General features: G+C 66.1%; 64 protein-coding genes, 2 other RNA genes and 1 pseudogene (2 of these 67 only partly in view). 37 read left to right on the top strand and 30 right to left on the bottom strand.

Going from position 1 to position 53,827, the window contains the following annotated elements; translation table 11 throughout:
- The 3 genes from dnaG to NZL82_RS16805 all read left to right on the top strand — a co-directional run.
- Positions 1 to 802: the end of a DNA primase gene (gene dnaG / locus NZL82_RS16815; RefSeq protein ID WP_261270901.1), read on the top strand. 1,046 nt of this gene lie to the left of the window's left edge; the window shows 802 of its 1,848 coding nt (coding positions 1,047–1,848); its start codon lies off the left edge, out of view; the stop codon is at positions 800 to 802.
- A 142-nt stretch (positions 803 to 944) separates the two neighbouring features.
- Complete coding sequence (gene rpoD / locus NZL82_RS16810; RefSeq protein ID WP_261270900.1) at positions 945 to 2,972, top strand: RNA polymerase sigma factor RpoD; 2,028 nt, start codon at positions 945 to 947, stop codon at positions 2,970 to 2,972.
- A 149-nt stretch (positions 2,973 to 3,121) separates the two neighbouring features.
- Positions 3,122 to 3,763 (top strand): peptidylprolyl isomerase, encoded by a 642-nt coding sequence (locus tag NZL82_RS16805; protein WP_261270899.1) that lies wholly within the window; start codon positions 3,122 to 3,124, stop codon positions 3,761 to 3,763.
- Between the two features lie 219 nt (positions 3,764 to 3,982).
- Here the strand turns inward: NZL82_RS16805 and rplS are convergent, their stop codons facing one another.
- From rplS to NZL82_RS16785, 4 genes and pseudogenes are all read right to left on the bottom strand, one after another.
- Entirely contained in the window at positions 3,983 to 4,375 is a 393-nt protein-coding gene (gene rplS / locus NZL82_RS16800; protein WP_230481476.1) for a 50S ribosomal protein L19, read from the bottom strand.
- A gap of 15 nt (positions 4,376 to 4,390) precedes the next feature.
- A pseudogene (gene trmD, locus NZL82_RS16795) lies at positions 4,391 to 5,106 on the bottom strand (tRNA (guanosine(37)-N1)-methyltransferase TrmD); the annotation flags it as partial.
- Positions 5,103 to 5,477 (bottom strand): type II toxin-antitoxin system VapC family toxin, encoded by a 375-nt coding sequence (locus NZL82_RS16790; protein WP_261270898.1) that lies wholly within the window; start codon positions 5,475 to 5,477, stop codon positions 5,103 to 5,105. The pseudogene trmD and the gene NZL82_RS16790, both read right to left, overlap by 4 nt.
- Before the next feature lie 4 nt (positions 5,478 to 5,481).
- Positions 5,482 to 5,754 (bottom strand): AbrB/MazE/SpoVT family DNA-binding domain-containing protein, encoded by a 273-nt coding sequence (locus NZL82_RS16785; protein ID WP_261270897.1) that lies wholly within the window; start codon positions 5,752 to 5,754, stop codon positions 5,482 to 5,484.
- A gap of 86 nt (positions 5,755 to 5,840) precedes the next feature.
- Between NZL82_RS16785 and NZL82_RS16780 the strand changes: the two genes are divergently transcribed.
- Positions 5,841 to 6,749 carry an NAD(P)/FAD-dependent oxidoreductase gene (locus tag NZL82_RS16780; RefSeq protein ID WP_261270896.1) on the top strand — a complete coding sequence of 303 codons (909 nt, stop codon included), beginning with the start codon at positions 5,841 to 5,843 and terminating at the stop codon, positions 6,747 to 6,749.
- Here NZL82_RS16780 and rimM read toward each other — a convergent pair.
- The 4 genes from rimM to ffh form a co-directional block, all read right to left on the bottom strand.
- Positions 6,739 to 7,233 (bottom strand): ribosome maturation factor RimM, encoded by a 495-nt coding sequence (rimM, locus tag NZL82_RS16775; protein WP_261270895.1) that lies wholly within the window; start codon positions 7,231 to 7,233, stop codon positions 6,739 to 6,741. The genes NZL82_RS16780 and rimM overlap by 11 nt on opposite strands.
- Entirely contained in the window at positions 7,205 to 7,345 is a 141-nt protein-coding gene (locus NZL82_RS16770) for a hypothetical protein (protein ID WP_261270894.1), read from the bottom strand. The genes rimM and NZL82_RS16770 overlap by 29 nt, the downstream gene beginning before the upstream one ends.
- Positions 7,346 to 7,454: 109 nt before the next feature.
- The gene (gene rpsP, locus NZL82_RS16765; RefSeq protein WP_261270893.1) at positions 7,455 to 7,838 is read right to left on the bottom strand and encodes a 30S ribosomal protein S16; all 384 of its coding nucleotides are present in this window, start codon (positions 7,836 to 7,838) and stop codon (positions 7,455 to 7,457) included.
- A 56-nt stretch (positions 7,839 to 7,894) separates the two neighbouring features.
- Positions 7,895 to 9,415, bottom strand: coding sequence for a signal recognition particle protein (ffh, locus tag NZL82_RS16760; RefSeq protein WP_261270892.1), 1,521 nt, complete (start codon positions 9,413 to 9,415; stop codon positions 7,895 to 7,897).
- Positions 9,416 to 9,744: 329 nt separating this feature from the next.
- Between ffh and NZL82_RS16755 the strand changes: the two genes are divergently transcribed.
- Positions 9,745 to 11,232 carry a bifunctional diguanylate cyclase/phosphodiesterase gene (locus tag NZL82_RS16755; RefSeq protein ID WP_261270891.1) on the top strand — a complete coding sequence of 496 codons (1,488 nt, stop codon included), beginning with the start codon at positions 9,745 to 9,747 and terminating at the stop codon, positions 11,230 to 11,232.
- On the opposite strand, the gene NZL82_RS16750 is transcribed toward NZL82_RS16755, so the two are convergent.
- Positions 11,207 to 11,782 carry a DUF924 family protein gene (locus NZL82_RS16750; protein WP_261270890.1) on the bottom strand — a complete coding sequence of 192 codons (576 nt, stop codon included), beginning with the start codon at positions 11,780 to 11,782 and terminating at the stop codon, positions 11,207 to 11,209. The genes NZL82_RS16755 and NZL82_RS16750 overlap by 26 nt on opposite strands.
- Here NZL82_RS16750 and mtaB point away from each other — a divergent pair.
- Genes mtaB through NZL82_RS16735 form a run of 3 tightly spaced genes read left to right on the top strand, consistent with a single transcriptional unit; the run spans position 11,781 to position 14,568 of the window.
- Positions 11,781 to 13,025 carry a tRNA (N(6)-L-threonylcarbamoyladenosine(37)-C(2))-methylthiotransferase MtaB gene (gene mtaB / locus NZL82_RS16745; RefSeq protein ID WP_261270889.1) on the top strand — a complete coding sequence of 415 codons (1,245 nt, stop codon included), beginning with the start codon at positions 11,781 to 11,783 and terminating at the stop codon, positions 13,023 to 13,025. The two genes, NZL82_RS16750 and mtaB, sit on opposite strands and share 2 nt — an antisense overlap.
- Positions 13,022 to 13,957 (top strand): signal recognition particle-docking protein FtsY, encoded by a 936-nt coding sequence (ftsY, locus tag NZL82_RS16740; protein WP_261270888.1) that lies wholly within the window; start codon positions 13,022 to 13,024, stop codon positions 13,955 to 13,957. The genes mtaB and ftsY overlap by 4 nt, the downstream gene beginning before the upstream one ends.
- Positions 13,954 to 14,568 carry a septation protein A gene (locus NZL82_RS16735; RefSeq protein ID WP_261270887.1) on the top strand — a complete coding sequence of 205 codons (615 nt, stop codon included), beginning with the start codon at positions 13,954 to 13,956 and terminating at the stop codon, positions 14,566 to 14,568. The genes ftsY and NZL82_RS16735 overlap by 4 nt, the downstream gene beginning before the upstream one ends.
- Before the next feature lie 264 nt (positions 14,569 to 14,832).
- Here NZL82_RS16735 and NZL82_RS16730 read toward each other — a convergent pair whose 3' ends face one another.
- Together NZL82_RS16730 and pspF are read right to left on the bottom strand one after the other, a co-directional pair.
- The gene (locus NZL82_RS16730) at positions 14,833 to 15,444 is read right to left on the bottom strand and encodes a superoxide dismutase (RefSeq protein ID WP_261270886.1); all 612 of its coding nucleotides are present in this window, start codon (positions 15,442 to 15,444) and stop codon (positions 14,833 to 14,835) included.
- A 66-nt stretch (positions 15,445 to 15,510) separates the two neighbouring features.
- Positions 15,511 to 16,560 carry a phage shock protein operon transcriptional activator gene (pspF, locus tag NZL82_RS16725; RefSeq protein WP_261270885.1) on the bottom strand — a complete coding sequence of 350 codons (1,050 nt, stop codon included), beginning with the start codon at positions 16,558 to 16,560 and terminating at the stop codon, positions 15,511 to 15,513.
- 175 nt (positions 16,561 to 16,735) lie between these two features.
- Here pspF and NZL82_RS16720 point away from each other — a divergent pair, with 175 nt between their 5' ends.
- Genes NZL82_RS16720 through NZL82_RS16675 form a run of 10 tightly spaced genes read left to right on the top strand, consistent with a single transcriptional unit; the run spans position 16,736 to position 20,568 of the window.
- Positions 16,736 to 16,882: a hypothetical protein gene (locus NZL82_RS16720; protein WP_261270884.1), complete on the top strand. Its 147-nt coding sequence runs from the start codon at positions 16,736 to 16,738 to the stop codon at positions 16,880 to 16,882.
- A gap of 29 nt (positions 16,883 to 16,911) precedes the next feature.
- Positions 16,912 to 17,580, top strand: a complete 669-nt coding sequence (pspA, locus tag NZL82_RS16715; RefSeq protein ID WP_042483728.1) for a phage shock protein PspA — start codon at positions 16,912 to 16,914, stop codon at positions 17,578 to 17,580.
- Between the two features lies 1 nt (position 17,581).
- On the top strand, positions 17,582 to 17,875 hold the full coding sequence (pspB, locus tag NZL82_RS16710; protein WP_261270883.1) for an envelope stress response membrane protein PspB: 294 nt from the start codon (positions 17,582 to 17,584) through the stop codon (positions 17,873 to 17,875).
- A gap of 1 nt (position 17,876) precedes the next feature.
- Positions 17,877 to 18,260 carry an envelope stress response membrane protein PspC gene (gene pspC / locus NZL82_RS16705; protein ID WP_261270882.1) on the top strand — a complete coding sequence of 128 codons (384 nt, stop codon included), beginning with the start codon at positions 17,877 to 17,879 and terminating at the stop codon, positions 18,258 to 18,260.
- Positions 18,261 to 18,302: 42 nt separating this feature from the next.
- Entirely contained in the window at positions 18,303 to 18,599 is a 297-nt protein-coding gene (locus NZL82_RS16700) for a hypothetical protein (RefSeq protein WP_261270881.1), read from the top strand.
- A 12-nt stretch (positions 18,600 to 18,611) separates the two neighbouring features.
- Positions 18,612 to 18,899, top strand: coding sequence for a hypothetical protein (locus NZL82_RS16695; RefSeq protein WP_261270880.1), 288 nt, complete (start codon positions 18,612 to 18,614; stop codon positions 18,897 to 18,899).
- Positions 18,900 to 18,926: 27 nt separating this feature from the next.
- Positions 18,927 to 19,184, top strand: a complete 258-nt coding sequence (locus NZL82_RS16690) for a hypothetical protein (RefSeq protein WP_261270879.1) — start codon at positions 18,927 to 18,929, stop codon at positions 19,182 to 19,184.
- A 32-nt stretch (positions 19,185 to 19,216) separates the two neighbouring features.
- A complete protein-coding gene (locus NZL82_RS16685; RefSeq protein WP_261270878.1) occupies positions 19,217 to 19,456 on the top strand; it encodes a hypothetical protein in 240 nt (79 codons plus the stop codon).
- A gap of 2 nt (positions 19,457 to 19,458) precedes the next feature.
- On the top strand, positions 19,459 to 20,127 hold the full coding sequence (locus NZL82_RS16680; protein ID WP_261270877.1) for a hypothetical protein: 669 nt from the start codon (positions 19,459 to 19,461) through the stop codon (positions 20,125 to 20,127).
- 39 nt (positions 20,128 to 20,166) lie between these two features.
- Complete coding sequence (locus NZL82_RS16675; RefSeq protein WP_261270876.1) at positions 20,167 to 20,568, top strand: SufE family protein; 402 nt, start codon at positions 20,167 to 20,169, stop codon at positions 20,566 to 20,568.
- A gap of 117 nt (positions 20,569 to 20,685) precedes the next feature.
- Here NZL82_RS16675 and NZL82_RS16670 read toward each other — a convergent pair whose 3' ends face one another.
- The gene (locus tag NZL82_RS16670; protein ID WP_261270875.1) at positions 20,686 to 20,982 is read right to left on the bottom strand and encodes a (2Fe-2S) ferredoxin domain-containing protein; all 297 of its coding nucleotides are present in this window, start codon (positions 20,980 to 20,982) and stop codon (positions 20,686 to 20,688) included.
- Positions 20,979 to 21,518, bottom strand: coding sequence for a J domain-containing protein (locus NZL82_RS16665; RefSeq protein WP_261270874.1), 540 nt, complete (start codon positions 21,516 to 21,518; stop codon positions 20,979 to 20,981). The genes NZL82_RS16670 and NZL82_RS16665 overlap by 4 nt, the downstream gene beginning before the upstream one ends.
- A 185-nt stretch (positions 21,519 to 21,703) precedes the next feature.
- Here NZL82_RS16665 and NZL82_RS16660 point away from each other — a divergent pair, with 185 nt between their 5' ends.
- The 3 genes from NZL82_RS16660 (at position 21,704) to NZL82_RS16650 (ending at position 25,046) form a co-directional block, all read left to right on the top strand.
- A complete protein-coding gene (locus NZL82_RS16660; protein WP_405051386.1) occupies positions 21,704 to 23,284 on the top strand; it encodes a SulP family inorganic anion transporter in 1,581 nt (526 codons plus the stop codon).
- Positions 23,281 to 23,919 (top strand): carbonic anhydrase, encoded by a 639-nt coding sequence (locus NZL82_RS16655; protein WP_261270872.1) that lies wholly within the window; start codon positions 23,281 to 23,283, stop codon positions 23,917 to 23,919. The genes NZL82_RS16660 and NZL82_RS16655 overlap by 4 nt, the downstream gene beginning before the upstream one ends.
- Positions 23,920 to 23,981: 62 nt before the next feature.
- The gene (locus tag NZL82_RS16650) at positions 23,982 to 25,046 is read left to right on the top strand and encodes a hypothetical protein (protein WP_261270871.1); all 1,065 of its coding nucleotides are present in this window, start codon (positions 23,982 to 23,984) and stop codon (positions 25,044 to 25,046) included.
- Positions 25,047 to 25,071: 25 nt separating this feature from the next.
- Here the strand turns inward: NZL82_RS16650 and rnpB are convergent.
- The 9 genes from rnpB to NZL82_RS16605 form a co-directional block, all read right to left on the bottom strand.
- Positions 25,072 to 25,454, bottom strand: an RNA gene (rnpB, locus tag NZL82_RS16645) — RNase P RNA component class A.
- Positions 25,455 to 25,616: 162 nt separating this feature from the next.
- On the bottom strand, positions 25,617 to 26,306 hold the full coding sequence (locus NZL82_RS16640; RefSeq protein ID WP_261270870.1) for an N-acetylmuramoyl-L-alanine amidase: 690 nt from the start codon (positions 26,304 to 26,306) through the stop codon (positions 25,617 to 25,619).
- 66 nt (positions 26,307 to 26,372) lie between these two features.
- Positions 26,373 to 27,278 carry a protein-glutamate O-methyltransferase CheR gene (locus NZL82_RS16635; protein WP_261270869.1) on the bottom strand — a complete coding sequence of 302 codons (906 nt, stop codon included), beginning with the start codon at positions 27,276 to 27,278 and terminating at the stop codon, positions 26,373 to 26,375.
- The gene (cheB, locus tag NZL82_RS16630) at positions 27,275 to 28,282 is read right to left on the bottom strand and encodes a chemotaxis-specific protein-glutamate methyltransferase CheB (protein WP_261270923.1); all 1,008 of its coding nucleotides are present in this window, start codon (positions 28,280 to 28,282) and stop codon (positions 27,275 to 27,277) included. Before cheB ends, NZL82_RS16635 begins: the two co-directional genes overlap by 4 nt.
- A 97-nt stretch (positions 28,283 to 28,379) precedes the next feature.
- Complete coding sequence (locus NZL82_RS16625) at positions 28,380 to 28,745, bottom strand: response regulator (protein WP_261270868.1); 366 nt, start codon at positions 28,743 to 28,745, stop codon at positions 28,380 to 28,382.
- 84 nt (positions 28,746 to 28,829) lie between these two features.
- Positions 28,830 to 29,258 carry a chemotaxis protein CheW gene (locus tag NZL82_RS16620; RefSeq protein ID WP_261270867.1) on the bottom strand — a complete coding sequence of 143 codons (429 nt, stop codon included), beginning with the start codon at positions 29,256 to 29,258 and terminating at the stop codon, positions 28,830 to 28,832.
- Entirely contained in the window at positions 29,255 to 31,582 is a 2,328-nt protein-coding gene (locus tag NZL82_RS16615; RefSeq protein WP_261270866.1) for a chemotaxis protein CheA, read from the bottom strand. Before NZL82_RS16615 ends, NZL82_RS16620 begins: the two co-directional genes overlap by 4 nt.
- Positions 31,583 to 31,642: 60 nt before the next feature.
- Complete coding sequence (locus tag NZL82_RS16610; protein WP_261270865.1) at positions 31,643 to 32,287, bottom strand: histidine phosphotransferase family protein; 645 nt, start codon at positions 32,285 to 32,287, stop codon at positions 31,643 to 31,645.
- Positions 32,284 to 32,736: a M67 family metallopeptidase gene (locus NZL82_RS16605; RefSeq protein ID WP_261270864.1), complete on the bottom strand. Its 453-nt coding sequence runs from the start codon at positions 32,734 to 32,736 to the stop codon at positions 32,284 to 32,286. Before NZL82_RS16605 ends, NZL82_RS16610 begins: the two co-directional genes overlap by 4 nt.
- A gap of 17 nt (positions 32,737 to 32,753) precedes the next feature.
- On the opposite strand from NZL82_RS16605, the gene NZL82_RS16600 reads away from it, so the two are divergent.
- The 4 genes from NZL82_RS16600 (at position 32,754) to NZL82_RS16585 (ending at position 36,371) form a co-directional block, all read left to right on the top strand.
- Positions 32,754 to 33,701, top strand: a complete 948-nt coding sequence (locus tag NZL82_RS16600) for an RluA family pseudouridine synthase (RefSeq protein ID WP_261270863.1) — start codon at positions 32,754 to 32,756, stop codon at positions 33,699 to 33,701.
- Positions 33,702 to 33,768: 67 nt separating this feature from the next.
- Positions 33,769 to 34,674 carry an RNA polymerase sigma factor RpoH gene (gene rpoH, locus NZL82_RS16595; protein ID WP_007404166.1) on the top strand — a complete coding sequence of 302 codons (906 nt, stop codon included), beginning with the start codon at positions 33,769 to 33,771 and terminating at the stop codon, positions 34,672 to 34,674.
- A 2-nt stretch (positions 34,675 to 34,676) separates the two neighbouring features.
- Complete coding sequence (locus NZL82_RS16590; RefSeq protein ID WP_261270862.1) at positions 34,677 to 35,897, top strand: NAD(P)/FAD-dependent oxidoreductase; 1,221 nt, start codon at positions 34,677 to 34,679, stop codon at positions 35,895 to 35,897.
- Between the two features lie 39 nt (positions 35,898 to 35,936).
- Positions 35,937 to 36,371, top strand: a complete 435-nt coding sequence (locus NZL82_RS16585) for a GNAT family N-acetyltransferase (RefSeq protein ID WP_261270861.1) — start codon at positions 35,937 to 35,939, stop codon at positions 36,369 to 36,371.
- 81 nt (positions 36,372 to 36,452) lie between these two features.
- On the opposite strand, the gene NZL82_RS16580 is transcribed toward NZL82_RS16585, so the two are convergent.
- Positions 36,453 to 37,109 carry an alpha/beta hydrolase gene (locus tag NZL82_RS16580; RefSeq protein ID WP_007404127.1) on the bottom strand — a complete coding sequence of 219 codons (657 nt, stop codon included), beginning with the start codon at positions 37,107 to 37,109 and terminating at the stop codon, positions 36,453 to 36,455.
- 134 nt (positions 37,110 to 37,243) lie between these two features.
- Between NZL82_RS16580 and NZL82_RS16575 the strand changes: the two genes are divergently transcribed.
- The 8 genes from NZL82_RS16575 (at position 37,244) to NZL82_RS16540 (ending at position 42,757) form a co-directional block, all read left to right on the top strand.
- Positions 37,244 to 38,290 carry a cysteine desulfurase family protein gene (locus NZL82_RS16575; RefSeq protein ID WP_405051385.1) on the top strand — a complete coding sequence of 349 codons (1,047 nt, stop codon included), beginning with the start codon at positions 37,244 to 37,246 and terminating at the stop codon, positions 38,288 to 38,290.
- Positions 38,287 to 39,348, top strand: coding sequence for a cysteine desulfurase family protein (locus tag NZL82_RS16570; protein WP_261270859.1), 1,062 nt, complete (start codon positions 38,287 to 38,289; stop codon positions 39,346 to 39,348). Before NZL82_RS16575 ends, NZL82_RS16570 begins: the two co-directional genes overlap by 4 nt.
- Entirely contained in the window at positions 39,345 to 39,650 is a 306-nt protein-coding gene (locus tag NZL82_RS16565) for a 2Fe-2S iron-sulfur cluster-binding protein (protein WP_261270858.1), read from the top strand. Before NZL82_RS16570 ends, NZL82_RS16565 begins: the two co-directional genes overlap by 4 nt.
- A gap of 97 nt (positions 39,651 to 39,747) precedes the next feature.
- A complete protein-coding gene (locus NZL82_RS16560) occupies positions 39,748 to 40,047 on the top strand; it encodes a hypothetical protein (RefSeq protein ID WP_261270857.1) in 300 nt (99 codons plus the stop codon).
- Positions 40,048 to 40,117: 70 nt separating this feature from the next.
- Positions 40,118 to 40,215: signal recognition particle sRNA small type (gene ffs / locus NZL82_RS16555), an RNA gene on the top strand.
- Between the two features lie 209 nt (positions 40,216 to 40,424).
- Positions 40,425 to 42,104, top strand: coding sequence for a DNA polymerase III subunit gamma/tau (locus tag NZL82_RS16550; RefSeq protein ID WP_261270856.1), 1,680 nt, complete (start codon positions 40,425 to 40,427; stop codon positions 42,102 to 42,104).
- Between the two features lies 1 nt (position 42,105).
- Entirely contained in the window at positions 42,106 to 42,429 is a 324-nt protein-coding gene (locus NZL82_RS16545; RefSeq protein ID WP_261270855.1) for a YbaB/EbfC family nucleoid-associated protein, read from the top strand.
- A 73-nt stretch (positions 42,430 to 42,502) separates the two neighbouring features.
- Positions 42,503 to 42,757: a hypothetical protein gene (locus NZL82_RS16540; RefSeq protein WP_261270854.1), complete on the top strand. Its 255-nt coding sequence runs from the start codon at positions 42,503 to 42,505 to the stop codon at positions 42,755 to 42,757.
- A 49-nt stretch (positions 42,758 to 42,806) separates the two neighbouring features.
- Here the strand turns inward: NZL82_RS16540 and mtgA are convergent, their stop codons facing one another.
- The 3 genes from mtgA to NZL82_RS16525 all read right to left on the bottom strand — a co-directional run bounded on the left by mtgA (position 42,807) and on the right by NZL82_RS16525 (position 44,783).
- Positions 42,807 to 43,481, bottom strand: coding sequence for a monofunctional biosynthetic peptidoglycan transglycosylase (gene mtgA, locus NZL82_RS16535; RefSeq protein WP_261270853.1), 675 nt, complete (start codon positions 43,479 to 43,481; stop codon positions 42,807 to 42,809).
- 229 nt (positions 43,482 to 43,710) lie between these two features.
- Entirely contained in the window at positions 43,711 to 43,875 is a 165-nt protein-coding gene (locus NZL82_RS16530; RefSeq protein WP_261270852.1) for a hypothetical protein, read from the bottom strand.
- Positions 43,875 to 44,783: a threonine/serine dehydratase gene (locus NZL82_RS16525; RefSeq protein WP_261270922.1), complete on the bottom strand. Its 909-nt coding sequence runs from the start codon at positions 44,781 to 44,783 to the stop codon at positions 43,875 to 43,877. Before NZL82_RS16525 ends, NZL82_RS16530 begins: the two co-directional genes overlap by 1 nt.
- Positions 44,784 to 44,978: 195 nt before the next feature.
- Here NZL82_RS16525 and NZL82_RS16520 point away from each other — a divergent pair, with 195 nt between their 5' ends.
- The 4 genes from NZL82_RS16520 to NZL82_RS16505 all read left to right on the top strand — a co-directional run bounded on the left by NZL82_RS16520 (position 44,979) and on the right by NZL82_RS16505 (position 48,691).
- Complete coding sequence (locus NZL82_RS16520) at positions 44,979 to 46,214, top strand: type III PLP-dependent enzyme (RefSeq protein WP_261270851.1); 1,236 nt, start codon at positions 44,979 to 44,981, stop codon at positions 46,212 to 46,214.
- A 184-nt stretch (positions 46,215 to 46,398) separates the two neighbouring features.
- Positions 46,399 to 47,448, top strand: a complete 1,050-nt coding sequence (locus NZL82_RS16515; protein WP_007404219.1) for a 1,9-bis(guanidino)-5-aza-nonane synthase — start codon at positions 46,399 to 46,401, stop codon at positions 47,446 to 47,448.
- A complete protein-coding gene (locus NZL82_RS16510; protein ID WP_261270850.1) occupies positions 47,448 to 47,594 on the top strand; it encodes a hypothetical protein in 147 nt (48 codons plus the stop codon). The genes NZL82_RS16515 and NZL82_RS16510 overlap by 1 nt, the downstream gene beginning before the upstream one ends.
- A gap of 110 nt (positions 47,595 to 47,704) precedes the next feature.
- Entirely contained in the window at positions 47,705 to 48,691 is a 987-nt protein-coding gene (locus NZL82_RS16505) for an alpha/beta hydrolase (RefSeq protein WP_261270849.1), read from the top strand.
- 57 nt (positions 48,692 to 48,748) lie between these two features.
- Here NZL82_RS16505 and NZL82_RS16500 read toward each other — a convergent pair whose 3' ends face one another.
- The 4 genes in view from NZL82_RS16500 to NZL82_RS16485 are tightly spaced (at most 6 nt apart) and all read right to left on the bottom strand, a layout consistent with a single transcriptional unit that may run on beyond the window.
- On the bottom strand, positions 48,749 to 50,635 hold the full coding sequence (locus NZL82_RS16500) for an XrtA/PEP-CTERM system amidotransferase (RefSeq protein WP_261270848.1): 1,887 nt from the start codon (positions 50,633 to 50,635) through the stop codon (positions 48,749 to 48,751).
- 6 nt (positions 50,636 to 50,641) lie between these two features.
- A complete protein-coding gene (gene xrtA, locus NZL82_RS16495; RefSeq protein WP_261270847.1) occupies positions 50,642 to 52,147 on the bottom strand; it encodes an exosortase A in 1,506 nt (501 codons plus the stop codon).
- Positions 52,144 to 53,367: a TIGR03087 family PEP-CTERM/XrtA system glycosyltransferase gene (locus tag NZL82_RS16490; protein ID WP_314732899.1), complete on the bottom strand. Its 1,224-nt coding sequence runs from the start codon at positions 53,365 to 53,367 to the stop codon at positions 52,144 to 52,146. The genes xrtA and NZL82_RS16490 overlap by 4 nt, the downstream gene beginning before the upstream one ends.
- Positions 53,301 to 53,827: the 3' portion of a FemAB family XrtA/PEP-CTERM system-associated protein gene (locus tag NZL82_RS16485; protein ID WP_261270846.1), read on the bottom strand. It continues 511 nt past the right edge of the window; only the last 527 of its 1,038 coding nucleotides appear in the window; its start codon lies off the right edge, out of view — the gene reads right to left on this strand; it ends in the stop codon at positions 53,301 to 53,303. The genes NZL82_RS16490 and NZL82_RS16485 overlap by 67 nt, the downstream gene beginning before the upstream one ends.

The raw sequence follows: 53,827 nt of genomic DNA, 5'->3' as shown, positions 1-53,827 counted from the left end.
GGCAGGCTTCGAGGCGGTGCTCACCCGCGCCATGCCGCTCAGCGACCTGCTCTGGCAGTCGGAGATCGCGCAGGCGCAGACCGACACGCCCGAGGGGCGCGCGGCACTGAAGCAGCGGCTGGAGGAACTGGCACAGCAGATCCCGCACAAGGATCTGGCCTACGAATATAAGCGCGCCATGATGTCGCGCTATTTCGACATCTTCGGCATCCGACGCGTCAATGCGGCGGCGGTGCATCAGGCGGTGGCGGAGGCCAATCGCCATGTCGGGCGCGGCGTCGAATACAGCCTGAAGCGTGCGGTGCTGCTCGGACTGATGCGCTATCCGCATGTGCTGTGCCGGTACATGGACGAGATCAGCCGCCTGGACATGGGCGATCGCTATCTCAACGATTGGCGGCATCATCTGCTGGACGCGGCGGTCAACGATCCACATCTGTCGCGCAAGGACGCGGCCGAGGCGGAGAGCCTGATCGAACAGATCATGGCAACCACCGACGTTCATCCGATCGACGCGCGCGACTATACCCGCGACCTCGCCTTCAGCTTCTTCAGCAAGATGACCGATCCCGCCATCGCCGTGCGCGATCTGGAAAAGGTCATCGAGGTGATGCTGGAGGAAAGCGAGACGCGCGCCAACCGCGAGCGCGCGGTCGAGGCGTTCCAGTCGGACATGACCGAGGATCGCTTCGCCGAACAGACGCGGTGCCACGCCGCGCATGCGCAATCGCTCGACCAGCTCTATAGCTGGCTGGAGAATGTGCGCGACCTGGCGGACAGGCAAGCCGGGGAGGCCGCTTGATACAGGCAACCCCGCGCCCCATATCCGGGGCATATTGGGCGGATTGCGCCCACACTGGAAAATTACGCATGGCCCCCTCACCCGCTTGCCAAACCGGCGGCGTGCGTGAAAGAGGCCGGGCATTGAGACCCGAGGGCATTTGATGGCGAAGGCGAATATGGCGGCGGATACGACCGATACCACGGAAACGGGCGATGCGCCGCTGATCGACCTGAACGAGGCGTCGATCAAGAAGCTGATCGCGCGCGCCAAGAAGCGCGGCTACATCACGTACGACCAGCTCAACGAAGCGTTGCCGCAGGACCAGATGTCCTCGGATCAGCTTGAAGATATCATGGCTGCCCTCAACGAGATGGGCGTCAATATCGTCGAGAATGAGGAACAGGGCGAGGACGGCGAGTCCGAGGAAGAGGCCGACGACGCCGATACCACGGATGGCGACGCCGATTCCGGTCCTCAGCCTGAGGCGAAGAAGAAGGAAACCGTCGATCGTACCGACGATCCGGTCCGCATGTACCTGCGCGAGATGGGCGCGGTGGAACTGCTGTCGCGCGAGGGCGAGATCGCCATCGCCAAGCGGATCGAGGCGGGTCGCGACACAATGATTCTGGGGCTGTGCGAAAGCCCGATCACCTTCAACGCGATCATCGACTGGTCGACCGCGCTGAACGAAGGGACGATGCAGCTGCGCGAGATCCTGGATCTCGACGCCATGCTGTCCAAGGACGCCGGCCCGGAAAATCTGGGCGAGGAGGACGAGGACGACAATGGCGAGATCAGCGCCAAGAACGCCGGTCCCCAGTTCAAGGAAGAAGAAGAGCCCGAGGAACCCTCGGTCGACGACGAGGATGGCGAGGGCGGCGAACGCCGTGGGCCCCGCGCCGAGGACGAGGAAGAGGATAACACCCTCAGCCTCGCCCAGATGGAGGAGACGCTCAAGCCGCAGGCGCTGGAGAAGTTTGCCAATATCACGAACATCTACAAGAAATTTTCGAAGGTTCAGCAGCAGCGTCTGGAATCCATGGCGCTGGGCGGCGAGTTGTCGGCGGCGGACGAGCGCAAATATCACAAACTGCGCGAGGAACTGACGGCCGAGGTCGAGAGCGTCCAGTTCCACAACGCCAAGATCGAATTCCTGGTCGATCAGCTCTATGCTTTCAACCGTCGCCTGACCGCGCTGGGCGGTCAGATGCTGCGTCTGGCCGAGCGGCATAAGGTCAACCGCAAGGACTTCCTCGACCGCTATCTGGGTCACGAGCTGGACGAGAACTGGCTCGACACGGTGCGCGGGCTCGACAAAAAGTGGGGCAATTTCGCGTCCAACGAGGCCGCCACCGTCGACCGCATCCGCAGCGAGATCGCCGAGATTTCGCAGCAGACCGGCATGGCGCTGACCGAATTCCGCCGCATCGTGAACATGGTGCAGAAGGGTGAGCGCGAGGCCCGCATCGCCAAGAAGGAAATGGTCGAGGCCAATCTGCGCCTCGTCATCTCGATCGCCAAGAAATACACCAATCGCGGCCTGCAATTCCTGGATCTGATCCAGGAGGGCAATATCGGCCTGATGAAGGCGGTCGATAAGTTCGAATATCGCCGCGGCTACAAGTTCTCGACCTATGCGACGTGGTGGATCCGGCAGGCGATCACCCGCTCGATCGCCGACCAGGCGCGGACCATCCGCATCCCGGTCCACATGATCGAGACGATCAACAAGCTGGTTCGCACCAGCCGCCAGTTCCTGCACGAGCAGGGCCGCGAGCCGACCCCGGAAGAGATGGCCGAGCGCCTCTCCATGCCGCTGGAGAAGGTGCGCAAGGTGATGAAGATCGCCAAGGAACCGATCTCCCTCGAAACGCCGATCGGCGACGAGGAGGATTCGCACCTCGGCGACTTCATCGAGGACAAGAATGCGGTCATCCCGGTGGATGCGGCGATCCAGGCAAACCTGAAGGAAACGGTCACCCGTGTTCTGGCCAGCCTGACCCCGCGCGAGGAACGCGTGCTGCGCATGCGCTTCGGCATCGGCATGAACACCGACCACACACTGGAAGAGGTCGGCCAGCAATTCTCGGTGACGCGCGAGCGTATCCGCCAGATCGAGGCAAAGGCGCTCCGCAAGCTGAAGCACCCCAGCCGCAGCCGCAAGATGCGCAGCTTCCTGGACCAGTAAGGCCAGGCACGATGATGAGGCAAAAGGGTCGCCGGTCGAAGGATCGGCGGCCCTTTTCGTATCGGCATCCGTAGCGCTGCCTCGATCGCCGCATTCACGGTCGGGCCTCCCCCTCCACAAGCCGGGTGGAAAACGGTAAGCCGCCCACCATGAAGTATGCGTTTCCCCTCCTTGCGCTGCTGGTTGCCGCAGCCCCTGCCAACACCAATGTCCCCCGCCCCGGCTATGTCCGGGTCCAGTTGAATACCTCGGAAGGGCCGATCGTGATCGCGCTCGATACGCGCCATGCGCCCGCGACCAGTGCCAATTTCCTGGCCTATGTCGATGATGGCCGGTTCGACGGCACCAGCTTCTACCGGGCGGCCCGCGACAAGCGGAATCCGCGGCAAGGCTTCGTCCAGGGCGGCATCCGCACCGACGCGCGGCGCATCCTGCCGCCCTTCCCCCTGGAGACGACGGCGCAGACGGGGATCAAGCATCTCGACGCCACCATTTCGATGGCGCGGGGCCAGTCGCCCAAATCGGCCGGCGGCAATTTCTTCATCACCGTCGGCCCGACGCCGGGCATGGATGCCCGGCCGGGCTATCAGGGCTATGCCGCGTTCGGGCGGGTCGTTGCAGGCATGGATACGGTGAAGAAGATCCTTGCCAAACCCTCGGGGGGCGGCATGGACGCGATGAAGGGGCAGATGATCCTGCAACCGGTCCGGCTGATCACCGCCAAGCGTCTGGACGGCAAGCCCCGGCCCACGGGCGAGCCGAAGATGTGGCTGTACAATTTCGGGGGATAACCCCCCTCCCCTCCGTTCAGCCTGAGCGAAGGCCAAGGAATACCCTCGCCCCATGATGCGGCGAGCGTTGAAGCGTGGCCTTCGACTTCGCTCAGGCCGAACGGGGGACGGCATTTTGTCTCGCTGAGCGGTGGTTTGGAGCAAAGAAAAAGGGCGGCGACACCGATCGGTGCCACCGCCCCTTCCCTGTCGAACCGCTGGAGCGATCCGCCGCGCCGATTACTCGGCGGCCGCGGTGCCCTTGGCCGGACGCGTGTCGCGACGCTCGGCGATACGCGCCGACTTGCCGGTGCGGCCACGCAGATAATAGAGCTTCGCGCGACGCACGGCGCCCTTGCGGACGACCTCGATCGAATCGACGTTCGGCGAGTAGAGCGGGAAGACGCGCTCCACGCCCTCACCGAAGGAGATCTTGCGGACGGTGAACGACGAGCCCATGCCCTTGTTCGCGCGGGCGATGCAGACGCCCTCATAGAACTGGACGCGGGTGCGCTCGCCTTCGACGACCTTCACACCGACCTTCAGCGTGTCGCCGGGGCGGAATTCGGGGATCTTCTTCGTCTCGTTGAACTTGGCGATCTGCTCAGCTTCGATCTGCTGGATCACGTTCATGACACTATTCCTCAATCGTCGCCGCGCGCCAGAGGGAGACCGACCCGAACGCCCTCATGACGTTCCCAAAGGTCCGGCCGCCTTGACCGTGTATCCTCGCAAGCCCTGGCATGACGCCATTTTGCGATTTTCGCATGATCCCCCGATCGCAGCACCTCAGGGATCGTGCGCCCTTCCCACTCCGCAGGACGGGTATATTGCGGATATTCGAGGAGGCCGCTTTCGAAGCTTTCCTCGACTCCACTGGAAGCCGCGCCCATTACGCCGGGAAGCAGCCGAACGCAAGCATCGAGCAGCACCAGCGCCCCCATCTCGCCACCCGACAGGATATAGTCGCCGATCGACACTTGTTCGATGCCGCGCGCCTCGAACAGGCGCTCGTCGAACCCCTCGAACCGGCCGCACAGCACGGTGACGCCCGGCCCCGCCGCCAGCTCGCGCACGCGCGGCTGGGTCAGGGGCCGCCCGCGCGGCGTCATCGCCAGCACGGGCCGGTCGTCGGCGACCGAATCCACCGCCGCCGCCAGCACATCGGCGCGCAGCACCATGCCCGCCCCGCCGCCAGCGGGGGTATCGTCGACCGAGCGATGCTTGTCGGTGGCGAAGTCGCGAATTTGCACCGTCTCCAGCGCCCAGCGATCCTCGCGCAGCGCCCGCCCCGCCAGCGAAGCCCCGAGCGGTCCCGGAAACATCTCCGGATAGAGCGTCAATATCGTTGCGCGAAAGGTCACAGCGTCCAGTTCTCGATGGTCAGGCCGGGGATGTCGGCAAAGTCGGCCTCGTTGTCGGTGATGACCGTACTACCCAAGCTAAGCGCATGAGCGCCGAGCAGCCGGTCGAACCGTCCCCGACGAAAGGGAAGCCGCGCATAGCAGCGCGCTGCCGCTTCGTCGAATGGCAGGATCGGCATCTGCGTCGCCAGCTGCTCCAATTGTCGTTCGAGCGGCGGCTTGCCATGCCGAACACCTAGCGCCAGTTCGGCGAAGACGATGCTCGACAGGCCAATGTCACCCATCGGCGTCGCGGCAACACGTTCCAGAAGCGCGGGGTAATGGCCGGCGAACAAAAAGATGCAGCAGTTGGTGTCGATCAGGTATCGCACCGTTTCACGCGTCCTTGTCGTTCAGCAAATGCCAGGGACGCTCCGGATCATCGAATTTGCGTTCCTCGCGCGTCAACGGCTCCAGCCACGGCATCGACCCAGCAATTCCCGTCAGGTCGATCGTCTTGCGCGGCGCCTGGACGGGCTCGAACACATAGCGCCCCTGCTCTTCGCGGAGGATCATCTCGGTGCCCTCGGTCAGACCCAGCGCGGCGGGGAGGCGCAGTGCGAGCGAGTTGCCCGAGCGGAAGACCTTGGCCTGAAAGTCCTTGCCCATAAAATCTCCGTATATACACCATGTATATACATTGAACCGCCCCGCCGGACAAGGAACGTTGCGCAGGCTCGTGCTTTGCCTTCGCCATGGACGATTGCATCATCATCGGCGCAGGCCCGGCCGGACTGACGGCGGCGATCTATCTCGCCCGTTACCATCTCAAAATCCGGATGTTCGACAGCGGATCGAGCCGCGCGGCGATGATCCCCTGCACGCACAACCATGCCGGCTATCCCGAGGGGATCAGCGGAAAGGCGCTGCTGGCCCGAATGCACGAGCAGGCCAGGCGCTATGGCGCGCATTGCATTCCGCAACGCGTAACCGGCCTCCATCCCGAAGACGGACATTTCCGCATCACCACCGAGCAGGGCGACCATCTCACCCGGACGGTGCTGCTGGCGACGGGTGTCGTCAACCACCGGCCCAAGCATCTGCTGCCCGAAGTCCATGATCCGGCGCTCCAGCGGGGTCTGCTGCGCTACTGCCCGGTGTGCGACGGCTATGAAGTGACCGACAAGCGTGTCGGTGTCATCGGCACCAGCGACCATGGCATGCGCGAGGCGCTGTTTCTGCGCGGCTTCACCCGCGACGTGACGTTGATCGCGCCGGATGCGGCACATGACCTCGATCCCCGCTGCGCCGCGGCGCTGGACAACGCCGGTATCGCGCGCGTGGACGGCCCCTGTGGCGGCTGGGCGATCGAGGGGGATTGCCTCGCGCTGGACACTGCGAACGGGCGGATGCGCTTCGACAGCGTCTATCCGGCGATGGGATCCCGCATCCGATCGGAACTGGCGGTATCGGCGGGGGCCAGGGCCGACCCGAGCGGTTGCCTGGAGGTGGACGACCATCAGCGCACGTCGATCCCCGGCCTGTTCGCGGCGGGGGATGTGGTGAAGGGGCTGGATCAGATCAGCCACGCCATGGGCGAGGCCGGGGTCGCCGCGACGACCATCCGCAACCTGCTCAACGAGCAGACGCCGATCAGGCGATGAAAGCGCGATCCACGATCAGGCGGTCCTGATCCCATTCGGGCACCGCCTCCGCCTTCATCGGCACCATGAAGCGGCGGCCATCGGGACGTTCGATTTCCAGCACGTCGCCCGCGCCGAAATTCTCGATCAGCACCACCTGGCCCAGTGACTCGCCATCGCTGGCGATCGCGGGAAGCCCGATGATGTCGGCATGATAATATTCCCCGTCTTCGAGCGGGGGGAGCGCCGAGCGTGGCACGGTCAATTCCGTACCGCGCAGCGCTTCGGCGGCATTGCGGTCGGTCACCTCGACCAGCCGCGCGATGACGCCGTTCGAGCCTTCCCGCACCGATTTCAGGGTCAATGCCCCGTCATTGAAGGCGGAATAGCCCGACAGGTCTTCGGCGAAGACCTTGAGCCGAACCTCGCCCCCAATGCCATGCGCGCCGACAATCACCGCCAGCGTGACGCGGGGTTCACCCGGCTGGCGAGTCGGAGTCGCCATCGGGGGTGTCATCGCCGCCTTCGACGGGTTCTGGGGCGGAGACGCCTTGGTTGGTCGCGTCGTCATTGTCGTCGGGTGCGGTCCGGGGATCGGGTTCGGTCGGCGGGGTCATGCGCTATTCTCCTGAAGCCAAGGGCTTTGGATAACGCATGGCCCCGCATTCCGATGCCTGGGACGGACCCGGTCGTGACCGACCGGTGCCCGTCCAGGATCAGAGGCGATCAGGCCTCGGCGGTTTCGGCCGGAGCGTTGGCGGCTTCCTCGGCGGCCTTCAGCTTCTCGGCACGCTCCTCGGCGCGCTCCTTGGCCTTGTCGCCCGGCTCGGCCTTCTTCGGGTTGTTGCGAGCAGCGCGCTCACGGACACCGGCGGCGTCCAGGAAGCGGGCGACGCGGTCGGTCGGCTGCGCGCCATTGGCCAGCCAGTGCTTGGCGCGCTCGGTGTCGAGCTGCACGCGCTGGTCGTTGTCCTTGGCGAGCAGCGGGTTGTAGTTGCCGATCTTCTCGATGAACTTGCCGTCGCGCGGCGCACGGGCGTCGGCCACCACGATGCGGTAGTAAGGGCGCTTCTTGGAGCCACCACGCGACAGACGAATGCTGAGAGCCATATTTCAGTCCTTGGAGTAAAAGTTCAAAGTTACCGGCGTTCCGTCCGGCGCGGGGGTTATTTCTTCTTGAGAAGGTTCTCGAAGCCGGGGGGCAGCTTGGGCATCCCGTCGGGCAGCTTGCCGCCGCCCAGACCACCCAGGCCGCCACCGGGCAGGCCGTTGCTGCCCGCCTTGTTGAGCATTTCGCCCATCTGCGGACCGCCCAGCGCATTGCCCAGACCGCCAAGGCCGCCCTTGCCGAGCATCGACATCATGCCCTTGATGCCGCCCATCTTCTTGATCTTCTTCATCGCCGTGGACATTTCCTGATGCATTTTCAGGAGCTTGTTCACGTCCTGCACCGTGGTGCCGGAACCCTTGGCGATGCGGATCTTGCGCTTGGCGTTGATCAGCTCGGGCTTGCCGCGCTCCTTGGGCGTCATCGAGGTGATGATCGCATCCATGCGGAGCAGGATCTTGTCGCCACCGGCATCGGCCAGCGCGTTCTGCGCCTTCTTCATGCCCGGCATCATGCCCGCCAGCGCGCCAAGTCCGCCCATGCGGCGCATCTGCTGAAGCTGGCCGCGCAGGTCGTCCATGTCGAACTGACCCTTGGCCATCTTCTTGGCCATGCGCTCGGCGTCTTCCTGCTGGATCGACTCGGCGGCGCGCTCGACCAGCGAAACGACGTCGCCCATGCCGAGAATGCGACCCGCGACCCGTTCAGGGTGGAAGGCTTCCAGCGCATCCATCTTTTCGCCGACGCCGGCGAACTTGATGGGCTTGCCCGTGACCGCCCGCATCGACAGCGCCGCACCACCGCGCGCATCGCCGTCCATACGGGTCAGCACCACGCCGGTCAGCGGCACCTGCTCCGAGAAGCTGGTCGCGACGTTCACCGCGTCCTGACCGGTCAGCGAGTCGACGACGAGCAGGATTTCCTGAGGCTGGGCGATCTCCGCCACCGCCTTCATCTCGTCCATCAGCGCCTGGTCGACGTGCAGACGACCGGCGGTGTCGAGCATCAGGACATCATAGCCCTGGAGCTTGGCTGCCTGCAGCGCGCGGCGGGCGATCTCGACGGGCTGCTGCCCGCTAATGATCGGCAGGGTCGACACCTCGACCTGCGTACCCAGCGTCGCCAACTGCTCCTGCGCGGCCGGGCGATTGACGTCGAGCGACGCCATCAGCACCTTCTTGCGCTCGCGACCCATCGCCCCGCTCGACAGCCGCTTGGCGATCTTCGCGGTGGTGGTGGTCTTACCCGAACCCTGAAGGCCGACCATCATCACGACGGCGGGCGGTGTCACGTCGAGCAGAAGCTCGCTGGCATCCGCGCCCAGCATCGCGACCAGCGCGTCATGGACGATCTTGACGACCTGCTGGCCCGGCGTGATCGAACGCAGGACGTTCTGGCCGACCGCCTGTTCGGTGACCTTGTCGACGAAGTCGCGCGCGACGGGCAGCGCGACGTCCGCCTCCAGCAGCGCGACGCGGACTTCGCGCATCGCGGTACGGACATCCGCCTCGGTCAGCGCACCACGGCCGCGGAGGCGGTCGAAAACGCCGCCAAGCCGATCGCTCAAGCTGTCGAACATCGCCTCACCTCAACAAAACCGGCCCGAAAGCCAACCCGATCCGTCCAAACACAAAAGCGCCGGCGGGCGAAACCTCGCCGGCCAGCGTGCACCCTTGGGCGCTTCACTTTCACATTCCGAAACGGAACTTGGTGTGGCTCTTATGGGAAAATGCCGTCCGGCGCAAGTCGGCCCAATTCGGGACGGCCGGCACCGGCGGGTCAGCGCATCGACGGGGCGGTCAGGCGCGGCGTTAATGGGTTGTACATAACTTACATGCGACCCATTTTCACATGTCCGGGTCGCACAGGAACGATGCCCACACCAATGTCCCCGCGCGCCTCGTCAGCGTGGCGGTGGGGGTCGGCACTCTTCTGCTCGCCGTCGCTATCCTTCTGATCGAGCTGGGATACGATCAGCCTGCCAAATTGCTGCTCTTTGCGACCGCGACGGCGTCCACCGTCGTTTACTGGCGCCTGCCCGCGCTTCACGCGCAAAAAAGGGCCGCCCCCGACCAGCGCGATCCTCTGACCGGACTGGCGAACCGGCGCTTCTTCCATGACAGCGGCCAGGTGATGGTGGAGGCGATGCGGCGCCGCAAACGCGGGGTCGCCCTGCTGCTGCTCGACATCGACCGGTTTCGTGCCTTTGCCGGGTCGCATGGGCATGAGGCCGGCGACAGCCTGCTGCAGCATGTCGCCAAGACGATCCGCGCGGAGGCCCCGTCCGAAGCAATCGTCGCGCGGTTCGAAAGCGACTGTTTCGGCTGCCTCGTCTCCTATGATCCGCGCGCGCGCGACCGGATCGACCGTCTGGCCGATCGTCTTGCCATCCGGCTGGGTCAGCCCATCCGCCTCGCCGATCAGGATTTCGCTCCCCGCACCGCCATCGCGATGGCCGCGGTCGAGGGTGGCACAGCGACGATCGACCAGTTGATCCGCCAGGCCGATCTGGCACTGATCACCGCCAAGACGCGCGGCGACGGCAAGCCCTTATGGTTCGCCCCCGCGATGGAAGACGCCATGGCGGAGCGCAACCTGATCGTCACCGACCTTCGCACCGCGCTGGCCGATGGACATATCCGCCCGCGTTTCCAGCCGCAGGTCGATCTGGGCACCGGTCGCCTGACCGGGTTCGAAGTATCGGGGCATTGGGAGCATCCCGTGCTGGGCGCGATCACCGCCGACCGCTTCCTGCCGGTGGCGGAGGCATGCGGCCTGTCGGGTGAAGTTTCGCTCAGCCTGATGCGACAGGCGATGGCCGGTGCGCGCGACTGGGACCCGTCGATCACCCTGTCCGTGCCGATGGTCGCTTCGCAGTTCCAGGACGCCTGGCTGGCGCAGAAGATCATCAAGACGCTGACCGAGTGCGGTTTCCCGGCGCATCGGTTGGAAATCGAGATCACCGAGAACACGCTGTTCGCCAATCTGGCGCTGGCGCAATCGATCGTGATCAGCCTGAAGAATCAGGGGATCGCGCTGGCCCTGGACCATTTCGGCAGCGGCCATTCCAGCCTGGCGCATCTGCGCGTGCTGCCCTTCGACCGGGTACGGATCGACCCGGATTTCATCCGCAACATGACTGCCGATCCCGATTGCGGCGCGATCGTTTCCGCCATCGTCCAGTTGGGCGACAATCTCCATTTGCCCATCGCCGCCAAGGGTCTTCGCGATGCCGAGACCGAGGCACGGCTGCGCGAGATGGGATGCTCGCACGGCCAGGGGCCGCTCTACGGCCCGCTGCTCGATCTGGCGCAGGTGCGTCAGCTGTTGGCGGAAAAGCGCTTGCTGGCGGGCGTGGCCGCCGCGCCGATCACCAGCCCGCGTCTGGCCGGCTGAGATATATCCGCTCCTCCTCGGTAGAGGTACGGCCCAGCGCTTCGTTGCGGCTGGGAAAGCGGCCATATTGCCGGATCACCTCGCGATGATCGCGCGCGAAGGTAAGATTGTCGTCCAGGCCCAATTCGGCGAACTTCGCGACGCTCGAATCCTGCATGGCACGGGATTCGGCGTGCATCAGCGGCATATAGACGAAGATCCGCCGCTCGGGCGGATAACGATCCTCCCATCCCGCATCGATCGCCGACAGGCAAAGGTCCAGCGCCAGCGGATCGGCGGTATAGGCCTGCGCCGATCCCCGATGCAGATTGCGCGAAAACTGGTCGAGCAACAGGATCGCCGCCAGCAGCGTGTCGGGATCGTCGCGCCATCCGGCCGCCGCCGTCGCCAGCACCTGATCGCGCAGACGACCGAACCGCTCCGCGATCACCCGGTCGAGCGCATCGTCCTTGGTGAAATGCTTTTCGGGTGGCAGCGCGAACCAGAAGTCGACTATGTCCCGCGCCTCCGCGTGGACACGTCGTTCATCCATCCCTAGATCAGCAATCATGTCGTCCCCCTCAGGGCCCGAGATCATCAGTCTGGGCTGTCGCCTCAACATCGCCGAAAGCGAAACGATCCGCGCGCTGGCCGCGGGGCGCGAGGACATGGTCGTCGTCAATAGCTGCGCCGTCACCAATGAGGCGGTGAAGCAGACCCGCGCGGCGATCCGACGCGCGGCCAAGGCCCGGCCCGATGCCGAGATCGTCGTGACCGGATGCGCGGCCCAGATCGACCCCGCCAGCTTCGCCGCCATGCCAGAGGTCGCGCGCGTGCTGGGCAATGCCGACAAGCTGCGCCCCGAAAGCTGGGCCTCGGCCGAACCGATGCTGGTCACCGACCTGTCCCAGGTGGTGGAGACGGCGCCGCATCTGGCCGCCGCCTTTGCCGGGCATGCCCGCGCCTTCGTGGAAGTCCAGAATGGCTGCGACCATAGTTGCACCTTCTGCATCATCCCGACCGGGCGCGGCCCCAGCCGCTCGGTCCCCGCCGGGTTGGTGATCGAGCGCATCACGCGCGCGGTCGAGCTGGGTCACCAGGAGGTCGTGCTGACCGGGGTAGACCTGACCAGCTATGGCCATGACCTGCCTGGGGCACCCTCTCTCGGCCAGTTGGTCGAGCGAATTCTGACGCACGTCCCTACCCTGCCCCGCCTTCGCCTGTCCTCGCTCGACTCGATCGAGATCGACGATAGGCTGTTCGAGCTGGTGACGGGCGAGCCGCGGGTGATGCCGCATCTCCATCTCTCGCTCCAGGCGGGCAATGACCTGATTCTCAAGCGGATGAAGCGCCGCCACAGCCGCGCGCAATCGGTCGCGATCGTCGAGCGACTGCTGACCGCGCGGCCCGAGATTGCGATCGGTGCCGACCTGATCGCGGGTTTCCCGACCGAAGACGAAGCGATGGCGGCGGATACGCTGGCGCTAATCGACGATGCGCAGATCGTGCACGCCCATATCTTCCCCTATTCGGCGCGCGACGGCACCCCTGCCGCACGAATGCCGCAGGTGCCACACCCGCTGCGTCGCGAACGCGCGGCACGATTGCGCGAGGCAGCCGCCCGTCGCCGTCGCCACTGGCTGGCGGCGCAGGTCGGTCAGACCCGCGACGTTCTGGTCGAGCGGCCGGGCACGCGCGGCCACGCCCCCGACTTCGCCGACATTCATTTTTCCCCCGCCACCGAACCGGGCAGCATCGCCCGCGTTCGGGTCATGGCGGCGACCGAAACCCATCTGATCGGACAATTGGCATGAGTTCTTCCTCCTCCTGGCACGAAAAGCTGCTCGGCGGTTTCCGTCGCACATCGGACCGGCTGGTCGGCAATCTCGCCGGGCTCGGCACCGCACGGCTCGACGAGGAGACGCTGGACGAGATCGAGGAAGCGCTGATCGCCTCCGATCTGGGCCCCGAAACGGCCGGGCATATCCGTACCCGCCTGTCCGAAGGCAGCTTCGAGCGGAACATGGAAGACCTGGGCATCCGCTTGGTCGTCGCCGAGGAGGTGGAAAAGGCGCTGGCCAAGGTCGCCACGCCCTTGGAGATCGACGCCTTTCCCCGGCCGCAGGTGATCTTGGTCATCGGCGTCAACGGATCGGGCAAGACCACGACGATCGCCAAGCTCGCGCATCTGTTCATGGAGCAGGATTATGGCGTGATGCTGGCCGCGGGCGACACCTTCCGCGCCGCCGCCATCGGCCAGCTCGCCACCTGGGCCGAGCGCGTGGGCGTGCCGATCGTCTCGGGCAAGGAAGGCGGCGACGCGGCGGGCATCGTCTATGAGGCGGTGAAGCAGGCGACTGCGACCGGCATCGACGTGCTGATCGTCGACACCGCCGGGCGGCTCCAGAACAAGCGCGAACTGATGGACGAGCTGTCCAAGATCCGCCGCGTGCTGGGCCGCCTGAACCCCGAGGCGCCGCATGACATCCTGCTGGTCCTCGACGCGACCACCGGCCAGAATGCGCTCAACCAGATCGAGGTGTTCAAGGATGTGGCAGGCGTCACCGGGCTGGTCATGACCAAGCTGGACGGCACCGCGCGCGGCGGCGTGCTGGTCGCGGCGGCGGAGAAATACGGCCTCCCCATCCATGCCATCGGCGTCGGCGAAGGCATGACCGACCTGCGTCCGTTCGACGCCAACGAAGTCAGCCGGATCATCGCCGGGATCGAGGGAGGCCGGAAGTGAGCGCGCCCGAAAAGGAAGCGAGTGCCGGTTTGAAGGCCGGAATCGAATATGGTCCGCTGATCCTGTTCTTCGCGGTCAATTTCCTGGCGCCGCTGGGGCCATTGACGCGCGTACTGGTCGCGACGGGCGTGTTCATGGCGGCGACCGTGGTGTCGATGATCGTCAGCAAGATGAAGCTGGGCCGCATCTCGCCGATGCTGTGGATGTCGGGAGCGCTGGTCGTCGTGTTCGGCGGGCTGACCCTGTATTTCCACGACGAGCGCTTCATCAAGATGAAGCCGACCATCGTCTATGCGATGTTCTCCGCGATCCTGTTCTTCGGGCTGGTGACCGGGCGGCCGTTGATCCAGATGGTGTTGGGCAGCGTCTATTCGGGTCTGACCCCGGAGGGATGGCAGAAGCTGACGCGCAATTGGGCGATCTTCTTCGCCTTCATGGCAGTGCTGAACGAAGCGGTCTGGCGCAATTCGACCTGGGATTTCTGGGTCGGGTTCAAGCTGTGGGGCGCGATGCCGCTGACGCTGGGCTTTGCGGTCGCGAATATCCCGATGCTGTTGAAGCATGGGTTGAATACCGAAGAAGCGAAGGTCGACGAACCGCCGGTGGAATGACGATCCTCCCCACTCCCGGCACGACCCCGGCGAAGGCCGGGGCCCAGTTGCGGTGAGGTGGGAGGCGCGGTCAGACTTCGCGTGGGAAGCAATGGCGGCCGGTGGCATTTGCCTCCCCCTCGCCGCTCCAGCATAGCCTCGACTTGGTGGAGACTGGGCCCCGGCCTTCGCCGGGGTGGGGCACATTTTCAGCGTACAGGAATCAGAAAGGGCGGCCCCTCGCGGAGTCGCCCTTTCCCTTATCCGAACCGGATAGCCGCGAAATTACGCGACCGCCGCCTCGTACCGGCGACCGGCCTCGTCCCAGTTCACCACATCCCACCAGGCCTTCAGATAGCCCGGACGGTCGTTCATGTAGGTCAGGTAATAGGCGTGCTCCCACACGTCGTTACCCAGGATCGGCGTGCCCTTGTCGGTGACGACGTCCATCAGGGGGTTGTCCTGGTTGGGGGTCGAAGTGACCTTCAGCTTGCCCTCGGCATCCGCGATCACCCAGGCCCAGCCCGAACCGAACTGGCCCGCACCCTTGGTGTTGAACTCTTCCTTCAGCTTGTCGAGACCGCCGAACGCCTCGATCGCCTCGGCGAGCTTGCCGGAAGGCTGGGTCGTTCCGGGCTTGGTCATGATCTTCCAGAAGAAGTCATGGTTCCAGAAACCGCCGCCATTGTTGCGGACGACCGCCGGGGCGGACGAGATGGTGGCGAGGATGTCCTCGATCGACTTGCCCTGGAGCGACGAGTCCGCCTCGACCGCCTCGTTCAACTTGTTGGTATAGGCGGCGTGATGCTTGTCGTGGTGGAACGTCATCGTCTCCTTGGAGATGACCGGCTCCAGCGCGTCATAGTCGTACGGAAGGGGCGGCAGTTCGAAAGCCATCGTAAATGCTCCTTTGGGGTTTGCCTGTGGCAACGCCGGGGACCTCAAATGGCTCCCCGAACGGAGTTACGCAACCGTTCCGATCAGATCATGGCGACGAAGCGCGTGGCGAAGCTGGTCATAGCTCAACCCCAGCGACTCCGCCGTGGTCCGCTGGTTGAAGCGATTTTCGGCCAGCGCCTTGGTCAGCAACTCACGCTCGAACCGGGCGACGCGCGACTTGAAGTCGGAGGGCCCGACCTCGCACGCGGCCACCTCGTCGCCGTCGTTCATCGGCGCGGAAGTGGACAGGGGCGCGCCGGCCTGCTCGCTTCTCGCGGCGGCAGGCGACTGGCCCTGCGGGCGATAGGGCGAGCGAAAGGGATCGATCTCGATCGCATCGACCGGCCCCTCGCGATCCCAGCGATAGACGGCGCGCTCCACCACGTTGCGCAATTCGCGGACATTGCCTGGCCAGCGATGTTCCATCAGCGCATCGGTCGCGGTGGCGCCGAAGCCCGGCCAATCCTGCCACCCGATCTCCGCCGCCATGCGCCGCCCGAAATGATTGGCGAGCAGCATGATGTCGCTCTTGCGGGCGCGAAGCGGGGGCAGCGTCACCACCTCGAAGCACAGCCGGTCGAGCAGGTCGGCGCGGAATTGATGCGCGGCGACCTTGTCGGGCAGATGCTCGTTGGTCGCCGCGACGATGCGGACATCGACCCGTACGGGCCGCGACGAGCCGATCCGCGTCACCTCGCCATATTCGACCGCGCGGAGCAGCCGGTCCTGCGCCGCCATCGACAGCGTGCCCAATTCGTCGAGGAAGAGCGTGCCGCCATTGGCCTCCTCGAACCGCCCGGCCCGCGCCTTGGTCGCGCCGGTGAAGGCCCCCGCCTCATGCCCGAACAATTCGGCCTCGATCAACGTCTCGGGCAGCGCGGCGCAGTTCATGATGACCAGGGGCTGGTCCCATCGCCCGCTCAGCCGGTGGAGACGCTCGGCGACCAGTTCCTTGCCGGTCCCGCGCTCGCCGATGACCAGCACCGGACGATCAAGCGCGGCCGCACGGCTGGCGCGTTCCAGCGTGTCGAGAAAGGCCCCCGACTGGCCGATAACCTGACTCGTACGCTCCATTCCCAACAGGTGGCGGATTTTCCCAAGCCTTGGCAAGGGCACAATCGTTCGCGCATCGCAACTATTTAGCAAATCCTTGTATTTGCGTGGTTTTTTAAATTGGCACGCCTCCTGCAAAGCTTCTGGCATCCCGCCAACGAGCGGACCGAAACAAAGATATCAGGGAGTTTTCACCATGTTCGCCACCACCTTCACCCGCCAGATCGCCGCCATCGCCTGCACCGTCGTGATGAGCGCCACCTGCCTGCTGGGCGCCCTCGCCCCCGCGCATGTCGCCACCACCACGGCCCCGGTTGCAGCGATCGAGGCGCCGATCGCATAATCACGCATTCCGCCATCAAGGAGTATCCGATGGGCATTTTCTCCCGCACCCGCGACATCGTCGCTGCCAATTTCGCCGACCTGCTGGACAAGGCGGAAGACCCCGCGAAGATGATCCGCATGATCATCCTCGAAATGGAGGAGACGCTTGTCGAGGTGCGCGCCTCTGCCGCCCGCACGATCGCCGATCAGAAGGAAATTCGCCGCCACATCATGAAGCTGGACCAGCTTCAGGACAGCTGGACCGAAAAGGCCGAGCTGGCGCTGTCGAAGGACCGCGAAGACCTCGCCAAGGCCGCGCTGATCGAGCGTCAGAAGGCCGCCGACATGGCCGACCAGCTGAAGGCCGAAGTCCAGGTGCTCGATGATGCGCTGCGCGCGTCGGAAGAGGATATCGCCAAGCTGCAGAATAAACTGCGCGAGGCCCGGACCAAGCAGAATGCGGTCCAGACCCGTCTGGAAAGCGCCAACAACCGCTATCGCCTGCGCGAGATGTGGAATGGCCCCAAGACGCACGACGCGTTCAGCCGCTTCGACATTCTGGAGCGCAAGGTGGACGAGGCCGAGGGCCGCGCGGAAGCGCTGGGCCTGGGCGCCAACCCCAAGACGCTGGAGGACGAGATCGCCGAACTGCGCGCCTCGGACCGGGTCGATGCCGAACTCGCCGCGCTCAAGGCGCGCCTGAACAAGGGGGAGTGAGATGGAGGATTTCTTCAACATCGCAGTCCCGATCGTCTCGATCTTCATCGCGCTGCCCTGGTTGTTCCTCCACTATATGACGAAGTGGAAGCAGGCGCCGAAGATCACCCATGAGGACGAGCAGCTGCTCGACGAGCTTCACCTGCTCGCCCGGCGTCTGGAAGACCGGCTGAACACGGTCGAACGGATCGTCGCGGCCGACAACCCCGACTTCAAACCCAGCCTGTCGCAGCCCGAATGGCGCCCCGAAAGCCGCCTGAGCCGCACCGACTACAGCCTCGATCGGAGGAATTGAGATGACCGCCAGCCGCACCCAATTCTATCTCGACAAGCAGAATGCCAAGTTCAAGGGCGTGTGCGCCGGCATCGCCGACTATACCGGCGTCGACGTCCTCTGGGTCCGCATCGCCGCGGTCCTGCTGACCGTCACCGGGGTCGGTATGCCATGGGTTCCGCTCGCCTATATCCTGGTCGCCTGGATGGCGACGGCCAAGCCGATCGGCCTTTACCAGTCGGACGAGGACGCCAAATTCTGGCAGGGCGTGCGCAGCAATCCGCGCCGCTCGACCGCCGAGGTCCGCTCGAAGTTCCGCGATCTCGATCGTCGCCTCGCCGATATCGAGCTGCATTACACCAGCCGCAACCGCCAACTGGCCGACGAGATCGACAGCCTGCGCTGATCGCCGGGGCCACATATCAACTATCCTATGGGAGTATGGATTATGTCTTCGGGAGGACCCGGTTTCGTCCTGGCGATCATCTCGATCTCGATGATCGCGTGGGTGGTCACCACCTGGATCCGTGCCAAGCACGGCTATAGCCTGGAATATGAATGGGGCGGCATGACCCACAAGGGCGATCTTGGAGAGAGCCGCAAGGTCGAGTTGCTGACCGCCGAGAACCAGAAGCTGGTCGGCCAGGTCAGCCGGTTGGAAGAGCGGATCGCCGTCCTGGAACGGATCGCCACCGACCCCGCCGAGCGGACCGCCCGCGAAATCGACAGCTTGCGTGATCGTTGAGGGAGAGAAGCGATGCATGATTTCGCTATCCTGATCCCGCTCTTCGGCATCAGCTGCGGCATGGTTGCGATCATCGGCGGCGTCGTCATCAAGCCCTGGTTCGCCTACCGCGAAAAGCGGCTGGCCACCGAAGCTTCGATGGTCGCGGAAAAGGCGGCGCAATATGCGGCCCAGGCCGAACGGCTCGAACAGCGGGTCCGGGTGCTGGAGCGGATCGTCACCGATCGCGGCCTGGGCTTGAGCGATGAGATCGACGGCCTCCGCGCGCCCGGCGAAATGCCCGCCCGCATCGAACACTGACATAAAATCTAAAGGGGAGTTACCGCTATGTCCGGCGGACAGTTCATGGTCGTCATGATCGTCGCAATCGTGATGATCGCCAGCATCTTCAAGGCCAAGCACAAGCGCTCGCCCGGCCTCGACATCGTCGAGCATCTGCGCGGCGAAGGGGCCCGCGACACCCAGGCGCTGCGCGCCGAGGTTCAGCAGCTCAAGGAACGCATCCAGGTGCTGGAGCGCGTCATCACCGACCAGCACAAGAGCATCGACCTCGACCGCGAGATCGAGCGCCTGCGCGACCGCTGAACCACCATTGATACGGACAGGGAGCCCGGATCATGACCGACACCAATCTTTACATCGTGATCGCGACCGCCGGATTGGCCGGCCTGGCGATGATCGTCACCGCGGGCCTCGCCGGCTGGCGCGGCTGGTTGCAGCTCAAGAGCCGCGAGTTCGACCGCACCCATGACATGCCCTACCCGCCCGCCAGCTCGGCGGCGTCGCGCATCGAGATGGCGGACCTGAAGGAGCGCATCCGCAAGCTCGAAGCCATTGCGGCGGGCGTGGATCTCTGACCATGGCGCGTTCCGCCGCCCTTCGCCGCTGGGGCACCCGGATCGCCTGTGGCGGCGCGGTGATCGTCGCCGGGGTCGTCCATGTCCCCGCCGCGCTCGCCTTTCCCTATCGGGCCGATTTCGGATCGACGACTGTTCTCGCCGAACAGCCGATCGACCGTGCCGCGATGGGGCGCGTGCTCGCCCGCGCCGACACGCTGCTGGCGGCAAGCCCGCTCGATCGGCCGGGACTGGCGCGAGAGGTCGTGCTGACCGATGGCGGCTGGCGCTGGGATGTGCTGTCGATCGGAGCACGGGGCTCGATCGCCTTTCGGCGGCCCTTCGGCCATGCGCTGATCTTCAACCGCAGCGTGATCGCGGCGGACCGCGTGACCAACGGCGCGGCCCTGGGCGGGGTGCGGACGCTGTCGGGCACCATCGCGTATGAGATGACCCACCGGCTGGTCGCGGACCATATCGGCGAATGGGCGGCGCAGCGCCTGCCCGCCTGGAAGCGCGAGGGCTATCCCGACTATGTCGCGCGCGAGACCAGCATTCACCCGGAGGACGAAGCGCGTATCCGCAAGCTGGATCCGAATGCCCGCATACTGACCTATTATGAAGGACGCCGCCGGGTCGCGGCCGAACTGGCGCGTAATGGCGGATCGGTGGACGCACTGCTCAAGGACTGACGGTTGTCGGCGCGCGCGAACCACGGTAGCGCGGGCACCATGTCCGATCTTGCCGAAATCCGCGACGAATATGAATTCCTCGACGCCGACGATCGCTATCGCCTGCTGATCGACCTCGGCCGCGCGCTGGAACCGATGCCGGACGCGCTGAAGACGGACGCGACGCTGGTGCGCGGCTGTTCGGCCTCGGTCTGGGTCTACCCGACCAAGGGGGATAATGATGGCCTGCATTTCCTGGCGGACTCGAACGCGGCGATCACCAAGGGGATCATCGCGCTGGTCCTGAAGACCGTGCAGGACAGGACGCCCGCAGAGATACTGGCGACCGACATCGAGGGCGAGCTGGCGCCGTTCGACTTGCGGAACCAGTTGAGCTCGAACCGGACCCAGGGGATTCCCAATATGATCGCGCTGATCCGCGAGACGGCAGGGCGGTATTGAGGGGCAACCGCCTGGCCTTCGAATCCGTTCAGGCCAAACGGAGTGATGTGGGGGCCAACCGCTATAACCTCCGTTCAGCCTGAGCGAAGTCGAAGGCCACGCCCGAACGGCCGCCGATCAGGCTCCCCGTCCCAACCGCGCCGCAATCGCCTCCACATCCTCGTCCGGCGTCACGACCAGCCACTCGCCCGGCTTGCGCCCATCGACCAACGTCACCGCATTTTTCGGGCACAGCCCCAGGCACTTGGTCTCGATCACCCCGACCGACGCCTTGCGCCCCTTGCCGAATATCCGCCGGAGCGCCTTGGCAAGCGGCGTCTTGCCCTTCGGCCCGAACCCGCCGCCGACCTTCTTCGAACATTTGCCGCAGACCAGGACCGTCGTTTCCCAATCCGCCTTGGCGCGACGGATCATTCGGGCTTCCAGCTCCGCCGTTCCTCCGCCGCGCGCAGGACTTCATATGCCGCCTGCACCTGCTGGAACTTGGTCGCCGCTTCGGGATCGTTCGGACGGATATCGGGATGATTCGCCTTGGCCAGCCCGCGCCACGTCGCGCGGATCAGGTCGAACTCGGCATCGGGCTCCAGCCCCAGCGCGTCGAGCGCGCGCATCTCGTCGCGCGAGCGGGTGCCATCGCCGGGACCGGCCCAGGCCTGATGCTTCGATTGGGCATAGCCCGCGCTGGTCCGCCGTTCGGAGGCCTCCCGTGCGGCGGCTTCTTCGGCACTCAAGCCCTGAAAATAGTCCCAGCCGCGATTATACTCGGCGGCGTGTGCCTCGCAGAAATACCAGCGGTCGGGGCTGTTGGGCGATTTGGGGGCCGGACAATTGCCGGGCTGGTCGCAACCATGCCGGTCGCAGATTCGCACGGGCTTGGCCTCCCGCGCCGCGCCATAGCTGCGCCAGCGAGGAAAGCCCCAGTCATTGGATCGGGTAGTAGAACGCGCCACGCGGCTCGATTTAAGCGACTTGGCTCGCGGTGCAAGCATCGACGCGATTGCTTTGTATCAGCAAGGCCCGAAATGGCCGCTGGAAACGCTTGACCGTCCGCCAGAACGTCGTTCATGACAACGGCGTCATCATATATTCATGTCCTTACCGGACATATGCGGACGCTAGCTTGTCGGGAGCCGTCGTGGCCCAAAACCGTTCTTTTCTGGCCACCGCGAGGGCGGACGTGCCAGCTTCGATCGTGGTGGCGCTGGTCGCCCTGCCGCTGTGTCTGGGCGTCGCGGTCGCATCCGGGGCACCGCCTTTCGCGGGGATGATCGCGGGTATCGCCGGTGGCCTGGTCGTCGGCTTTCTGTCCAAATCGCCGCTCTCGGTTGCGGGGCCTGCCGCGGGCCTGACCGTCATTGTGTTCGAGGCGATCGAGCGGTTGCCGAGTTTCCAGGTCTTTCTGCTCGCGGTGGTGCTGGCGGGCATCCTGCAACTCGCCTTCTCCTTCACGCGGGCCGGGGTGCTGGCCGAGTTCGTCCCCTCGTCGGTCATCACCGGCATGCTGGCGGCGATCGGCCTGATCCTGATCCTCAAGCAGATACCCCATGCCATCGGCTATGACGGCGATTTCGAGGGCAGCTTCGAATATGCCAGCCGGGCGGGCGGCAATACCTTCACCGATTTGTGGACCAGCGTCAGCAACGACATCGCGCCCGGTGCGGTCCTGATCGGTGCGATCTCGCTCGCCTTCCTGTTCTGGTGGGATCACGCCAAGCCCAAACAGGGTCCGTTGCGGCTGTTGCCGGGCCCTCTGGTGGTCGTCGTGATCGGCGTGGTCGGCAACATGATCCTGGGCGCGGTCCGCCCCGACTGGAAACTGGTCGGCAGCCATCTGGTCCAGGTACCGGTGGCGGGCAGCGCGTCGGAATTCGTCGGTCAGTTCCAGCTCCCCGATTTCGCCGCGATCGGCACGGGCGCGGTGTGGACGACCGCCATCACCCTCGCCATCGTCGCCAGCCTGGAATCGCTGCTGAGCGTCAAGGCGGTGGACGAACTCGACCCGCGTCGCCGGACCACCGACAAGAATTGGGAGTTGATGGCGCAGGGCGGCGGCAACATCGTGTCGGGCCTGCTGGGCGGCCTGCCGGTCACTTCGGTGATCGTGCGTTCCTCGGCCAATGTCGATGCGGGTGCGGAAAGCAAGCTGTCGACGATGCTCCACGCGACCTGGCTGCTGTTGTCGGTCGCATTGATCCCGGTGGTGCTGAACCAGATTCCGCTCGCCGCGCTGGCCGCCGTGCTGATCGCGACCGGCTATAAGCTGTGCAAGCCCAAGCTCTTCACCGAGCGGTACAGGCAGGGCTGGACGCAGTTCATTCCCTTCATCGTCACCATCCTGGCGATCCTGCGCACCGACCTGCTGATCGGCATATTGGTCGGCCTGACCGTCGGTTTCGTCTTCGTCGTCGCGCGCAACTTCCGCCCCGCGCTGACCTTTGCCTGTGACGGCGAGGATTGCCTGATCCGCGCGCGGCGCAACCTGTATTTCATCCACAAATATGAATTGCAGAAGTCGCTGGCCAAGGTGCCGGACGGCGCCAACCTGCTGATCGACTTGTCGTCCACCTCTTATGTCGATCTCGACAATGTCGACATCATCAACGCCTTCATCAAGGGCGCGGATTTCCGAGGCATCAGCGTGATCGTGCGCGGCGACATCGCCGAGCGGACCGCACCGATGATCAATGCCCCCTCGACCGGAGTGCGCTACGCATGAGGGAATATAAGCAACTCCTGCTCGCCAATAAGGCATGGGCCGCCGAACTGCTGGAGGAGAAGACCGACTTCTTCCAGCGGCAGACCGTGGGGCAGAAGCCGGACTTTCTGTGGATCGGTTGCTCCGACAGCCGGGTGACGCCAGAGCAGATGACCATGACCCCGCCGGGCGGCATGTTCCTGCACCGGAACATCGCCAATCTGGTGCATGATGACGACCTGAACCTGTTGTCCGTCGTGCAATATGCGGTCGACGTGCTGCGCGTCCGCCACGTCATCCTGTGCGGCCATCATGGTTGCGGCGGGGTGCTGGCCACGCTGAACGGCGGCACCGAAGGGCCGGTCGACCAGTGGCTGGGCAATGCCCGCGACGTTCTCCACCGTCACCGGGACGAGATCGACGCTCAGCCTGACCAGGGCGCCAAGGTCAACCGTCTGGTCGAGGTCAATGTGATGGAGCAGCTGCGCCATCTCGCCCGGCTGGACACCATCCAGAAGGCCTTTGCCGAAAAGCGCGAGCTGTGGCTGCACGGCTGGGTCTATGACATTCGCGACGGACATATCAAAACCCTGTTGGAGATCGATGCCGACACCGATCTCGACGGGCTGGAACGACCGGATAAGGTGCTGGTCTGACCGTGCTTGATCGCGCCCCTTTGAGCGCCTAGCCTCGGCCCCGTCCATGGGGGGAGAACGATATGCGGTTCTGGTATGGTGCCGCGCTGGCGGCGGTCATGATGGCTGGCGCGGCGTCGGCGCGCGATCTGGCGGTGCCTGCGGACAAGGGCTGGATGCATGCCCAGACGCGGCTCATCGTCAGGCCCAACGTCGCCGGGCTGACCCGCACCGCGATCACCGATGCGACGACGACCGAGCGGGACGTGGCGGTCAAGCTCGAGAGCGCGGACAAGTCCGTCTTCGCCACCCTGTTCCTCTTCCATCCGGCGGTGCCCAGCGTGCCCCTGTGGTTCGACCGGTCGCGCACTGCGATCGAGGAGCGCAAGGGTTTCGACAAGGGCGCGCCCGCCAGCGCGGACCCCGTCGCCTTCGCCCCCTCGGGCACCGGCCCGGCGGTCGCGTTGCGCCAGACCTATTCGTTGCTCAGCAGTCCCTATCGCAGCACCTCGCTGGCCGTCATGCCGATGGGCGAGTGGATGCTGGTCGTCCGGCTGACCGCCGAAAAGCTGAATGCGGATGCGCTCGACCGGACGATGAACGACCTCATCGCCGCGCTGAAGCCCGCCATCGCAACGACCGCCGCCTATCCGGGTCCGGCGGTGCCGATCCGCCCTTGCGCAATCCAGACCGACTTCGCGCATCTGCCCAAGGCCAAGGTGGAAAAGCCCAATGGTGTCGATGTCCTCGCCAATCTGTTGAGCAGCGCTGTTCTGGCCAATCGCAAGCCCGCCCCCTCGTCCGAACCCGAGAAGCCCACCGCACCGCTATGCCGCGACGGCACGGCCCACACCGCCTATGGCGTCTATCGCAGGGAAGGATCGGACAGCAGCGGCTATATGATGGCGCTTTACGATGCCGGACGGACCATCGACGTCTTCCCCGGCATCATGAGCCAGATCGAGAAGCGCAAATCCATGTCCTATTCGGTCGTGCTCCATCATGTCGACGACAGTGCGGACAGCTTTCCCTCATTCAACGCCCTGCCCCGTCCCGAACAGCTATTCGACTTGATCGCCAAAGGCGCTCCTTCCGCCAAGGCACAGGGAAGCACGATATCCATCAACCCCCGCGCGATGGGGTCCTGACGGGACACCGCGCCCTTCGAGGGAATCAGCCAGAGGGCCTGTAAGCCGGGTTCTGTCCACCGGCGCAAAGGCCGGATGGGCGACCATTCTTCTAGGACGATGCTCGCACATCGCCTCAAGCAACCAACCCGGATAGCGGGCGGGAACACGCCCCGACGCTTTCGCGCCATGCCATCCCTATTCGGTCTTGCTCCCGGTGGGGTTTGCCATGCCGTTCCCGTTACCGGGACCGCGGTGCGCTTTTACCGCACCCTTTCACCCTGACCTGGCCGAAGCCGTGGCCGTCTGCTCTCTGTGGCACTGTCCCTAGGGTCACCCCCGCCGGGCGTTACCCGGCACCGTCGTTCCGTGGAGCCCGGACTTTCCTCGCCCCCGGTTTCCCGAGGCCGCGGCCGCCCGGCCCTCTGACTGGGGCGGCTGTAGACGGATTGGGCGGGAGGGCAAGGGGTTTGTGGTTGATGGGGGGCGTTGGGGGCGTGGCCTTCGACTTCGCTCAGGCTGAACGGGGGTTGGTGTCTAGCCCAGGAGCCGTTCAGGCTGAGCGAAGTCGAAGCCCAAGGGAATCCCCCCTCAATCATCCCCCTGCGGTCGGGGCAGCAGCAGCGCGAGCAGGATCATCCGGCATTCCGCGTCGATCTCACCATCGATCAATTCGGGGCGGAAGCGCCGCTGGAACGCCATGATCGCCGCCATCCGGTCAGTCACGTCATAACCGAACCGCTCCAGCGCCAGGCAGAAGCCCGCCTCGGTCCACATCGGGTCCATCAGATTCTTGGTTGGACGCGGCAGCGCCAGCCGCCGCCGGGCCAGTGCGCCCCAGGGGAAGAGTTCGCCCGGATCGCGCTTGCGGGCGGGCGCGATGTCGGAATGGCCGACGATATTGCCGCGGGTGATACCGTGCCGCTTCTGGATATCGGCGACCAATTCCATCACCGCCGCGATCTGTTCGTCGGGAAAGGGACGATAGCCCCATTCATGGCCGGGATTGACGATCTCGATCCCGATGCTGGCCGAATTCACGTCCTCGATCGCGCGCCAGTGCGAGCGGCCGGCATGCCAGGCTCGGTTCTCCTCATCGACCATGCGCAGGACGGTGCCGTCCTCGGCGACCAGATAATGGCAGGACACCTTGGCCTCGGGATCGCACAGGCGTGCGATCGCCGATTCCGCGTCCTGCATTCCCGTATAGTGCAATACGATCATCGTGATGGGCAGACTGCGCGCGTCGAAATTTGGTGACGGCGTTTCGACGATCGTCATGCAACCTCCTGAACGACCCCGGTTCGATGCCCCTGTTAGCGGCATCGCGGGCGCAAGGATATGCCCTCATGCGCGGCGAACGGGATCCTCCGGCATGCATTTCTCGTAAACGCCGCGCCCGATCGGGGCGAGCTGGAACAACTCGGTCTGGCCGATCACCGTCTCACCCGCGCCCAGGATCAATCCGGCCGACGGGCGCATGGCGTTGGCGATGGTCTGAAACGCGCGCCTTTTGGCCTCGGGCGACAAATAAAGCATGACGTTGCGACACAGGACCAGATCGAACGGGCCGCCCGTTACGGGGTCGGTGACGAGGTTCATCTGGCGAAAGCTGATATGGCGGAGCAATTCGGGGCGAACCACCCATTCGCTTCCCGGACGCCCCTCGAACCAACGAACCAGATAACGAATGGGCAGGCCGCGCTGCACCTCGAACTGGGTGAAGCAGCCCGACCGCGCCCGCGCCAGCGCCGCATCGGACACGTCGGTCGCGACGATCTCCGGCATCGACAGGCCCGCGCTTTGCTGCCGCTCGGCAAAGAGCATCGCGATCGACAACGGCTCCTGCCCCGACGAGCATCCGGCGCACCAGATTCGCGGGCGTCGCCCGGCGCGCTCGACCTCCGCCACGACGGTCAGGATCTGGTCGAAGACATGCGGATCGCGGAAGAAGGAGGTCTCGCCATTGACCAGCGCATCGACCACCCGCCCCGCCAGCGAGGGATCGCGCCCGTCGAGCACCGCCGACACCAGCTGGTCCAGCGTGTCGAATCGCCGCTCGCGCATCAGGGGCACCAGAACCGTATCGACCCGCGCCGAGCGATGGCTGGCTATCTGCTGCCCGGTTCGCGCCTCCAGCAGCGCGGCGAGCACGGTCAGCGCCTGTCCCGAGGCGGCGGGCGCGGAAACGGAGGCGGGCGCGACGGCACGGTCGGGAAAGGACGGCGACCAGGCCAGGCCCGGCATCGTCATGCGACGGCTCCGGACGCGATCATCGCGCCGATCGTATCGGGCGGCAGGACAAGGTCTGCCAGATCATGGGAGACGACCGCACCCGGCATGCCCCAGACGACCGAACTCTCCCGATCCTGCGCGATCATCGTCGCTCCCGCCGCCTTCATCGCGCGCGCGCCCTCCATGCCGTCACGGCCCATGCCGGTCAGGACGATCCCCCAGGCACGATCACCCCATATCTGAGCGATCGAAGCGAACATCGGATCGACCGACGGCAAACAGCCGCTGCTCGCCCGGTCGTATCGCAACCGGATGGCGGCCCCGCCATCGCCAAGCTCGGCGAAGGTGATGTGGGCATCGCCCGGTGCGATGACGATCCGCCCCGGCCGCAAGCGCATCCGGTCCTCCGCCACGTCACAAGGGCGGCGTGCCATGGCGGTCAGTTGCGCCGCAAAGAAGGGCATGAAGGACGCGGGCAGGTGCTGCGTCACGACGATCGGCACGGTCATCGCGGAGGGGAGCGGCGCCAGCAATTTCGCCAGAGCATGGATGCCGCCCGTCGAGGCGCCGATCGCGATGATCTCGGGCCTGGCTTTCCCGATCATGGGCGGCGGAGCGCTCGGCGCTGCCATGACACGCTCGCCGCGCAGCGCCAGCGCATCAAGCTTGTGAAGCAGCGCGTCGGAGAATTCGGACAGGCCCTGAGGCCTGGGCTTCACCAGCGTGTCGGCGGCGCCGTGCGCCAGGGCCTGCACCGCCGCCGCCCCGCCGGTCGGGGTGGAGGAGGACACGATGATGATCCGTGCCCCCTGCCCCGCAGCCAAAAGGCTGGGCAACGCGGTGATCCCGTCCATGCCCGGCATCGCGACGTCGAGCAGGATGATGTCGGCACGGTCGGTCGCCAGAAAGGCCAGCGCGGCGTCGACATGGCTGACCGCACCGACCACGGCGAAGCGGACATGCGGCTCGATCTGACGCGCGATCAGGGCACGGGCGACGGCCGAATCGTCGACGATCAGGATTCGCGTGGGGCCGCCGCCGAAGGCGAACGCAACGTCCCCCGCTATGGGCTGCGACGTTACGCCATTTTGATCGCGGACAGACACCGACCCGACGGGATCAGATTATACCGACGAGCTGGAGCTTGCTCTCCAGCGTGTCGCGGTCGAACGGCTTCATGATATATTCGTCCGCCCCCGCATCGATCGCCGCACGGATATGCGCCATGCCGTTTTCGGTGGTGCAGAAGACGATACGCGGACGCTGCGGCAGATTGGCCTCGCGCAGGGCCCGCAGGAAATCCATGCCGCTCATGACCGGCATGTTCCAGTCGAGCAGGATGACGTCGGGCACCGATTCCAGACACGCCTCCAGCGCCTCGCGCCCGTCCCCGGCCTCGCGCACCTGAAGATCCAGGGTTTCCAATATGTGCCGAGCGACCTTTCGGATCACCTTGGAGTCATCGACGACGAGACAGGTTTTCATTCGGCACGCCTTGTTACTTCTGCGGTCCAAGCAGGACCTCAAAGTCGATGATAGCGCTTGAAAAGTAACAGCTGGGTTAATTGCCTAGGCGAGGATTGGGGTGGCGTGCGGCACCAGCCGCGACAGGTCGAGGATCAGCAACGGCTCGCCGTCGCGCACCACCATGCCATTCGCCGCGCGCGACCAGGCACCACGGCTGGCCGGCACGTGCGGCATGGGGCTCGTCTCGAACGTCTCGATATCGTCGAGCGCATCGACCAGCATGGCGTAATAATGGCCGTCCTGCTTGGTGATGACCGCACGACGAATGTGCGGCGGCATGGGCTCCAGCCCCAGCGCGCGTCGCGTATCGACGACCGTGACCACCCGGCTTCGCAAAGCCGTCAGCCCCCGGACCGAGGGGGCTGCACGGGGCACCGCCACGACCTCGCCGATGTCCACCACCGAATCGACCTGATCGGCGTCGAAGACCACCCCCTGCCCGGCGAGACTGGCGATCAGGAACAGGGTCATCGGCCCCCTCCACGACGGGCGTGACCCGCCACCGCGGCGATCAGCGCCGACCGGTCATAGCGATAGATGCTGTCGGGATCGGCAGGCGTATCGCGCTCGCGTCGCAACCGCACCACCGGCGCGCCGCCGCTCTCGTCGGCAGGGGCATCATCTTCCATCATCAGGCGAACGGCAGGCGACTCGTCCTTGGGCGGTTGCAGCACGCAGCGATAGCCATTGGCTTCCAGCACCGGGCGCAGGAAGCGGTCCATCCAGGCCGCGCCCGTCCCGTCCAGCAGGCAGAGGGGCGATGCCGCCGCGTCCCCGATGGGCGCGGTATCGAGGAACAAGGCGAGCGGATCGAGGATCTCGATCGGCCGCCCCTCCCATACCGCGATCCCCAATATCGGCCCCGCACCGGGGGCGGGTGCGATGTCGGTCGGCAATTGGATGATCTCTGCCGCGCATAGCATGGCATAGGCGCATTCGCTCTCGCCATCGGTCAAGCGCATCACCTCTATCTCACCCCCCGACAGCAGATCGGTCGGGGCCACCGCGTCGTTGTGGTGAAGCGGGATCGTCATCTCGCCGACGACCAGCCGGACACGCCCGCCGGACAGGTGCACGGCATCCGCCGCAGCCTTTTCGACACGGTCGATCGCGCCCAGCGGGATGGCACGGCGCAGGCCGTCCAGATCCTCGAACAGCAAAGCGGGGGATGTGGCCTCCACCTCGACCTCCGGGACGGCGGCGATCGCCGCCCGCTGGAAACGCAACCCCGCCGCCTGCGCCAGCCCCCCGCCATCGAGCAACAGCATCGGCAGGCCGCTGTCGGGAAGCGTCTGTCCGGCGTAGAGCCCGGTCGCCATCACCGCCGGGGCGGCGGGCTTGACCACCACCTCCTCGGTGTCGAGCACATCGTCCACGCCCAGGGCATAATCGCCGTCGCGGGTCGCCACGATCACCAGCGTCGCCGGATCGCCCCCGCCCAGTTCCAGAAAAGCCCCCAGCGGCAGCATGGGCAGGCGCCGCCCGCGCACCGTCGCGACGCGAATGTCGCCGACCGGATCGATCCGCACCTGGTCGCCGCGTATCTTGACGATCTCCTCGATCGTCTGCCGTGCGATCGCGAAGCGCTGATCCCCCACCGAAACGACGATGGTCGACATGATCGACAGGGTCAGCGGCACCTGGACGGTGATGGTCAGCCCCTGCCCCGGCCGGTTGTCCAGCGCGACGCGACCCCCGACATGTTCGATATTGGCATGGACCACATCCATGCCGACGCCGCGCCCCGACGTGGCGGACACGGTGTCGCGGCTGGAAAGACCGGGTTCGAAGATCAGGCGCAGCTTTTCCGCCGGCGACATGGCTGCGACCTCGGCCGCGCTACGCCGTTCGCCCGCCACCGCCTTGGCCGCGATGCGTGCGACGTCGATGCCCGCACCGTCATCCTCGACCTCGATCAGGATCTGGTTGCCCGACTGGCGTGCGCTGACCCGGATCTGGCCGGTGGGCGACTTGCCGAGCCGACGGCGTTCGGCAGGCGTCTCGATGCCGTGATCGATCGCGTTGCGGATGATGTGGACCATCGGGTCCCGCATCATCTCGATCATCTCGCGGTCCAGTTCGACATCGGCGCCCTCGATGCGCAGCGACACCGCCTTGCCCAGCTCGGCCGCCACGTCGCGCACCATGCGGGGCAGCGCGGAAAACAGCCCGTCGACCGTCTGCATCCGCGAGCGTGTCACCGTGTCGCGCATGTCGGCGACGGTCAGCGACAACCGGTCGAGCGCCGCCTCGACCCGGGGATCGAGCACATCGTCGCGCAGCCGCCGCGCCAGTTCGTTGCGCGCCAGCACCATGTCGGACATGCCGCTCATCATCCGGTCGAGCAGATCGACACTCAAGCGGACGCTGCGCGGCGCGATGCGCGGCGCGGCGACGGCGCGGGGCGCGGGGGCCACCGGGGCGGCGCTTGTTTCCGAAAGCGCCGCAATCAGCGCGGCATCGTCCGAATCGTCATGTGGCACGCCCGCCGCGATCGCCTCGACGATCGCCCCGATACGGTCGACGATCGCCAGCACGGCATCGACCAGGGCAGTGTCGGGCACACGCTGGCCATCGCGCACGGCGGCCAGCACGTCTTCGGCGGCATGGCTCAACCGGGCGAGACGCGGCAGGTCGAGGAAGCCGCAGCTTCCCTTCACGGTATGCACGAACCGGAAAATCGCATCCAGCCGCGCCCGGTCGGCGGGCGCAGCCTCCCACGCGACGATCTCGCCGGAAAGCGCCTCCAGCGTCTCGCGTGTCTCGGCAATGAATTCCTGCAGCAGCTCGTCCATAAATCCCCGAGGGAGCGGAAATTCCCACCCCCTCATGCCGCTACAAGATTAAAAGGGTGTTTACCCCGCGCGGATCGCCGCGCCCAGGATCATGGTATTGGGCGCAGGCTCGGTTACCAGCGTCATGCCGCCATGCTCGGTGGTCAGCGTATGTATCAGGAAAGCGGGGGCGGTGCGCGACCCCAGCGGCTCGATCCCCTGCCCCTCCATCAGGGTACGGCGGATTTCGGGGTCGAGCAGGATGCGCGGCCCCTCGATCCGGATCGCAATTTCGATCGCCTCGCGCCCTGCCTCGGCCCCGATGTCGATCGTGCCGCCCCGCGCCAACGCCTCGGTCGCGATCAGCGCCAGGTTCATCAGGATGCGAACGGCGGGCTTGGGTAGAGAGGGCGATTCGACCAGCCAGCCCAGCGTCGTGCGGCGATTGTCGGCCAACAGCCCCTCGATCGCGGCCTTCACCTCGCCCGTGTCGATCCGATCGGTGAAACCGCCGCCCGCGCCGAACGCCAGCCGAAAGAATTTCAGCTTGTTGGCCGACGCCCGCGCGCTATCAGCCAGCAATTCCATGCAGCGTTCGCGCATCGCCGGATCGGTCTCGTCGGCGAGCAGTTCCAACCCGTTGTTGAGCGCCCCGACCGGCGACAAAAGATCGTGGCACAGTCGCGAACACAACAGGCTCGCGAAATCCACCGCGCTGACGTTCATGCAAAATCCCTCGACGAATCCTCCCCTTGTGGCGCGGCCATCCCATCGACGCAAGCAAGGTCGAGCGGATCGAACCGCCCATGACGCCGACCCGCCGCGACCGCGCGCCAGGCGGTGACCCGATTTCCGCCCGCGATCAGCCAGATCGAGCCGTCCGGCACCGCATCGGCGGCATCGCGGGGCGATGGCTCGGCCAGTCCGGTCGGGTGCGAGTGATAATGGCCGATAACGGCCGGGCCGCCCGATCGCGCCGCCCGGTGTGCCGCAATCAGCGCGGCCGGATCGATCTCGAACCGGTGCCAGGGCTCGGCAGCGACATTGGAGCAGGGCACAAGCCGCGCGATATGATCGCCCTCGCCCAGCACCAGCCCGCATATCTCGCGATCGGGCGAAGACTCGGCACTTATCAACAGGAAGTCCAGCGCATCGCTTGAAATCGTTACGGTCATGCCCAATTTACTAAGCCATGGACCGGGGGGTTTCCATCATCGATGCGCGGATCGCGCCCACAGCGGATGGCTGGCGGTTGGACCGTGCGCTGGCCGATGCGGTGCCGACTCTGTCGCGCGAGCGGCTGAAGGTGCTGATCGCCAGCGGCGCGGTAACGCGCGACGGCGTGATGGCGCGCGACCCCGCCAAGCGTGCGGCGGCGGGCGACCAGTTCCAGGTTGCCGTCCCCGCCCCCACGCCCGCGCATAACGAGGCGCAGGATATTCCGCTCGTCATCGCATACGAAGACGAGCATCTGATCGTCATCGACAAGCCCGCCGGGCTGGTCGTGCATCCGGCGGCGGGCAATCTGGACGGGACACTGGTCAACGCGCTGCTGCATCATTGCGGCGGATCGCTGTCGGGGATCGGCGGCGTCGCGCGACCGGGGATCGTCCACCGGATCGACAAGGACACCTCCGGCCTGATGGTCGCGGCCAAGACCGACCGCACCCATGAGGGGCTGGCCAAGCAGTTCGCGGCGCACTCGATCGACCGCCGCTACCGCGCGATCACCGGGGGCATTCCGCGCCCCGCCGACGGCAGCGTGGACGCACCGCTGGCGCGCAGTCCGCAGAACCGCAAGAAGGTGGCGATCGTGCCGGGCGGCAAGCGCGCCGTGACTCATTACCGCACCATCGAAAAGCTCAACAACGCCGCGCTGGTCGAATGCCGCCTGGAGACGGGGCGAACGCATCAGGTCCGCGTGCATATGCAATCGCTGGGTCACGCCTTGCTGGGCGACCCGGTTTATGGTAGAACAAAGGGTGCTCAAAAAGCCCTGCTCGATGAACTCGATTTCCGGCGCCAAGCCCTGCACGCGGCGCATCTGGGATTTATTCATCCCATAAGTGGTAACGCTTTGGCGTTTGAGAGCGCGATGCCGCCCGACATGCAGGAACTGTTCAGCCGGCTTCACGTATAGCAGAAGACCGCCTCGACCCGTGTGGTGGGCCGGACGGAATGACGCTCCAGAAAGGGAGATAAGGATCATGGCAAAAGGCAGCAACGTCCCGGCGACGATTCCTGCGCTCGGCGGGGAGCAATCGCTCAACCGCTATCTGGCCGAGATCAAGAAATTCCCGATCCTTGCCCCGGAGCAGGAATATATGCTCGCCAAGCGCTTTCAGGAGCATGGCGACCCGGAGGCGGCGGCGCAGCTCGTCACCTCGCACCTGCGTCTCGTGGCCAAGATCGCAATGGGTTATCGTGGCTATGGCCTGCCGACCTCCGAGCTGATCTCGGAGGGTAATATCGGCCTGATGCAGGGCGTGAAGAAGTTCGAGCCCGATCGCGGCTTCCGCCTGGCGACCTATGCGATGTGGTGGATCCGCGCCTCGATCCAGGAATATATCCTGCGGTCGTGGAGCCTTGTTAAGATGGGCACCACGGCGGCGCAGAAAAAGCTGTTCTTCAACCTGCGCCGGATGAAGTCGAAGCTCGACGCGTTCGAGGATGGCGACCTGCGGCCCGAGGACGTGACCAAGATCGCCACCGATCTGGGCGTAAATGAGGACGAGGTCATCAGCATGAACCGCCGCATGGCGATGGGGGGCGACACGTCGCTCAACGTCTCGATGCGCGAGGATGGCGAGGGCCAGTGGCAGGACTGGCTGGCCGATGACGCGCCGCTCCAGGACTCGGTCGTCGCCGAGCAGCAGGAGGCGGATGTCCGCCACGACATGCTGGTCAGCGCGATGGACGACCTGAACGACCGCGAGAAGCACATCCTGACCGAGCGTCGCCTGACCGACGATCCCAAGACGTTGGAGGAACTGAGCCAGGTTTACGGCGTCAGCCGCGAGCGCGTCCGCCAGATCGAGGTGCGCGCGTTCGAGAAGCTGCAAAAGGCGATGATGCGCATCGCCGGTGAAAAGCGGCTGCTGGCGGCCGCCTGACCATGACCAGCCGCACCGTCGTCATCGGCGGCGGCGCGGCCGGGATCGCGGCGGCGCGGACGCTGCATGATGCAGGACACGAGGTCCTGCTGATCGAGGCGGCGGACCATCTGGGCGGCCGGGCGCTTAGCAAGCGATTGCCGTCTGGCCATGTCGTCGATCACGGCTGCGGCTGGTTGCACTCCGCCCGACGCAATCGCTGGACCGCCATTGCCGAGCAGTCGGGTTTCACCATCGACCGCCGCTCCCCCAACTGGCAGGTCCAGTGGAACGACTTGCGCTTTCCCCCTGACGAGAAGCGCGCCTCGGGCAAGGCCTATGCCCGGTTCGAGGATGCCGCCATGGCGGCGCTCGACGGCCCCGATCGGCCGCTTTCCGATTTCGTGGCCAAGGACGATCCCTGGCGGCCGATGATCGACGCGATCTCGGGCTATGCCAATGGCGCCTCGCTGGCCGAGGTATCGCTGCACGACTGGGCGGCCTATGAGAATGCGGCAACCGACGACAATTGGGCGGTGGTCGAGGGCTATGGCACGGTCGTCGCGAACCACGCCGCCGGGCTGACCGTCCGCACAGGCGTGATGGCCACGCGGATCGACCATCGCGGCAAGACCATCCGTATCGAAACCTCGGCCGGTACAATCGAGGCGGATCACGTCATTGTCGCCGTGCCCACCACGGTGCTGGCGGAAGGTAATCTAACCTTCGACCCGCCTTTGCCCGCCAAGCAGGAGGCCGCCGCCGCGTTGCCGCTCGGGATCGCTGACAAGGTCTTCCTGTCGGTCGAGGGTCCCCTGCCCTGGCCCGCCCATGCGCATCTGACCGGTGATCCGCATAGCGCCTGCACCGCCAGCCACCGCCTGTCTCCTTTCGGCTGGCCCATCGTCGAGAGCTTCTTCGGCGGCCCCTGCGCCGAGGCGCTGGAGGAAGACGGCGCGGCGGCGGCCTTCGCGATCGACGAACTGGTGGCGCTGTTGGGCAGCGACTGGCGGCGACGCTTCACGCCGCTGGGCGCGACGCGCTGGCGACACGCCCCACTGATCGGAGGCAGCTATAGTCATGCCAGGGTCGGTCACGCGAACGCGCGGCAAGGATTGGCCGAGCCGGTAGACGGGCGGCTGTTCTTCGCGGGCGAGGCGTGCTCACGCGAGGATTTCTCCACCGCGCACGGCGCTTATGAAACCGGCCTTGCGGCGGCGCGGGCAATATTGGCATCCTCCTGATCCGCCCTTCCGGGTGGCAAGACATGCGAAAGGACCCTGATGGCGGCGCCCGACCTTCCCCCTGGCTATCGGTTGCGCCCCATTATCCCGGACGTCGCGGATTATCTCCGCCTTCGCCGGATCGCCGGACTGACCCCGCGCAGCGTCGCCGCCGCCGAGGCCGGATTGCCGCGAACGATCTTCGGCGTGACGATCGAGCGGGACGGGCGTGCGATCGGCATGGGCCGGATCATCGGCGACGGTGCGCTATGCCTGCACATCGCCGACATTGCGGTCGATCCTGAGCATCAGGGGCGTGGACTGGGCAAAGCGATCATGGCCGCGCTCATGGCCCATATCGCGGCAAACGTCCCCGCCGAGACCTATGTCAATCTGATCGCCGATGGCGAGGCGCACCGCCTCTATGGGCAATTCGGGTTCGAACCCGTCGCCCCCGCCTCGCAAGGCATGGCGGTGTGGATCACCCCGTCCTGACCCGCTCCGTCACAGGCGCCACCCACAATAAAAAGCCCCCGACTTTCGCCGGGGGCCTTTGATCGCCTTGTCCGAACCGGCTCAGCGGATCGGCGAGTTGGGGTCCAGCCGCATATCGAGATAGCGGTCCACCGACCCCATCAGCTCGGGCATCTCATGCTCGAAGAAATGGTTCGCCTTGGGGATGGTGTCGTGGTGGATGGTGATGTGCTTCTGGGTGCGCAGCTTGTCGACCAGCTTCTGGGTCGCCGCCGGGGTCGCGACCTCGTCCGCCTCGCCCTGGATGATGATGCCCGATGAGGGGCACGGCGCCAGGAAGGTGAAGTCGTACATGTTGGCGGGCGGTGCCACCGAGATGAAACCGCGGATTTCGGGGCGGCGCATCAGCAGCTGCATCCCGATCCATGCGCCGAAGCTGACGCCCGCGATCCAGGTGGTCGAGGCTTCGGGATGGAAGCTCTGCACCCAGTCGAGCGCCGAGGCCGCGTCGGACAGCTCGCCGATGCCGTTGTCGAATGTGCCCTGGCTCTTGCCCACGCCGCGAAAGTTGAAGCGGAGCGTGGCGAAGCCGCGCCGCTGGAAGGTCTTGTAGAGTTCCTGCACGATCCGGTTGTTCATCGTGCCGCCCGCATTGGGGTGCGGATGCAGGATCATCGCCACGGGCGCGCGGGGACGCGGAGCGGGGGCGAAACGGCCTTCGAGACGGCCTTCGGGGCCAGGAAAAATGACTTCGGGCATCAAAACTCGCCGATCTGGAAGGGCGCTGGTGGAGCACCCGGAACGTTGCGCTATATAGGCCGACACGCCATTTTCGCAATTGTTCGATCATTCCAGCGACGGAACAAACCCTGTCCCATCCTATGCCCCCCGTGATGCAGCGCCTTTATCTCGACCATGCCGCGACCACGCCGATGACCGGGGCTTCGCGCGCCGCGCTGGCGGAGGGTTGCGCAATCTGGGCCAACCCCTCCTCCCCCCATGCCGAGGGGCGCGCCGCCAAGCGTGCGCTGGAGGATGCACGTGCCGCCATCGCCCGATCGCTGGGCTGGAAGCACGAGATCCTGTTCACCAGCGGGGCCAGCGAGTCGCTATCGATCGCATTGACCCGTGCGATGGCGGCGCGGCGCTTCATCGGGGCGATCGACCATGATGCGGTGCTGCGCGCGGCCCCGGACGCGATCGTCATGCCGGTGGGGCCGGATGGGATATTGCGCCTGCCCGACCTGACCGGCTCCCGTGCCATGGTGACGGTGCAATGGGCCAATAGCGAGACCGGAGTGCGCCAGCCCATCGCCGAACTGGCCGAGGCGATTCATGCCGCCGGACACATCATGCTGGTCGATGCCGCGCAGATGCCCGCCGGCGCCGACCCGCAAGTGATCGAACATGCCGATCTGGTCGCGCTGTCGGCGCACAAGCGCGGTGGCCCGCCGGGGATCGGCGCGCTGCTGGTGCGCGACCTGGCGTTGCTGGCGCCGACCGGCGGGCAGGAGCGCGGCTACCGCCCCGGCACCGAGAATATGCCGGGCGTGCTGGGCTATGCCGCCGCGCTGGCCGAGCCGGAGCCCGATCACGCCGAACTGCGCGCATATTGCGACGATGCGATCCGGCGTTCCGGCGGCATCGTCGTGGCGGACGCCAGCCGCCGCCATCCCGCCATCGCCAGCTATCACATGCCGGGCAAGCCCTCCGCCGCGCAGTTGATCCAGTTCGACCTGGCGCAGATTTCCGTTTCGGCGGGCAGCGCCTGTGCCAGCGGCAGCCTGAAGCCCAGCCACGTCCTCGCCGCGCTGGGGTGGAGCGTGGAGGCGGGGCGCGAGGTGGTGCGGGTCAGCTTCGGCCGGACGACGTCGCGCGACGATGTCGACCGCTTCGTCGCCGCCTGGCGCGCCATAGCGCGGGGCAAGCGGGCGGCATGATCTATCTCGACTATCAGGCGACGACTCCGCTCGCCCCCGAAGCGTTGAAGGCGATGCTCCCCTGGCTGGAGCAGGGGCACGCCAACCCTCACTCGCCGCATCGCGCCGGACGACAGGCCAAGGCCGCCGTCGAGGTCGCGCGGGACCAAGTCGCTTCGCTGCTGCCCCCCGGCGGGCGGGTGGTGTTTACCAGCGGTGCGACCGAGGCGCTCAACTGGGCGATCAAGGGGGCGAGCGGCGGCATCGTCACGACCGCAATCGAACATGCCGCTGTTCTCGATACCGCCGCCGCGACCGGACGTCCGCTGACCATCCTGCCGGTCGATGGTCAGGGCGTGGCGACGCCCGCACCGATCCCGAAAGGCGTCGGGCTGGTCGCTGCGATGCTGGTCAACAATGAGATCGGCACCATCCTCCCCATCGCCGCAATGGCCGACGACGCGCATCGGGCCGGGGCATGGATGCTGTGCGACGCTGTGCAGGGCTATGGCCGTATCCCCATTCCGAACGGCGTCGATATGGTCGCCTTGTCGGCGCACAAGATCCATGGTCCCAAGGGCATCGGCGCCTTGTGGATACGCGACGGCATCACCCTGCCCCCGCTGCTCCATGGCGGGGATCAGGAACTGGGACGCTCGGGCACGCTCAGTCCCGCGCTCTGCGCCGGGTTCGGCGCGGCGGCGAAGTTGATGGCCGCGCGAGCGGAGCAGGACCTCGCCCATGTCCAGCGGCTTTGGGCATTGGCGGTCGATCGGCTGGGGCCGGACTGGATCGTCAATGGTTCGACCACCCATCGCTACCGGGGGAACCTCAACATCCGCCGCGACGGGCTGGATGTCGCGCGTCTCATGTCCGATTGCCGCGACGTCGCCTTTTCGGCGGGCAGCGCGTGCGCCAGCGGATCGGGGCGGCCCAGCCATGTGCTGACCGCACTCGGGCTGACCGATCGGCAGGCCAAGTCCTCGATCCGGCTCGGCTTCGGCCGTTACACGACGGAGGCGGAATTGACGGAGGCCATCGACCGGCTGACGGCGGCGGCCGGGGCGCAGCGGCGATGATCGCGCTGACCTTCATTCCCCATGACGGCCACGACGTCACGACCGAGGCGATGCCGGGCGAAACGCTGCTCCGCGCCGGACAGCGTGCGGGCCAAGCGATGGAGGGCACCTGCGGCGGGCAGATGGCCTGTGCGACCTGCCATGTGCTGATCGATGCCGCCTATCTCGATCGCCTCGCCCCGCCGTCCGTGGAGGAGGAGGATATGCTCGACCTCGTCCCCGACGCCACGCGCGCCAGCCGCCTCGCCTGCCAGATCATGCTGGACCAAAGCCTTGACGGATTGACCGTCCGGCTTCCCTGAACCTGCGATAACGAGTTGGTTCAGCACGCAATCATCGCCGATTCGGCAATCTCCCCTCATGCTCGCTGGAAGGCGGGCCTACCGGGAGTAAAGCGTTATGAAAATTCTTGCTGTCTTGGGCGCCGGTCTGATCGCTGTCAGCGGTATCGCCGCCGCCGCACCTGCCGAAGCCGCACCGCATGATCGCTGGGGCCGTGGCCCCGGCTGGGATCGCGGGCCGGGTTGGGATCATCGCGGACCGGGTTGGGATCGCGGCCGTGGCTGGGACCGCGGACCCGGCTGGCATCGCGGCGGCTATGATCGGGGTCCGGGCTGGCGTGGCTATGGCCGCCCCCGCGTGACCTGTCGCTGGGTGCGGACCTGGGACGGTCCGGTGCGCCAGTGCTTCCGCCGCTGACGCGCTGATACGAACGATGGGGCCGATGGGATAAGGACTTGATCCCCCGGCCCCGTTTCGCCATATGCGCGGCGGGAGTCGGGCGGACGTAGTCATCGCCAACCCGGTCAGGTCCTGACGGAAGCAGCCGCAACGATTTCGCTGCGGGTCGTCCCGGCTCCCACCTTTCCAGCATTTCGGAAACGCACAACGCAGCGTCGCCCTAGCGCAGGCTGGGGCCTTTTCGCGTTCGGGGGATGCACTCGCCAAGGGCCCCGGCCTGTGCTGGGGCGACGGTTGTGTGTGTGTCTTAACACACGATTTGACCTGACGCGGCGCGCCCGAGCGCCTATGTTGGCCGGCGATGCTTTCCAACACCCCGACCACCCAGACCCGGCATGGCTGATTCGTTCGACTTGGGCGAACCGCCCCAGCCCGCCAAGGCGGAGGCGTATCGCGTCCTCGCGCGCAAATACCGGCCGCAGACCTTCGACGCGCTGATCGGGCAGGACGCGATGGTCCAGACGCTGGGCAACGCGATCAAGCGCGACCGGCTGGCGCATGCGTTCCTGATGACCGGCGTGCGCGGGGTCGGCAAGACCTCGACCGCGCGCCTGATCGCCAAGGCGCTGAACTGCGTCGGCCCGGACGGTAAGGGCGGCCCGACCATTTCCCCTTGCGGCGTATGCGAGCCGTGCCGCGCCATCGCCGAGGGCCGCCATATCGACGTGATCGAGATGGACGCCGCCAGCCATACCGGCGTGGACGACGTGCGCGAGATCATCGAGGCGTCGCGCTATGCCGCCGTCTCCGCGCGCTTCAAGATCTACATCGTCGACGAAGTCCATATGCTCTCCAAGAACGCCTTCAACGCGCTGTTGAAGACGCTGGAAGAGCCGCCCGCGCATGTGAAGTTCCTGTTCGCCACCACCGAGGTGAACAAGGTTCCGATCACCGTCCTGTCGCGCTGCCAGCGTTTCGACCTGCGGCGGATCACGGCGGACAAGCTGGCGGCGCACTTCGCCGACATCTGCGTCAAGGAAGGCGTGACGGCCGAGGACGAGGCGCTGATGCTGGTCGCGCGCGCGGCGGAAGGCTCGGCGCGCGACGGCCTGTCGATCCTCGACCAGGCGATCGCCCATGCCGATCTGGAGGGCGGCGGTGTCACCGCGGCAGCCGTGCGCGAGATGCTGGGTCTGTCGGATCGCGGGGCGGTGCGCGACCTGCTGGGACTGGTGCTGAACGGCGACGGGGCGGGGGCGCTGGCGTCGCTGCGACGGCAATATGATTATGGCGTCGATCCGCAATCGGTGCTGCGTTCGCTGCTGGAGACGGTGCATGGCATCACCCTGACCAAGGTCGGCACGCCGCCCGACGCCGCGCAGCCACTGGAAGAGCGTGCCGCACGCGAGGAATGGGCGGGATCGCTCAGCTTCCCGGCGCTGCATCGGCTGTGGCAGTTGTTCCTGAAGGGACATGACGAAGTCGCTCGTGCTGCCCTGCCCATCGAGGCGGCGGAAATGGCGCTCCTGCGCGCGATCCATGCCTCGACCCTGCCCGATCCGGGCGAGTTGGCGCGACAGATTCGTGACGGCGGCGTGGCGGCGGTCAGTGCTCCGGCGGTGACGCATCAACCGGCGCAAGCCGCTGCGCCCGTCGCCCTCGCCCCGCCCCCTCCCCCGGCCGAGCCCGAGCCGCCCAAGCTGCCCGACAGCTTCGTCGCGATGATCGACCGGCTGGACGATATGGGGCAACTCGCGCTGGCCGCCCGCTTGCGCCATGGCGCGCGTCTCGTGCGTTACACCCCCCCGGAAATGGTGTTCAGCGGATCGCGCCCGATCGCGGCCGATACGCTGAGCGAGCTGATCGCGGCGCTGAAGACGGCGACGGGCCAGGTCTGGCGCGTCACGCTGGAGGATGTGCCCGGCGCGCCGACCCTGCACGAGCAGCAGGTTGCCGCCGAGGAAGCGATCAAGACCGCCGCGTGGGAATCGGACATGGTCCGCGCCGCGCGCGAGGCTTTCCCCGAGGCCGAATTGATGGAATGGCCCGGCAAACGCAGTGTGAACGGAGCATGATGTGAAGAATCTCGACGAAATCCTGGCGATGGCCCAGAACGTCCAGAACGAGCTGGAAAAGGCGCAGGCCAATCTCGACACGATCGAGGTCGAAGGCGTCTCTGGCGGCGGTCTGGTCAAGGTGAAGGCGTCGGCCAAGGGCCGGATCATCGGCATCACCATCGACGACTCGCTGATGCAGCCCTCGGAGAAGGGGATGCTGGAGGACCTGCTGGCCGCCGCGATCAACGATGCGCGGACCAAGGCGGACAGCGCGTCGGGCGCGGAAATGTCGAAGATGACCAACGGCCTGCCGCTGCCGCCGGGCTTCAAGCTGCCCTTCTGATCTGGTTCCAGTCGTTTCGGGAACGGTATGGCGGTCATGGCGTTGCTTCCCCACCCATAAAGGAGGGAATGTCATGGCCGACGAACGTGTTACCGAAACCTATGGCAATCAGCAGCCCCATACCACGGTGATCGAGCGCCGCAGTGGCGGCGGTGGCGGCATGGCGATCGCCATCGTCCTCTTGATCGCGGTGCTGGTCGGCGGCTTCTACCTGTTCAGCCGGGGTGGCGCGGAAAACCGTCGCGACGCCGCCGTGACCTCCGCCGCCAAGAGCGTGGGCGACACCGCCAAGAAAGCGGGCGACGCGATTTCCGGCGACGGCAAGTAATCTGGGACCCTAAACGGGGCTTCGTCGCATGCGGCGGAGCCCTCCCATCTTACCGAATACAGGCATCCAGATCCTGCCGTCGTACCACCCCCACATAACGCGCGATGACATTGCCGTGCCGCCGCACGAAGCCCGTCGGCGCCACCGCTGCGCGCTTCTTCGGTAGCGGAAGAACGGCCGCGATCCGCGCCGCCTCGGTGGGCGACAAATGCGAGGCGTCATGGCCGAAATAGCGCATCGCCCCGGCATTGGCCCCGTACGTCCCGATCCCGGTCTCGGCGATGTTGAGATAGACCTCCATGATCCGCCGCTTGCCCCACAGCGTTTCGATCAGGAAGGTGAACCAGGCCTCGAACGCCTTGCGGACATAGCCGCCGCCCTGGAACAGAAAGGCGTTCTTCGCCGTCTGCTGGCTGATCGTCGAGCCGCCGCGTATCCGCCCGCCCTTGGCATTGCGATAGGCAGCACTTGCCATCGCCTTGAAGTCGAAGCCGTTATGCGAACAGAAGCGCGCATCCTCGCCCGCGATCGCCGCGCGCGCCATGTCGGGGTCCATCTCGGACAGCGGCATCCAGTCCTTGGTCACCTCATGTCCGCCGACCGCGTCGCCCAGCATGGTGACGGTGTAGGGCGGCGGCACGAAGCGATAGACGCCGACCCAGACGATACTGAGGATCACAAAGGCGAGCACGGCCTTCAGGGCCCAGCGAGCGATGCGGAACATGGGACCGGGCTTTAGCGGGGTTTGCGACGCAGGTCACTTGCCACCGCGCCCTGTTTCCCCGGCGAAGACCGGGCGCTGTTACTTCACGATCGAAGGTGCGCAAGACGGTGCTTAGGAGGCAGAAGCACCCCGCTCAGAAATACCTCCCACGCCCATTCAGCCACCGCCCCGAACTCCATAGCAACGGGGCCCCGGCCTTCGCCGGGGAACGGGTGGGAAATGGACGACGCTACATCGTCCAGATCAGCACATTGCCGACCAGCACGACCGCCATCACCAGCATCAACACGCCCTTGCGACGATCCCCGCGCCGGATCGCCACCACCCCGCCCGCGACACAGGCAAAGGCGGCCAGCATCGCGATACCGGGCGCAGCCTGCGCGATACCCTCCATCAGCCCGCCAGCACCCGGGCATAGGCGGCGCGGTCGACATTGCCGCCAGACAGCAGGACAAGCATCCCATCCTCCGCCGCCACCTTGCCCGAGAGAAGCGCGGCGAGCGCGACCGCCCCGCCCGGCTCGACCACCAGCCGCAACCGTTCCGCCGCGAAGCGCTGGGCCGCGGCGACCTCGGCCTCGCTGACCGCGACGCCCTCGGCTCCACGCCGGGCCAGCACCTCGAAGGTCAGCGGCGAGACTCGTGTGGTCTGGAGCGAGTCGCACGCGGTCGGCGGAGGGCTGTCGCCCACCGGCTCGATCCACCCCGCCTCCAACGACCGGCGCATATCGTCCCAGCCCTCGGGCTCGACCACCGTCACCCTCGCATCGGGCAGCGCCAGGGCCACGCCCGCTGCGAGACCGCCGCCACCACAGGGCGATACGACGTGCGTCGGCGCGGCCATGCCCAATGCGGCCATCTGCGCCGCCGCTTCGATCCCGGCTGAACCCTGCCCCTCGATCACCCAGGGGTCGTCGAAGCTCGGCACCAGCGTCGCGCCCCGTGCTTCGGCGAGTCGGCGCGCAATCAGCTCGCGGCTTTCGGTCGCGCGGTCATAATCGACGATCTCCGCCCCCAGCGCGAGCGTACCCTCTCGCTTCGATGGCGGCGCATCAGCCGGCATCACGATGGTCGCCGCGATTCCCAGTCGCCGGGCGGCCCAGGCGATTCCCTGTGCATGATTGCCCGACGAAAAGGCGATTACGCCACGCGCCCGCGCGGCCTCGTCCAACGCGGTTAATCGGTGCCATGCGCCTCGCAATTTGAAGGCGCCGATCGGCTGCAGGCACTCGGCCTTGAAAACTATCGTTTTCCCATTGATTAAAAATGGAAAAATGGGACTTGGCGGCAGCACTCGCGCGATCTTTTCGGCGGCGTCGCGGACCCCGGCTTTTGTCGGCTGTCTTAAGATTGTCACTTTTTATCTCCGACGGCCTTTCAACCGCTTTACATTCGAAAAAGCGAACCCTATTTCGCGCCTCCGCTGCCCCATGGGACTTCCAACCGCAAGGCAGCTTTTTGTCACCGTATGCCGTCAGGCAATTGGAGGTCCCTTGAGTTGCACCAGAATCATCGCGCGCTGGGGCTAGCTGCCCGTTCGACCGCCGTTCCCTCCAACCTGGAGCGCGGCATCGACATCGCCAAGCGTCGCCCGGCTGATCCGGTCACGCTGCTTCGCCCACACGCCGCTGCGCGCGCCGCCCGATTCTTCGTCGAGAAGTTTCCGGGCCGGTCGATGTATGCGGTAAAGGCGAATCCGTCGCCGGATCTGATCCAGATCCTGTGGGACAATGGCATCACCCATTTCGACACCGCCTCGATCGCGGAAGTGCGGATGGTGAAGTCGGTCGTTCCCCAGGCCGTCTGCTGCTTCATGCATCCGGTGAAGTCGGAAGAGGCGATTGCCGAGGCCTATTTCACGCACGGCGTCCGCACCTATTCGCTCGACAGCCTGGAAGAGCTGGACAAGATCGTCCGCGCCACGAACGGCGCGACCGACCTGACCCTGTGCGTCCGCATGCGCGTGTCGTCCGAATATGCGAAGCTCAGCCTGGGATCGAAGTTCGGCGTCAGCCTGGAAGAGTCGAAGGACCTGCTGATCGCGACCCGCCAGGTCGCCGATGCGCTGGGCATCTGCTTCCATGTCGGCAGCCAGACCATGACCCCCGACGCCTATTCGGCGGCGATGGAGCGCGTGCGTGCGGCGATCGTCGCGGCGGCGGTCACGGTCGACGTGATCGATGTCGGCGGCGGCTTCCCCTCGGCCTATCCGGGCATGACCCCGCCGCCGCTGGAGCGTTTCTTCGAGACGATCCACCGCGCGTTCGAGAGCCTGCCGGTGTCCTATTCGGCCGAACTCTGGGCCGAGCCGGGCCGCGCGCTGTGCGCCGAATATTCGTCCGTCGTGGTGCGCGTCGAGCGTCGCCGAGGCAATGAGCTGTACATCAACGACGGCGCCTATGGCGCGCTGTTCGACGCGGCGCATATCGGGTGGAAGTACCCCGTCCAGTTGCTGCGCGAACCGGATTCGGACGCGCGAGACATGGACTTCAGCTTCTGGGGCCCGACCTGCGACGATCTCGACTATATGCAGGGTCCGTTCCCGCTGCCCGCGGATACGAACACCGGCGATTATTTCGAGATCGGCATGCTCGGTGCCTATGGCCAGGCGATGCGGACGCAATTCAACGGCTTCACCTGCCACGAGTTCGTCGTCACCGACGATGAGCCGATGCTGTCGGTCTATCGCGACGAGGCCGAGCAGGCGCTGCCTGCCAACGTCGTCAAGCTGTAACCCAGCCCGACTAGCAAACTCTACAACCCTCCCGCTCCGGCGGGAGGGGAATGGGGTGGCATTGCGGGTTCGCCCACGATAAGGCCCCTTCCCATACCGGTCCTGCCATTCGCGCAGAGCCGGGCCAGCCGGGTTACCGCGTCCCCAATAACGACGGCGGCTTCTCGATGATGATGGAACCATCATGACCGACACGATCAACGACAACCGCAAGGCCGAGCTGCTCTCCAGCGTGGTCGAGCATATCGACATCACCAAGTTCGACGCCCGCCCGATCATCGATTCGATGGGCAAGATGAGCTTCACCAGCCGCGACCTGGCGCGCGCGACCGGCATCTACAACCAGATGCTGGCCGACAAGGACTGCTCGATCTTCCTCGTCATCGCGGGTTCGACCTCGGCCGGCGGCTGCATGGATCTCTATGCCGAGCTGCTGCGCTCGAACATGATCGACGGCGTCGTCGCGACCGGCGCGTCGATCGTCGACATGGATTTCTTCGAGGGCCTGGGCCACAAGCATTACCAGGCGCTGGAAGTGCCGGACGACAACACGCTGCGTTCGCTCTACATCGACCGCATCTACGACACCTATATCGACGAAGAGCAGCTGCAGGACTGCGACCACACGATCGGCAAGATAGCCGACTCGCTGGAGCCCAAGCCCTATTCGAGCCGCGCCTTCATCCGCGAGATGGGCAAGTATCTGGCCGAGCATGGCAAGAAGGAAAACAGCCTCGTCAAGCTCGCCTATGAGCATGACGTGCCGATCTTCTGCCCGGCATTCGTCGACTCGTCGGCCGGCTTCGGTCTGGTGAAGCACCAGGTCGAGCGTGCCAAGGAAGGCAAGCCGTACATGGTGCTCGACGCTATTGCCGACTTCCGCGAACTGACCGACATCAAGATCAAGGCGGGCACGACTGGTCTTTTGATGATCGGCGGTGGCGTGCCGAAGAATTTCATCCAGGACACGGTTGTCTGTGCCGAAATCCTGGGCCATGACGACGTCGAGATGCACAAATACGCGGTGCAGATCACGGTGGCCGATGTTCGGGACGGCGCCTGCTCGTCCTCGACGCTGAAGGAAGCGGCGAGCTGGGGCAAGGTCGATACCGCGCTCGAGCAGATGGTGTTTGCGGAAGCGGGCTCGGTCATGCCGCTGCTGGCTTCGGACGCCTATCATCGCGGCCACTGGCGGGAGCGCGTAAAGCGTCGTTGGGGAGCGATTTTCGACTAATGCTGGAATTTCTTGAACGCGAACAGCTGGCTTACATCATCATCGGCGTCGTTCTGATCGCCGGGCTGGCTTTCGCTGTCCCCTATTCCCGGCGACGCAAGCGCGAAAAGCTCCGCCGCCGCGGGATCAAGAAGTACGGGCATTGAAATGAGGGGCGGAACCGCAGAGGTTCCGCCCCTTTTCACTTGCCTGACGCAGAACAGCCCGGCACCCTCCGCACAATAGCGCTCCCATGCGCGACACGGAGGGGAAGAGAGTGATCGATCGACGCACCCTGATCGGGGCGATGGCCGCCGCGCCGCTGGCCACGAATGGCGCCGCGCAAGCCGGTTCCTCCATGACGGCAGGCACGATGACGCCCTGGCCACCCGCCGAGCATTTTTCCCTTTGGCCCGGACGCCCGCCGGGCGCGCGGGCCAAGCTGCCCACCCCGAACCCATCGATGAACGGTCCTGCCGGGCAGCAGAATTTGTGGTTGCGGGGCACCGCCGATCCGATCGTCGCGGTCTTTCGCCCCGAACGCCCCGATGGCCGCGCCGTGCTGACCATTCCGGGGGGCGGTTATGGCTTCGTGTCGATCCAGAATGAGGGGATCGATGTCGCCCGAACGCTGAACCCGCATGGCATCACCGTCTTCGCCCTTTCCTATCGCCTGCCGTCGGAGGGGTGGGATCGTCAGGCGGACGTGCCGCTCCAGGATGCGCAGCGCGCGATGCGGCTGATCCGCACCCAGGCCGGGCGCTATGGCATCGATGCAGCCAATCTGGGTATCGTCGCCTTTTCGGCGGGCGGACATCTCGCCGCATCGCTGACGGTGGGGTATGACGACAAGGTCTATACGGCACTCGATGCGGCCGATCGTCAATCGGCACGCCCGCGTTTCTCCGGCCTGGTCTATCCGGTCGCGAGCCTGTCGACGCCGACCACCCATGCCGGGTCGCGCGACAATCTGCTTGGCCCCGCCCCCGATCCTGCGACCAAGGCGCGTTATGATACGCCGCGTCGGATCGGCGCAAACACACCGCCGCTGTTCCTGGTCCATGCCGTCGATGACGGGCTGGTGCCGATAGACCAGTCGATCGATGTGCTGACCCAGGCTCGCGCCGCGAAAGTGCCGGTCGAGGCGCATTTCTTCGAACGAGGCGGTCACGGCTTCGGTGCCCTGAGCGCGCCCGAAGGGTCGCCCGAGCGGCTCTGGCCCGATCTGTTCAATCGCTGGATCAGCCAGACGTTGCGGGGGTGATCCATTGCCTGCTTTCCGATGTAGGAAAACCGTCCCCAGACCGAGCCTGGGGGCGGGTCAGGCGAACAACCGCGTCAGGCTGCGCTCCAGCATCATCATCTGCCACAGCGTCCGGCCATGATCGGCCCGGCCCGATCGGTGGTCGGCGGCCATTCGCCCCAGCTCTGCCAACTCGAACCACCCCGTCTCCCGCAGCAGCCCGCTATGCTCCAGACCGGCGGCATCGTCGGCCAGCGCGCCGCGGAACCAAGCGCTGATCGGCGTCACGAACCCCGTTTTGGGGCGATAAAGAATGTCGCGCGGCAGATAGGGCTCCAGCGCCTTCTTCATCAGCCATTTGCCTTGTCCGCCCCTCACCCGCATCGCGGCGGGCAGGCGCGCGGCATATTCGACCAGCCGGTGGTCGAGCAGCGGTTCGCGCGCCTCCAACCCCACCGCCATCGAGGTGCGATCGGTCTTGGTCAGGATATCGCCGGGCAGCCATATCTTCAGATCGGCATATTGCGCCCGGTCGATCGCGTCGCGCGCTGGCGCCTGCCGCATCGCCGCGACATAGCGATCCTCGGCCCGGTGTCCGCCCAGCGCCCCCTTTGCCTCCGCCGAGAACAGACGGGCGCGCCATTCGGGACTGGTGACGCCGACGGCGCGGGCATAGGCCTCCGCCCCGTCCATGCCGAGCGCCAGCAAGGTCGTCTTCGCACGAAGCGGACGCGGCGCCCAATCGGCCTTGGGATAGAGCCGCCCCAATGTGCCGAACAGCCCGGCGCGCAACTCCGCCGGGAACAGGCCCCGCACCCGTTCCTCCCCCGCATGGAAGACATGCCGGCGATAGCCCGCCAGCGCCTCGTCCGCGCCGTCGCCTGACAGCACGACCGTGACATGTTCGCGCGCCAGCTGGCACAAGCGATAGGTCGCCAGTGCCGAGGCATCGGCAAAGGGCTCGTCGAAATGCGCGACCAGCGTATCGATCAGCGCGAAATCGTCCGCGCGGACGACGCGCTCGACATGATCGGTGGCAAAACGCCGGGCGATGATCTGGGCATAGCCACGCTCGTCATGCCCGGCTTCCTCGAAACCGATGGTGCAGGTGCGCACGGCGCGTGGTGAAGCCTCCGCCATCAACGCGACGACGCCCGAGCTGTCCACGCCCCCCGACAGGAACGCGCCCAGTGGCACATCGGCGACCATCCGGCTGGTGACGCCCTCCCGCATCCGCTGGAGCAGCCCGTCGCCCAGTTGCGCGACCGATCCGTCCTCCCGCTTGGAAAAATCGACCTCCCACCATTGCCGGGGCGTGGGGACGCCCCGCCCCCGCTCGATCAGCAGGAAATGTCCGGCGGCCAGCTTGTGGATTCCGGCAACCATGCTGGCGTCGTCCGGCACATATCCCAGCGCCAGATAATCTTCGACCGCGCGAATGTCGGGGCGGCGGCGGAACAGCGGATGCGCCAGCACCCCTTTCATCTCCGACGCGAAGGCGACCGCGCCGTCGGTCAGTTCCGCCCAGTGCAGCGGCTTCACCCCCAGCCGGTCACGCGCCAGGAACAATGACCCCGCCCTGGCATCGTGGATGGCGAAGGCGAACATGCCCACCAGCCGGTGAAGCATGGACGGGCCCCAATGCCGCCAGCCATGCAACAGCACTTCGGTATCGCCATCGGTCCGGAACACCGCACCGCGCGCGCGCAATTCCTCACGCAACGCCCGGTAATTATAGATTTCACCGTTGAAGCAGACGGCGACCTCGTCCTCCACCATCGGCTGAGGCGAACCGGCCACGTCGATGATCGATAGCCGCGCATGGGCAAAGCCGACGCCCGGCGCGGTCCATATCCCCTGACCGTCCGGCCCGCGATGCGCCTGCACCCCGATCATCGCGCGCAGGCGGGCGGGGTCGACCGGCTTGGCCGTTGCGGGATGAAAAAGGCCGGCGATCCCGCACATGCGCGGTCAGTGCCGCCCGGTCAAACGGTCGGCGAAGTCCTCGACCGGGCCCAGCGCGTGGACAAAGGCCTGGATTGCGGCGGGATCATCGCCCTCGCTCGCCACATGGATGGCCATGGCGGTCTGGCGTTGGCCGAGCAGCCGGGCCTTCATCGTCTCGATCTTCACGCGTCGCATATCCGGGGTCAGCCTATCGCCGATCCGATACCATGTCGCAACGTCGCGCTGCACCGACCGGCCGTTCGCGCCGGTGGAGATGATCCGCATCGTGTCGCCCCCGGCGATCCGGCCCAGATCGGCGACCCGGATCCAGCGATCATCCTCGTGCAGCACGCCGGTCCCGAACGCACCCAGCTTGCCCCCTTCGCGCTGGCGGGAAAAGACGGCGACGGCCAGATCGACCTGATGCCCGTCCCCATCGCTATAGCTGCGCAGCAGGACCGCGTCCGCGCCGGGATAATAGGGCTGCCACGCGCTAACCTGCGTCGTGGTGGTCCAGCCCGGCACATCGGGCAGCGTCATTCGGCCGGGCAGGATCGCGGTGCGCGATCCGGCAAAGCCGCTCCAGGTCGGATAGAGGGCGGTGATCGTCACCGCCAGGATCGCGGCCAGCAGCGGATCGATGCGATGCCCCGGCATGGCGGACAGGCGGCGTGGGTCGAAGGCGGGATCGTCGGGTGAGCGATCGAAGAACTGCCACCCGATCGCCAGCACCGCCGCCATGACGGCCGCGAAGAACACCCAGCCGAAGATGATATGATCGACGCCTCCCGCCACCTCGATCGAGGTCTTGTCGGCGGCGAAGATCGTTCCCCAGGCGCGCACGCCATTGGCGAGCACCGGTACGATCAGCGACACGATCAGGAAGACGCCGCGCCGCCACGGCGACTTGAAACACAGATTGGCGACCAGCGTCGCGAAGGCGATCATGGCGAGGACGAATTTCGAACCCGAACAGGCCTCCGCCACCTCGAACCAATAGCGTCCGGCATGGATCAGCACCCCGTCGGCCGAGGCGGGAATGCCGCTCCAGTCGAGCAGCGGCATGACGATCGACACGGTGATCCGCTGAAGCGGCCTTTCCAGTTCCGCGCCGAAGGGCACCAGGAACCACGCATAGGCGAGCGGGAACAGGAGGCCGCGCGCGACCATGGGGCCGAGCAGGGTGAGGACCAGCCCCTCGATTACCGCGACAAGCCCCAATTGCCGGACCAGCGCGACCGTCGCGGATTCGCCTAGCAGCCAGAGCAATCCGCCGCCCGCCACCGCGATCAGGCCGGGCCACCATGCGACCGGGGTCAGTTGCGCCAGCTCGCTGCGACGCTGCCAGATCAGCCAGCCGATGACCGGCCCGATGAACAGGCAATGGCCATAGGTCGTGCTGGTCCACCAGATGTCGACCAGATGCGCCGCGTCGCGCCAGAACAGGAGCAGCACGATCAGCGCGGTCACGCCAAGCAAAGCCAGATGATAGGTCCAGCGTCCTGGCTTCATCCGTTGCGCCAGCGTCACGCCGGCAGGTCCTTCAGCAACAGGTCCAGCGGAGCGAGCCGAGCCGCCCAGTCATAGCGCGCCAGCACCCGCCCGCGCGCGGCGGGATTGTCGGCGGGGCCAGCCAGTGCGGCGATCACCCGGTCGGCGAAGTCGCGGTCCCCCTCCGCCACGGCGATCGTGCCGCCATGGTCGATCCCCTCCGCCGCCGCAATCGAGGCGACCACGGGACGCGCCATCGCCATCGCCTCCAACAGCTTGTTCTGGATGCCGCGCGCCAGATCGAGCGGCGCGACACAGACCCGCGCCCGCGCCAGCCAGATGCGGGTATCGGGGACCTCGCCGGTGACAATCACCCCGTCTCCCGCCAAACGCCGCACCGCCGGGGTCGGCGCGCGTCCGACGATCGCGAAGCGTGCGGACGGACAGCAGGTCCGAACCATCGGCAGGATGCGCGTGGCGAAGCGCGTGACCGCGTCGATATTGGGGCGATAATCCATCTGCCCGGTGAAGACGATCAGCGGTTCTTCCGATTCGCTTGTTGCGGCGACTTCGGGATCGTAATGATCGGCATCAATGCCGTTTTCGATCGCGACGATCCGCCCCCGGCCTCCGCTGTCGCGAAACAGCGCGGCCTCGGCTTCGCTGACGAACACCGTCGCTGCGACCTCGCTGGCAATGCGGCGCTCGAAATCCCCCAGCCGCCGCGCCTCGCGCGCCAGCATCGCCCGCATCGGCCATCGCGTTTGGCGCGCCAGCGCGGCGAATTTGGCCGAGTCGACATCGACCATGTCCATGATGGTCGGCTCGGGCCCGCGATACTGCGCCATCTGGCCGGAGAAGATATAGCATGCCGCGATCGCGTGATCGGCGCGCACCCCTGCCACCGCGCGCCTCATCCGGGGATGCGCGAAGGCGGGCAGCGAGACCGGCTGCGCCCGGCCCAGTGCCTGAAGGGCCGCGACCGGCATCGGCTTGGTCCGTGGAATGATATGGCAACTGGCCAGCCCGTCGCGCAAAGCGGGTGGCGGCTCGAAATCCCCCTCGCTCTCGCCGAACGCGCTGAGATGGACACGCCAGTCCCGCATCAGGTGGCGCAGCACATGATAGCTGCGGATCTTGTCGCCCCGGTCGGGCGGGAAAGGCGCGCGGTGCGCCAGGAACAGCAGGTCCTTCACCCCAATCCCCGCGCGATCACCGGGCCCGCCAGCCGCGCCGCCCAGACGGGCAGGCGTTTCCACACCGCGATCATCAGCGCATATTTGGGATTGAGCGGATTGATCGCGCGCGGGCCATCGACGCTGCGGCTGGCATAGACCAAGGGCCGCCCCTCAAAGCCCCAATTTTTCTTGAACGCCGCCGCGCCGGTGCCGACTTTCGACCGGCCGAAGTCGAAATGACGGCAACCGCGCGCGCGGGCATGCCGCATCAGCGCGAAATACATCATGTCATTGGCGCGGAGCCCCCGCGCCGCCTGCGTTCCTCCGCCCCAATAGGGATAGACCGTGCCGCCATGATAAAGGCTCAGCACGCTCGCTACCGCGTCGCCGCCATGCCTTACGGTCAGAATATCGGCATCCAGCCGCGCCACCGCCTCGCGGAACAGGCGTGCGGGAAAGACGGGCGTCCCCAGATTGCGGACCGACTCGGCATAGATACGGTAATGCTCGGCCAGCATCGCCGGGTCGCGCCCCACGACGA

This window comes from Sphingomonas sp. LC-1, assembly GCF_025371035.1.
Taxonomy (GTDB): domain Bacteria; phylum Pseudomonadota; class Alphaproteobacteria; order Sphingomonadales; family Sphingomonadaceae; genus Sphingomonas; species Sphingomonas sanguinis_E.
Note: the sequence above shows the minus strand (reverse complement) of the source record. Positions and strands in the feature narration are given on the sequence as shown.

Coding starts and splice junctions, on each gene's coding strand:
- NZL82_RS16720 (WP_261270884.1), top strand. CDS start 16,736: ATGTTCGCCACCACCTTCACCCGCCAGATCGCCGCCATCGCCTGCACC.
- NZL82_RS16575 (WP_405051385.1), top strand. CDS start 37,244: ATGCAGCGCCTTTATCTCGACCATGCCGCGACCACGCCGATGACCGGG.
- pspB (WP_261270883.1), top strand. CDS start 17,582: ATGGAGGATTTCTTCAACATCGCAGTCCCGATCGTCTCGATCTTCATC.
- NZL82_RS16695 (WP_261270880.1), top strand. CDS start 18,612: ATGCATGATTTCGCTATCCTGATCCCGCTCTTCGGCATCAGCTGCGGC.
- NZL82_RS16510 (WP_261270850.1), top strand. CDS start 47,448: ATGCTGGAATTTCTTGAACGCGAACAGCTGGCTTACATCATCATCGGC.
- NZL82_RS16590 (WP_261270862.1), top strand. CDS start 34,677: ATGACCAGCCGCACCGTCGTCATCGGCGGCGGCGCGGCCGGGATCGCG.
- NZL82_RS16605 (WP_261270864.1), bottom strand. CDS start 32,736: ATGACCGTAACGATTTCAAGCGATGCGCTGGACTTCCTGTTGATAAGT.
- NZL82_RS16650 (WP_261270871.1), top strand. CDS start 23,982: ATGCGGTTCTGGTATGGTGCCGCGCTGGCGGCGGTCATGATGGCTGGC.
- NZL82_RS16655 (WP_261270872.1), top strand. CDS start 23,281: ATGAGGGAATATAAGCAACTCCTGCTCGCCAATAAGGCATGGGCCGCC.
- rpoD (WP_261270900.1), top strand. CDS start 945: ATGGCGAAGGCGAATATGGCGGCGGATACGACCGATACCACGGAAACG.
- NZL82_RS16675 (WP_261270876.1), top strand. CDS start 20,167: ATGTCCGATCTTGCCGAAATCCGCGACGAATATGAATTCCTCGACGCC.
- NZL82_RS16685 (WP_261270878.1), top strand. CDS start 19,217: ATGACCGACACCAATCTTTACATCGTGATCGCGACCGCCGGATTGGCC.
- NZL82_RS16580 (WP_007404127.1), bottom strand. CDS start 37,109: ATGCCCGAAGTCATTTTTCCTGGCCCCGAAGGCCGTCTCGAAGGCCGT.
- NZL82_RS16500 (WP_261270848.1), bottom strand. CDS start 50,635: ATGTGCGGGATCGCCGGCCTTTTTCATCCCGCAACGGCCAAGCCGGTC.
- NZL82_RS16560 (WP_261270857.1), top strand. CDS start 39,748: ATGAAAATTCTTGCTGTCTTGGGCGCCGGTCTGATCGCTGTCAGCGGT.
- rpsP (WP_261270893.1), bottom strand. CDS start 7,838: ATGGCTCTCAGCATTCGTCTGTCGCGTGGTGGCTCCAAGAAGCGCCCT.
- pspA (WP_042483728.1), top strand. CDS start 16,912: ATGGGCATTTTCTCCCGCACCCGCGACATCGTCGCTGCCAATTTCGCC.
- NZL82_RS16680 (WP_261270877.1), top strand. CDS start 19,459: ATGGCGCGTTCCGCCGCCCTTCGCCGCTGGGGCACCCGGATCGCCTGT.
- NZL82_RS16625 (WP_261270868.1), bottom strand. CDS start 28,745: ATGAAAACCTGTCTCGTCGTCGATGACTCCAAGGTGATCCGAAAGGTC.
- NZL82_RS16600 (WP_261270863.1), top strand. CDS start 32,754: ATGGACCGGGGGGTTTCCATCATCGATGCGCGGATCGCGCCCACAGCG.
- NZL82_RS16515 (WP_007404219.1), top strand. CDS start 46,399: ATGACCGACACGATCAACGACAACCGCAAGGCCGAGCTGCTCTCCAGC.
- NZL82_RS16565 (WP_261270858.1), top strand. CDS start 39,345: ATGATCGCGCTGACCTTCATTCCCCATGACGGCCACGACGTCACGACC.
- NZL82_RS16570 (WP_261270859.1), top strand. CDS start 38,287: ATGATCTATCTCGACTATCAGGCGACGACTCCGCTCGCCCCCGAAGCG.
- NZL82_RS16780 (WP_261270896.1), top strand. CDS start 5,841: ATGGACGATTGCATCATCATCGGCGCAGGCCCGGCCGGACTGACGGCG.
- rplS (WP_230481476.1), bottom strand. CDS start 4,375: ATGAACGTGATCCAGCAGATCGAAGCTGAGCAGATCGCCAAGTTCAAC.
- NZL82_RS16530 (WP_261270852.1), bottom strand. CDS start 43,875: ATGGAGGGTATCGCGCAGGCTGCGCCCGGTATCGCGATGCTGGCCGCC.
- rpoH (WP_007404166.1), top strand. CDS start 33,769: ATGGCAAAAGGCAGCAACGTCCCGGCGACGATTCCTGCGCTCGGCGGG.
- NZL82_RS16550 (WP_261270856.1), top strand. CDS start 40,425: ATGGCTGATTCGTTCGACTTGGGCGAACCGCCCCAGCCCGCCAAGGCG.
- ftsY (WP_261270888.1), top strand. CDS start 13,022: ATGAGTTCTTCCTCCTCCTGGCACGAAAAGCTGCTCGGCGGTTTCCGT.
- NZL82_RS16615 (WP_261270866.1), bottom strand. CDS start 31,582: ATGGACGAGCTGCTGCAGGAATTCATTGCCGAGACACGCGAGACGCTG.
- pspF (WP_261270885.1), bottom strand. CDS start 16,560: ATGGAGCGTACGAGTCAGGTTATCGGCCAGTCGGGGGCCTTTCTCGAC.
- NZL82_RS16770 (WP_261270894.1), bottom strand. CDS start 7,345: ATGACCCCGCCGACCGAACCCGATCCCCGGACCGCACCCGACGACAAT.
- NZL82_RS16670 (WP_261270875.1), bottom strand. CDS start 20,982: ATGATCCGTCGCGCCAAGGCGGATTGGGAAACGACGGTCCTGGTCTGC.
- mtgA (WP_261270853.1), bottom strand. CDS start 43,481: ATGTTCCGCATCGCTCGCTGGGCCCTGAAGGCCGTGCTCGCCTTTGTG.
- NZL82_RS16700 (WP_261270881.1), top strand. CDS start 18,303: ATGTCTTCGGGAGGACCCGGTTTCGTCCTGGCGATCATCTCGATCTCG.
- NZL82_RS16620 (WP_261270867.1), bottom strand. CDS start 29,258: ATGACCCTGTTCCTGATCGCCAGTCTCGCCGGGCAGGGGGTGGTCTTC.
- NZL82_RS16610 (WP_261270865.1), bottom strand. CDS start 32,287: ATGAACGTCAGCGCGGTGGATTTCGCGAGCCTGTTGTGTTCGCGACTG.
- NZL82_RS16690 (WP_261270879.1), top strand. CDS start 18,927: ATGTCCGGCGGACAGTTCATGGTCGTCATGATCGTCGCAATCGTGATG.
- NZL82_RS16805 (WP_261270899.1), top strand. CDS start 3,122: ATGAAGTATGCGTTTCCCCTCCTTGCGCTGCTGGTTGCCGCAGCCCCT.
- NZL82_RS16635 (WP_261270869.1), bottom strand. CDS start 27,278: ATGACGATGCCGGGCCTGGCCTGGTCGCCGTCCTTTCCCGACCGTGCC.
- rimM (WP_261270895.1), bottom strand. CDS start 7,233: ATGGCGACTCCGACTCGCCAGCCGGGTGAACCCCGCGTCACGCTGGCG.
- mtaB (WP_261270889.1), top strand. CDS start 11,781: ATGTCGTCCCCCTCAGGGCCCGAGATCATCAGTCTGGGCTGTCGCCTC.
- NZL82_RS16750 (WP_261270890.1), bottom strand. CDS start 11,782: ATGATTGCTGATCTAGGGATGGATGAACGACGTGTCCACGCGGAGGCG.
- NZL82_RS16785 (WP_261270897.1), bottom strand. CDS start 5,754: ATGGGCAAGGACTTTCAGGCCAAGGTCTTCCGCTCGGGCAACTCGCTC.
- ffh (WP_261270892.1), bottom strand. CDS start 9,415: ATGTTCGACAGCTTGAGCGATCGGCTTGGCGGCGTTTTCGACCGCCTC.
- NZL82_RS16730 (WP_261270886.1), bottom strand. CDS start 15,444: ATGGCTTTCGAACTGCCGCCCCTTCCGTACGACTATGACGCGCTGGAG.
- NZL82_RS16540 (WP_261270854.1), top strand. CDS start 42,503: ATGGCCGACGAACGTGTTACCGAAACCTATGGCAATCAGCAGCCCCAT.
- NZL82_RS16640 (WP_261270870.1), bottom strand. CDS start 26,306: ATGACGATCGTCGAAACGCCGTCACCAAATTTCGACGCGCGCAGTCTG.
- pspC (WP_261270882.1), top strand. CDS start 17,877: ATGACCGCCAGCCGCACCCAATTCTATCTCGACAAGCAGAATGCCAAG.
- NZL82_RS16585 (WP_261270861.1), top strand. CDS start 35,937: ATGGCGGCGCCCGACCTTCCCCCTGGCTATCGGTTGCGCCCCATTATC.